Source organism: Kocuria atrinae (genome assembly GCF_039531425.1).
Taxonomy (GTDB): domain Bacteria; phylum Actinomycetota; class Actinomycetes; order Actinomycetales; family Micrococcaceae; genus Kocuria; species Kocuria atrinae.
This window is the reverse complement of record NZ_BAAAQA010000011.1, coordinates 1-48,006: the sequence shown is the minus strand read 5'-3', so window position 1 is coordinate 48,006 and position 48,006 is coordinate 1. Positions and strand designations below refer to the sequence as shown.

General features: G+C 63.8%; 45 protein-coding genes, 1 tRNA gene and 1 riboswitch. Of the genes, 17 read left to right on the top strand and 29 right to left on the bottom strand.

The window, feature by feature from the left end; translation table 11 throughout:
- Nucleotides 1-343 precede the first annotated feature (343 nt).
- From ABD283_RS05615 to ABD283_RS05605, 3 genes are all read left to right on the top strand, one after another.
- Nucleotides 344-1,120, top strand: a complete 777-nt coding sequence (locus ABD283_RS05615; protein ID WP_344224009.1) for a hypothetical protein — start codon at nucleotides 344-346, stop codon at nucleotides 1,118-1,120.
- A gap of 32 nt (nucleotides 1,121-1,152) precedes the next feature.
- Entirely contained in the window at nucleotides 1,153-2,220 is a 1,068-nt protein-coding gene (locus ABD283_RS05610; protein WP_344224008.1) for a PASTA domain-containing protein, read from the top strand.
- Nucleotides 2,221-2,555: 335 nt separating this feature from the next.
- A complete protein-coding gene (locus ABD283_RS05605; protein WP_344224011.1) occupies nucleotides 2,556-4,439 on the top strand; it encodes a BCCT family transporter in 1,884 nt (627 codons plus the stop codon).
- 79 nt (nucleotides 4,440-4,518) lie between these two features.
- Here the strand turns inward: ABD283_RS05605 and ABD283_RS05600 are convergent, their stop codons facing one another.
- From ABD283_RS05600 to dnaK, 4 genes are all read right to left on the bottom strand, one after another.
- Nucleotides 4,519-4,965, bottom strand: coding sequence for a heat shock protein transcriptional repressor HspR (locus ABD283_RS05600; protein WP_344224007.1), 447 nt, complete (start codon nucleotides 4,963-4,965; stop codon nucleotides 4,519-4,521).
- A gap of 1 nt (nucleotide 4,966) precedes the next feature.
- Entirely contained in the window at nucleotides 4,967-5,998 is a 1,032-nt protein-coding gene (locus ABD283_RS05595) for a DnaJ C-terminal domain-containing protein (RefSeq protein WP_344224006.1), read from the bottom strand.
- Between the two features lie 91 nt (nucleotides 5,999-6,089).
- The gene (locus ABD283_RS05590; protein ID WP_344224005.1) at nucleotides 6,090-6,731 is read right to left on the bottom strand and encodes a nucleotide exchange factor GrpE; all 642 of its coding nucleotides are present in this window, start codon (nucleotides 6,729-6,731) and stop codon (nucleotides 6,090-6,092) included.
- Nucleotides 6,728-8,593 (bottom strand): molecular chaperone DnaK, encoded by a 1,866-nt coding sequence (gene dnaK, locus ABD283_RS05585; protein WP_344224004.1) that lies wholly within the window; start codon nucleotides 8,591-8,593, stop codon nucleotides 6,728-6,730. The genes ABD283_RS05590 and dnaK overlap by 4 nt, the downstream gene beginning before the upstream one ends.
- A gap of 334 nt (nucleotides 8,594-8,927) precedes the next feature.
- On the opposite strand from dnaK, the gene ABD283_RS05580 reads away from it, so the two are divergent.
- The 4 genes from ABD283_RS05580 (at nucleotide 8,928) to ABD283_RS05565 (ending at nucleotide 13,062) form a co-directional block, all read left to right on the top strand.
- Nucleotides 8,928-10,925, top strand: a complete 1,998-nt coding sequence (locus tag ABD283_RS05580; RefSeq protein ID WP_344224003.1) for a BCCT family transporter — start codon at nucleotides 8,928-8,930, stop codon at nucleotides 10,923-10,925.
- A gap of 129 nt (nucleotides 10,926-11,054) precedes the next feature.
- Nucleotides 11,055-11,543 (top strand): low molecular weight protein-tyrosine-phosphatase, encoded by a 489-nt coding sequence (locus ABD283_RS05575; protein ID WP_344224002.1) that lies wholly within the window; start codon nucleotides 11,055-11,057, stop codon nucleotides 11,541-11,543.
- Complete coding sequence (locus ABD283_RS05570; RefSeq protein ID WP_344224001.1) at nucleotides 11,540-12,172, top strand: uridine kinase family protein; 633 nt, start codon at nucleotides 11,540-11,542, stop codon at nucleotides 12,170-12,172. Before ABD283_RS05575 ends, ABD283_RS05570 begins: the two co-directional genes overlap by 4 nt.
- On the top strand, nucleotides 12,169-13,062 hold the full coding sequence (locus tag ABD283_RS05565; protein WP_344224000.1) for an aminotransferase class IV: 894 nt from the start codon (nucleotides 12,169-12,171) through the stop codon (nucleotides 13,060-13,062). The genes ABD283_RS05570 and ABD283_RS05565 overlap by 4 nt, the downstream gene beginning before the upstream one ends.
- Nucleotides 13,063-13,156: 94 nt before the next feature.
- Here ABD283_RS05565 and ABD283_RS05560 read toward each other — a convergent pair whose 3' ends face one another.
- From ABD283_RS05560 to ABD283_RS05515, 10 genes are all read right to left on the bottom strand, one after another.
- The gene (locus tag ABD283_RS05560; protein ID WP_344223999.1) at nucleotides 13,157-13,954 is read right to left on the bottom strand and encodes an energy-coupling factor transporter transmembrane component T family protein; all 798 of its coding nucleotides are present in this window, start codon (nucleotides 13,952-13,954) and stop codon (nucleotides 13,157-13,159) included.
- Complete coding sequence (locus tag ABD283_RS05555) at nucleotides 13,951-15,522, bottom strand: ABC transporter ATP-binding protein (RefSeq protein WP_425552803.1); 1,572 nt, start codon at nucleotides 15,520-15,522, stop codon at nucleotides 13,951-13,953. Before ABD283_RS05555 ends, ABD283_RS05560 begins: the two co-directional genes overlap by 4 nt.
- Nucleotides 15,519-16,136: an ECF transporter S component gene (locus tag ABD283_RS05550; protein WP_344223997.1), complete on the bottom strand. Its 618-nt coding sequence runs from the start codon at nucleotides 16,134-16,136 to the stop codon at nucleotides 15,519-15,521. The genes ABD283_RS05555 and ABD283_RS05550 overlap by 4 nt, the downstream gene beginning before the upstream one ends.
- A gap of 59 nt (nucleotides 16,137-16,195) precedes the next feature.
- Nucleotides 16,196-16,302: riboswitch (TPP riboswitch) on the bottom strand.
- A 90-nt stretch (nucleotides 16,303-16,392) separates the two neighbouring features.
- A complete protein-coding gene (locus tag ABD283_RS05545; protein ID WP_344223996.1) occupies nucleotides 16,393-16,662 on the bottom strand; it encodes a DUF4235 domain-containing protein in 270 nt (89 codons plus the stop codon).
- A 94-nt stretch (nucleotides 16,663-16,756) separates the two neighbouring features.
- Entirely contained in the window at nucleotides 16,757-17,122 is a 366-nt protein-coding gene (gene mnhG / locus ABD283_RS05540; protein ID WP_344223995.1) for a monovalent cation/H(+) antiporter subunit G, read from the bottom strand.
- A complete protein-coding gene (locus ABD283_RS05535; RefSeq protein ID WP_344223994.1) occupies nucleotides 17,119-17,382 on the bottom strand; it encodes an MrpF/PhaF family protein in 264 nt (87 codons plus the stop codon). Before ABD283_RS05535 ends, mnhG begins: the two co-directional genes overlap by 4 nt.
- Nucleotides 17,383-17,385: 3 nt before the next feature.
- The gene (locus ABD283_RS05530) at nucleotides 17,386-18,033 is read right to left on the bottom strand and encodes a Na+/H+ antiporter subunit E (protein ID WP_344223993.1); all 648 of its coding nucleotides are present in this window, start codon (nucleotides 18,031-18,033) and stop codon (nucleotides 17,386-17,388) included.
- On the bottom strand, nucleotides 18,030-19,667 hold the full coding sequence (locus ABD283_RS05525) for a Na+/H+ antiporter subunit D (protein ID WP_344223992.1): 1,638 nt from the start codon (nucleotides 19,665-19,667) through the stop codon (nucleotides 18,030-18,032). Before ABD283_RS05525 ends, ABD283_RS05530 begins: the two co-directional genes overlap by 4 nt.
- Nucleotides 19,664-20,254 (bottom strand): Na(+)/H(+) antiporter subunit C, encoded by a 591-nt coding sequence (locus ABD283_RS05520; protein ID WP_344223991.1) that lies wholly within the window; start codon nucleotides 20,252-20,254, stop codon nucleotides 19,664-19,666. The genes ABD283_RS05525 and ABD283_RS05520 overlap by 4 nt, the downstream gene beginning before the upstream one ends.
- On the bottom strand, nucleotides 20,251-23,361 hold the full coding sequence (locus ABD283_RS05515) for a Na+/H+ antiporter subunit A (RefSeq protein WP_344223990.1): 3,111 nt from the start codon (nucleotides 23,359-23,361) through the stop codon (nucleotides 20,251-20,253). Before ABD283_RS05515 ends, ABD283_RS05520 begins: the two co-directional genes overlap by 4 nt.
- 223 nt (nucleotides 23,362-23,584) lie before the next feature.
- On the opposite strand from ABD283_RS05515, the gene ABD283_RS05510 reads away from it, so the two are divergent.
- A complete protein-coding gene (locus ABD283_RS05510) occupies nucleotides 23,585-24,907 on the top strand; it encodes an MFS transporter (RefSeq protein WP_344223989.1) in 1,323 nt (440 codons plus the stop codon).
- 72 nt (nucleotides 24,908-24,979) lie between these two features.
- On the opposite strand, the gene dcd is transcribed toward ABD283_RS05510, so the two are convergent.
- On the bottom strand, nucleotides 24,980-25,558 hold the full coding sequence (gene dcd, locus ABD283_RS05505; protein ID WP_344223988.1) for a dCTP deaminase: 579 nt from the start codon (nucleotides 25,556-25,558) through the stop codon (nucleotides 24,980-24,982).
- 218 nt (nucleotides 25,559-25,776) lie between these two features.
- Here dcd and ABD283_RS05500 point away from each other — a divergent pair.
- The 7 genes from ABD283_RS05500 to ABD283_RS05470 all read left to right on the top strand — a co-directional run bounded on the left by ABD283_RS05500 (nucleotide 25,777) and on the right by ABD283_RS05470 (nucleotide 32,171).
- Nucleotides 25,777-25,850 (top strand) — tRNA-Gly (locus tag ABD283_RS05500).
- Between the two features lie 77 nt (nucleotides 25,851-25,927).
- Nucleotides 25,928-26,380, top strand: coding sequence for an aspartate 1-decarboxylase (gene panD, locus ABD283_RS05495; RefSeq protein WP_016997739.1), 453 nt, complete (start codon nucleotides 25,928-25,930; stop codon nucleotides 26,378-26,380).
- A gap of 94 nt (nucleotides 26,381-26,474) precedes the next feature.
- Nucleotides 26,475-27,395: an AEC family transporter gene (locus ABD283_RS05490; protein WP_344223987.1), complete on the top strand. Its 921-nt coding sequence runs from the start codon at nucleotides 26,475-26,477 to the stop codon at nucleotides 27,393-27,395.
- A 128-nt stretch (nucleotides 27,396-27,523) separates the two neighbouring features.
- On the top strand, nucleotides 27,524-28,840 hold the full coding sequence (locus ABD283_RS05485) for an extracellular solute-binding protein (protein WP_425552802.1): 1,317 nt from the start codon (nucleotides 27,524-27,526) through the stop codon (nucleotides 28,838-28,840).
- On the top strand, nucleotides 28,837-29,805 hold the full coding sequence (locus ABD283_RS05480; RefSeq protein WP_344223986.1) for a carbohydrate ABC transporter permease: 969 nt from the start codon (nucleotides 28,837-28,839) through the stop codon (nucleotides 29,803-29,805). The genes ABD283_RS05485 and ABD283_RS05480 overlap by 4 nt, the downstream gene beginning before the upstream one ends.
- 6 nt (nucleotides 29,806-29,811) lie before the next feature.
- A complete protein-coding gene (locus ABD283_RS05475) occupies nucleotides 29,812-30,648 on the top strand; it encodes a carbohydrate ABC transporter permease (protein WP_344223985.1) in 837 nt (278 codons plus the stop codon).
- Between the two features lie 53 nt (nucleotides 30,649-30,701).
- On the top strand, nucleotides 30,702-32,171 hold the full coding sequence (locus ABD283_RS05470) for an ABC transporter ATP-binding protein (protein WP_425552801.1): 1,470 nt from the start codon (nucleotides 30,702-30,704) through the stop codon (nucleotides 32,169-32,171).
- Between the two features lie 84 nt (nucleotides 32,172-32,255).
- Here ABD283_RS05470 and ABD283_RS05465 read toward each other — a convergent pair whose 3' ends face one another.
- Complete coding sequence (locus ABD283_RS05465) at nucleotides 32,256-32,909, bottom strand: hypothetical protein (protein WP_344223984.1); 654 nt, start codon at nucleotides 32,907-32,909, stop codon at nucleotides 32,256-32,258.
- A gap of 139 nt (nucleotides 32,910-33,048) precedes the next feature.
- Between ABD283_RS05465 and ABD283_RS05460 the strand changes: the two genes are divergently transcribed.
- Nucleotides 33,049-34,032, top strand: coding sequence for a hypothetical protein (locus tag ABD283_RS05460; protein ID WP_344223983.1), 984 nt, complete (start codon nucleotides 33,049-33,051; stop codon nucleotides 34,030-34,032).
- A 132-nt stretch (nucleotides 34,033-34,164) separates the two neighbouring features.
- On the opposite strand, the gene ABD283_RS05455 is transcribed toward ABD283_RS05460, so the two are convergent.
- From ABD283_RS05455 to ABD283_RS05395, 13 genes are all read right to left on the bottom strand, one after another.
- Nucleotides 34,165-36,096 carry an NHL domain-containing thioredoxin family protein gene (locus ABD283_RS05455; protein ID WP_344223982.1) on the bottom strand — a complete coding sequence of 644 codons (1,932 nt, stop codon included), beginning with the start codon at nucleotides 36,094-36,096 and terminating at the stop codon, nucleotides 34,165-34,167.
- A 176-nt stretch (nucleotides 36,097-36,272) separates the two neighbouring features.
- Nucleotides 36,273-38,417 carry a bifunctional copper resistance protein CopD/cytochrome c oxidase assembly protein gene (locus ABD283_RS05450; RefSeq protein WP_344223981.1) on the bottom strand — a complete coding sequence of 715 codons (2,145 nt, stop codon included), beginning with the start codon at nucleotides 38,415-38,417 and terminating at the stop codon, nucleotides 36,273-36,275.
- An 81-nt stretch (nucleotides 38,418-38,498) separates the two neighbouring features.
- The gene (locus ABD283_RS05445; RefSeq protein ID WP_344223980.1) at nucleotides 38,499-39,776 is read right to left on the bottom strand and encodes a Dyp-type peroxidase; all 1,278 of its coding nucleotides are present in this window, start codon (nucleotides 39,774-39,776) and stop codon (nucleotides 38,499-38,501) included.
- On the bottom strand, nucleotides 39,766-40,428 hold the full coding sequence (locus tag ABD283_RS05440) for a copper chaperone PCu(A)C (protein ID WP_344223979.1): 663 nt from the start codon (nucleotides 40,426-40,428) through the stop codon (nucleotides 39,766-39,768). Before ABD283_RS05440 ends, ABD283_RS05445 begins: the two co-directional genes overlap by 11 nt.
- A 112-nt stretch (nucleotides 40,429-40,540) precedes the next feature.
- Nucleotides 40,541-41,206: a copper resistance CopC family protein gene (locus tag ABD283_RS05435; RefSeq protein WP_344223978.1), complete on the bottom strand. Its 666-nt coding sequence runs from the start codon at nucleotides 41,204-41,206 to the stop codon at nucleotides 40,541-40,543.
- 120 nt (nucleotides 41,207-41,326) lie between these two features.
- Nucleotides 41,327-41,944 carry a hypothetical protein gene (locus tag ABD283_RS05430; protein ID WP_344223977.1) on the bottom strand — a complete coding sequence of 206 codons (618 nt, stop codon included), beginning with the start codon at nucleotides 41,942-41,944 and terminating at the stop codon, nucleotides 41,327-41,329.
- 155 nt (nucleotides 41,945-42,099) lie between these two features.
- Nucleotides 42,100-42,384, bottom strand: a complete 285-nt coding sequence (locus ABD283_RS05425) for an HU family DNA-binding protein (RefSeq protein ID WP_095796356.1) — start codon at nucleotides 42,382-42,384, stop codon at nucleotides 42,100-42,102.
- A 78-nt stretch (nucleotides 42,385-42,462) separates the two neighbouring features.
- Nucleotides 42,463-42,768 carry a 30S ribosomal protein S14 gene (gene rpsN, locus ABD283_RS05420; RefSeq protein ID WP_016997592.1) on the bottom strand — a complete coding sequence of 102 codons (306 nt, stop codon included), beginning with the start codon at nucleotides 42,766-42,768 and terminating at the stop codon, nucleotides 42,463-42,465.
- A 4-nt stretch (nucleotides 42,769-42,772) separates the two neighbouring features.
- Nucleotides 42,773-42,940 carry a 50S ribosomal protein L33 gene (gene rpmG / locus ABD283_RS05415; RefSeq protein ID WP_016997591.1) on the bottom strand — a complete coding sequence of 56 codons (168 nt, stop codon included), beginning with the start codon at nucleotides 42,938-42,940 and terminating at the stop codon, nucleotides 42,773-42,775.
- A gap of 1 nt (nucleotide 42,941) precedes the next feature.
- Nucleotides 42,942-43,178, bottom strand: a complete 237-nt coding sequence (gene rpmB, locus ABD283_RS05410) for a 50S ribosomal protein L28 (RefSeq protein ID WP_012397434.1) — start codon at nucleotides 43,176-43,178, stop codon at nucleotides 42,942-42,944.
- 100 nt (nucleotides 43,179-43,278) lie between these two features.
- The gene (locus ABD283_RS05405; protein ID WP_016997589.1) at nucleotides 43,279-43,407 is read right to left on the bottom strand and encodes a hypothetical protein; all 129 of its coding nucleotides are present in this window, start codon (nucleotides 43,405-43,407) and stop codon (nucleotides 43,279-43,281) included.
- Nucleotides 43,408-43,671: 264 nt separating this feature from the next.
- On the bottom strand, nucleotides 43,672-45,900 hold the full coding sequence (gene malQ / locus ABD283_RS05400) for a 4-alpha-glucanotransferase (RefSeq protein ID WP_344223975.1): 2,229 nt from the start codon (nucleotides 45,898-45,900) through the stop codon (nucleotides 43,672-43,674).
- Between the two features lie 68 nt (nucleotides 45,901-45,968).
- Nucleotides 45,969-46,952, bottom strand: a complete 984-nt coding sequence (locus tag ABD283_RS05395; RefSeq protein ID WP_344223974.1) for an LLM class flavin-dependent oxidoreductase — start codon at nucleotides 46,950-46,952, stop codon at nucleotides 45,969-45,971.
- Between the two features lie 119 nt (nucleotides 46,953-47,071).
- On the opposite strand from ABD283_RS05395, the gene ABD283_RS05390 reads away from it, so the two are divergent.
- Complete coding sequence (locus ABD283_RS05390; RefSeq protein WP_344223972.1) at nucleotides 47,072-47,776, top strand: HAD family hydrolase; 705 nt, start codon at nucleotides 47,072-47,074, stop codon at nucleotides 47,774-47,776.
- Nucleotides 47,777-48,006 lie beyond the last annotated feature (230 nt).

Here is a 48,006-nt window from a genome sequence, read left to right as displayed (position 1 = left end):
CGCTTGCAGTTCGCCACCCCATACGAAACCCTCGAAGAGTACCTGTTGCAATGACCCGTTGAATCCGCCCGGTGAAATGGGTTCTAATGACCCTTGAGGTGCGTCCAAGGGTGCTTATGACACCTGAGCGGTCGGCTGGTCGCGGTTGGTGCTGAGCGAGAATCTGCCATTTCCATGTTTAGTCATGTAAATGACGTTTCTCCTAGTCGGCAGCTCGTAACAATGATGTTTATAGGTCTCTTTTCGGCTTTTACTTCCCCCAACCCTTGATCCTCGTGGGCCCTAGTGCCCACACTCACTGGAGAAGACATGAGTGGGGCGCTCATGCAGGTCAGGGGGCAGTGTGGGGGAAGACTCTAATACGAGTGCGACCTCGACCCATCCAGGTCGATGGCGAAGAAAAACCATAGATACCATCGGAGTCCTCGGCGCTCTTGTGGGGCTGATTACCGGTGTTCCCAAGATTCCCGAAGTCTTTGGATATTCCGGGTGGAACTTACTTCCTGATTCCCCACCCATTCTCAACCTGTTGTCTCTTGTGCTGCTACTTTCCGCATGCGTATGTCTGTTCCTTCATCACAGACAGAAACGACAACCCGGGAGTGCGCGCACCAGGAGATTTCTCATCGCGTTCATCTCCTTATTCGCGGTTGGCATCGTTCTAGCGGCCGTATCCCTGTTCTGGCCCCCACCATCAGGCGGCAATTCGAGTGACGAGCGGACATTCATCGAGAGCGTCCACCCGGCTCCGGAGAGATACCAAGTTCAGCGTGACGGCAGCACCGCAACCGTCAGTGGCGTGGAGATGCAGGCGAAGTCCTGCCCCCAGGAGTCCTCGTCATTTGACATCACTGCGCTTGAGCAGGGCGACAGAGTGAGCTTCTCGCTTAAAGGCTATCCCGGTGACAGTGCATCCGGATCCTATGCGGTCACCGCCCAGGGCGCAGGAATATCAGAAAACTATCGGATATCCGACGGCGCAATTCAGCGAATTCAAGCGACCGCTCGGGAAAAAGGCGACTTGAACATCACCATTTCCGCTCAGCATCGTCCAGAACTGGGTTCTTCCTGCAATGCAACCAGTGAAGTTTTAGCGATAGACGACGCGATCCTCAACTAACAGACCCATCCCCTCACCCATAGGAGCTACAGATGCGTTCACGTTCGACGGCCGGTGCCGGCCTGGCCCTAGCCTGTCTGCTCGCGCTAACCGCCTGCGGGGGCGGCGGCTCATCCGACGATTCCGGTAACGAAGAACCTGCCGCAGTCGAGTCCACCGCTGAAGCTGCAACCGCGAATGAGATTCCCGATCTCGTGGGTATGGATCAGTCCAGCGCAGAGGAGCAGCTGACGGAGCTGGGTGTGCGGTTCGATTCCAAGGTGGAGTCCTCGTCTGAAGACGCTGGACAAGTGATTGCGCAAGATCCCGAGGAAGGCACCCCGGTCGGAGGCGATGGCCCTCAGGTGACACTCACAGTCGCCGGGGACCCGCCGGCTGTTCCCAATGTCATGGGCTCTTCCGTTGATGACGCGCGCCGAGACCTTGAGAAGCTCGGATTCACCGTTGAAGAAACGGATGTCTTCGCGCCGGATGCGCCCAACGGTGAAGTAGTCGGGCAGGACCCCGAGGCGGGCGACAATAATGCTGCCACCGTGACCTTGGAAGTAGCGCGCCCGCCCCAGAGCATGCCTTTCAAGGACACTAAACCCATCACATCCGGTGGATCTTCCGGCCCCCAGACCGAAAGTGCGGAAATCGGCAACGTGGAATATGCCGAAGCTTGGGTGCTCGAGTCCCATAGTTCGTTCAATAGGTCGTCGAACGAGTTTGGCGTCAATCTCGCCGGGGATTACAGCGAGGTGGAGGGCAAGCTCGGCATCAATACGTCCTTGAGCGATACTTCCTGCAAGGCCACGGTGACGTTCTCGAATGAGCAGGGCAGACCGCTGGGGGAAAATACATACAACGTCACGTTCTCAAACCCCGTTGATGTGAAGTTCTCCGTGGCCGACGTCATTCGACTCAATATCGATGCCCGCCTGAACGCAGACCAGGGTGACTGCAGCTTGGTGTTCGGCGACTTCCAGGCGACCGGGCTGAAGGAAAGCTCCTCGGATTCGACGGGCTCCTCGTCATCGGCCAACCCCTCGGAGAGTGCTTCCGAAGAACCGAGTGAATCCGCCTCCCCGGAGAGCACGTCTTCCCCGAGCAGTCAGTAATTCAGTCACGGAGGAACATCCAAGGCGCCGGTAGCGCCTCCCCCACCATCTAAGGGGCCGCTAGAACCTTCTCGCAAGGCGGAAAGGGTTCTAGCGGCCCCTCAGGTGCGAGCCATGGTTCCAGCGCCACCTCAGATGCACCCCGTACACACAGCGCACTCCTGTCACCCAAATGTGGGGAAAAGTGGTTGGCCACCCTAACCTGGAAAGGTTGCTGACCGACTACCCCCGCAGGAGTCCCCGTGTCTTCCAGTAGTAAGCGGCCGCCCAATCCAGCTGATTCACAGGCCGATCCTTCGCCACCTCGTGTGGATGTTCGCAGGCCAGCGAGCCGCATGGACGCCACGCGTTCGTTCCTGAGCGAGATCAGCTACCCCCACAACATTCACCCGGCGTTGGTGCCCGGTGTGTCCGTGGATGACCAGAAAGTCCGCTACGGCGTGGACAAGCTGGTGGTGGGTGTGGCCGGTGCGCTCATCGTCGGGTTCATCATCTGGGGCATTCTGGCCACGGAATCACTCACGGCGGCTTCCACCGCTGCGTTGAACTGGACCATGGTGAACATGGGCTGGGTCTTCAATGTGCTGGCCATCGGCCTGTTGCTCTACCTGCTGTATGTGGCGCTCTCGAAGTACGGGCGCATCCCGCTGGGTCTGGACAATGACAAGCCCACCTACTCCACCGCCTCGTGGGCGGCCATGCTGTTCGCCGCGGGTATCGGTATCGGCATCATCTTCTTCGGCCCGTTCGAGCCGATGACCTACTTCCTGTCTCCGCGTCCCGGGTCCGCTGATCCCGCCACCGTGGACGCCATGACCAAGGCCGCCGCGCAAGCCGCCCTGCACTGGGGGCTCAATGCCTGGGCCATTTACGGTCTGGTGGGTGTGGCCGTGGCCTATGCGTCCTACCGCCGCGGCCGCGTGCCCCTCATGAGCTCCGTGTTCGCCCCGTTCTTCCGCAACGGCAATACGGACAACACCGCGGGCAAGATCATCGACATGCTCGCCATCATTGCCACGCTGTTCGGCACCGCCGCCTCGTTGGGTATCGGCGCATTGCAGATCGGTCGCGGCGTGGAAATTTTCGCGGGACTGGGCCCCACGGGCAATAACGCGGCCCTCATCATCATTGCAGTACTGACCGGCGGCTTCATCGCGTCGGCCGTGTCCGGCATTGCCAAGGGCATTCGCTGGCTGTCCAACATCAACATGGTGCTGGCCGTGAGCCTCGCATTGTTCTTCTTCATCGTGGGCCCCACGGCTTTCCTGCTGAACTTCGTGCCGTCCGTGGTGGTGACCTACTTCGGTGAGCTCCCCGACATGTTGTCCGCGTCCATGGCGGACGGTGAAGACATGCAGGCGTTCCTGTCCTCGTGGACCACGTTCTACTGGGCCTGGTGGGTTTCCTGGGCGCCCTTCGTGGGCGTGTTCGTGGCCAAAATTTCCCGCGGCCGCACCATCCGCCAGTTCATCCTGGGCGTGCTGTTGATCCCCTCGTCCATCGTGGTGCTCGCGTTCACCGTGCTCGGCGGAACCGCGATCCACCAGCAAATGGAGTCCAATGCCATTGCACCGGACGGCACCGCAGCCACCCTGCCGGCCCCGGAGGAAATCTTCTTCGTGGTCCTGGACGGGCTACCCGGCGCAGGAATCATGGCTGGCATCGTGGTCATCATGCTCGCGATCTTCTTCATCACCACGGCGGATTCCGCCTCGGTGGTGGCATCGCAGATGTCCCAGCGCGGCAACCCCGAGCCCAAGAAGACCGTCACGGTGTTCTGGGGCCTGTGCATGGCCGGCATCGCCGTGGTCATGCTGCTGGTGGGTGGCCAGAACGCGCTCACGGGCCTGCAGAACATGATCACCGTGACCGCGCTGCCGTTCACCGTGATCATGTTCGGAATGGTGGTGGCCTTCCACAAGGATCTGCGCCGCGACCCCATGATCATTCGCGAGAAGTATTCCCGCTGGGCTATCGACAAGTCCGTCCGGCACGGCATCGACGAGTACGGCGATGACTTCACCCTGTCTATCGAGCGTGCCTCCGGAGACAAGAGCAAGTGGGCCGCGGGCGCGGACTTCGATTCCACCGCCCCCGAGGTCACCGACTGGTACCAGCGCACGGACGAGGACGGCAATCCCGTCCCGTACGACTACGAGACCGGCGAGTACACGGAGGAGAACGACGTCGTCACGACCAAGGACGATTCCGAAAAGTAGCCGCAGCAGCACAACGCGCCGGCCTCCCTTCGGGGAGACCGGCGCGTTTTTCGTGTGGCGTTACGACGACGCCGCCCAACTAGCCGCCTGCGCCGTGCGCCTTGGCCGGGCGGTACAGCATGAGGGCCTGGGACACCTTGCGGGGCGTGGGGCGGGTACCTCGCGACATGCGCACCACATCGCCTGAAGCTCCCGCTGCGAAGATCTTGGAGGATTCACGGCGTGATTCCCGCTCGCGGTCCAGTTCCTCCGACAGCTCCGTGACGCGTGACTGCAGCGCACGCACCTGGTTCTCCAGCTGCATGATCCGCTTGATGCCCTCCAGGGACACGCCCTCCTGGGACAGTTCCTGGATCTGGCGCAGTTTCTCCACGTCCAGCTGGGAGTAGCGGCGCGCGCGGCCCGATGCTCGGGAGGGCGTGACCAACCCCATGCGGTCGTACTGCCGCAGGGTCTGGGGGTGCATGTCCGCGAGCTCGGCAGCCACCGAGATCACAAAGACGGGCTGTGTGAAATCAAGTGCCATGTCACTGCGCTGCCTTCTCACTCAAGCCGGCGCGGGGTTCGAAGGACTCTGTGGCCTCCGCGAACGCGGTGACCGCTTCTTGAGCCTTCTCGTCCAACGTATCCGGCAGATCGATCTGGACCGTGACAATCATGTTGCCGGTCTTCCCGCCGGAAGTGAACCCTTTTTCCTTGACGCGGAACCGTCGACCGGAGGATGTCCCGGCGGGAATCCTCACATTCACGTGGTTTCCGTCCAGGGTGGGCACCTCAATGGTGGCTCCGAGCGCGGCCTCACCCACGGTCACCGGCACGGTGACCGTGACGTTCTGGCCGTCGCGGGCGAAGAACGGGTGATCCTGGACCTTGATGGTCACGAACAGGTCGCCGTTACCGCCCGGGCCGGAATGGCCCTTGCCGGACACCTTGAGACGCTGACCGTCCTTGACGCCCTGCGGCACGCGCACCGTGGTGGACTGGCCGTTTCCGCGGCGCAATTTCACCGTGGTGCCGTTGTAGGCCGAACGCAGCGGGACGGTCGTGGTGGTGTGGATATCCTCGCCCTTGGCGGGCGGGCCCTGGAAACCACCGTAGCCACCGGCACCGCCGAAACCTCCCGGGGCCCCGGTGCCGAAACGCGTTCCGCCACCTTGTCCGCCGAACTGCGCGAACAGGTCCTCGAATCCCGCACCGCCGGACGTCGAGTAGCTCGTGCGGCGACCGCCGCCTCCACCACCGAACATTCCGCCGAACAGATCCTCGAAGCTTGCGCCTCCCGAGGCGCCCCCACCGGGGGCACCCGCGCTGAAGCGAGCGCCGGAACCCATGGCCCGGATCGCATCGTACTGTTCACGTTCTTCGGGGTCCGACAGCACCGAATTGGCCTCGGTGATGTCCTTGAACTTTTTCTCCGCGGCAGCATCACCGGCGTTCTGGTCCGGGTGATACTTACGGGCCAGCTTGCGGTAGGCCTTCTTGATGTCGGCCTGGGATGCGTCCTTGGAGACGCCCAGGATGCTGTAGAAATCCTTATCGATCCAGTCCTGACTGGCCATGACGCCTCCTTTCCTTTAAAAGCTTGTGGTCATTCAGTCGATTCAGGGCGGGTCTCGTCATGAAGACCCGCCCTGAATCACTCAACTCAATTTACGGCTGCGCCGCAACGGCTACCTGTGCGGCGCGAACCACACGGTCACCAATCTTGAAGCCGGACCGCAGCACCATGGACACGTGGTCCGGTTCCACCTCATCGGTGGGCTGCTGCAGTACCGCCTCGTGCACGTTCGGGTCGAAGACCGCCCCCACCTCGCCGAGTCGTTCCAACCCCTGACGGGTCAGCGTTTCCTCGAGCTTGGTGGCGATGGCCGCGAACGGCCCGTCCGTGAGGTCACCCGCCTTGCGAGCGGCTTCGATGTCGTCCAGAACCGGCAACAGCGCGGTGATCATGTCCGCGGACACGAAGTCCCGCAGCTGTTCCTTCTCGCGGTTGGTGCGGTTCTTGAAGTTCACGAACTCCGCTTGCAACCGACGGAGGTCATCAAGACGCTCGTTGGCGAGCCGTTCCGCGGCATTTTCACCTTCCGGTGCGGTGTCCTCGGAGGTCGACGACGCCGCATCGGCGGCTTCCACGCCCTCGGACTGCGGGGTGCCGAGGATGTCATCCACGGTCAACCCCGGTTCGCCCTGGGACTGCGCTTCGCCGGTCGGGTTCTGAGCGGGCTGCTCCGGGTCCTCCTCCGGCACGGACTGGCCGTGGCCCTTGGTGTTCTCGGAATCGCTCATGCTCACTTCTTTCCGTTGTCTTCATCGTCGACGACCTCGGCGTCAACGATGTCGTCGTCTTCCTTGGGAGCCTCGCCCGCGTCCGCAGCGCCGGCATCTGCCGAAGCGCCGTCGGCCTGAGCCTGGGCGTACAGGGCCTCACCGATCTTGGTCTGCGAGGTCTGCAGCTTGTCGAAAGCGGTCTTCACGGCGTCGTCGTCTTCGCCCTCGAGCGCAGACTTGACGGCGTCCACGTCTGCCTGGACCTCGGACTTGACGTCCTCCGGAAGCTTGCCCTCGTCTTCCTTGAGCAGCTTCTCCACGGAGTAGGCCTGCTGCTCAGCGTTGTTGCGCAGATCAGCGGCCTCGCGGCGCTTCTTGTCGGCCTCGGCGTTGGCTTCGGCGTCCTTGACCATGCGGTCGATGTCTTCCTTGGAGAGGGAAGTACCACCGGTGATGGTCATGGACTGTTCCTTGTTGGTGCCCTTGTCCTTGGCGGACACGTGCACAATGCCGTTGGCATCGATGTCGAAGGTGACCTCGATCTGCGGCAGGCCACGCGGAGCCGGTGCGATACCGGTCAGCTCGAAGGTGCCCAGGTTCTTGTTGTCACGGGTGAACTCACGCTCGCCCTGGAAGACCTGAATGGACACGGAGGGCTGGTTGTCCTCAGCGGTCGTGAAGGTCTCGGAACGCTTGGTGGGGATGGCCGTGTTGCGCTCGATGAGCTTGGTCATCACACCACCCTTGGTTTCGATACCCAGGGACAGCGGGGTCACGTCGATCAGCAGGACGTCCTTGCGGTCACCCTTGAGCACACCGGCCTGGATCGCAGCACCCACGGCCACGACCTCATCCGGGTTCACGCCCTTATTGGGGGCCTTGCCGGCCATGTCAGTCACCTTGTCAACCACGGCGGGCATGCGGGTGGAGCCACCCACGAGCACCACGTGATCGATGTCAGAAACCTGGATGCCTGCTTCTGCGATGACGTCCTTGAAGGGCTTCTCGGTCCGCGCCAGCAGATCCTCGGTCAGTTCCTGGAACTTGGCACGGCTCAAGCGCTCGTCCAAGTGCACCGGGCCCTCGGGGGTCACGGACAGGTACTGCAGAGAGATGTTGGTCGAGGTGGCCGAGGACAGTTCCTTCTTGGCCTGCTCAGCGGCTTCCTTCAGACGCTGCAGAGCGATCTTGTCCTTGGACAGGTCCGCGCCGGTCTTGGACTTGACCTGCTGAAGCAGCCAATCCACGATGCGCTGATCCCAGTCGTCACCGCCCAGGCGGTTGTCACCGGCTGTGGCGCGCACCTGAATGGTGGAGAAATCATCCTCGTCCTTGCCAACTTCCAGCAGGGAGACGTCGAAGGTACCGCCACCGAGGTCGAAGACCAGGATGAGCTCGTCTTCCTTGCCCTTTTCCAGGCCGTAGGCCAGAGCCGCAGCGGTGGGCTCATTGACGATACGCAGCACGTTCATACCGGCGACCTCGCCGGCTTCCTTGGTGGCCTGACGCTCGGCGTCGTTGAAGTACGCGGGAACAGTGATCACGGCGTCCGTCACCTTGTCACCCAGGTAGGACTCCGCATCCGCCTTGAGCTTCATGAGCGTACGGGCCGAGACTTCCTGCGGGGTGTAGGTCTTACCGTCGATCTCGGTGGACCAGTCGGTGCCCATGTGGCGCTTGACCGATGCGATGGTGCGGTCCACGTTGGTCACTGCCTGGCGCTTGGCGACGTCACCCACCAGGGTTTCACCGTCCTTGGAGAATGCCACGACGGAGGGGGTGGTGCGGTTGCCCTCGGCGTTGGCGATCACGGTGGGCTCGCCGCCTTCGAGAACAGACACCACGGAGTTGGTAGTACCGAGGTCAATACCTACTGCACGAGACATTGAATGTCCTTTCCTTGACTGTGTTGCATCGGGATTCGCCTGCTGGGCGAGAACCCGCAAGATCAAACTTGAGCTTTCGTGACTCAAGTCTGCCATATGAGCGTCAGATGTCAAGTTAAGTTGAGCCGACCCCGCTCAAGGCTCTGGATGGAGGGTCGGCACCGTAATATTCGGGCAGTCTGGCTAATCACCGAGAACTCGATACAATCGTGTGTTTGCGCGCGCGGATCTTATCGGCGCATGCCGAGCAACACAGGACCCGCCCTACTGAGGAGATTCGCCCCTACTCGATTCCACGATTCATTCACTCGACGCCATGTCCAGGAGGACCGTCTTGAGCACGCCGCCACACTCTCCAGAGAACCAACCCGGTTCCAGTTCGACCGGAACCGCAGAACCCCCCAACGGTGAAATCATCTACCGGGACAACCGCAGCAAACCCCGTCGAATTTTCGACGAGCTGACCTATCCCCACGGCATCCACCCGGCGCTGGTCCCGGGTGTCGGCGTGGAAGATCGCAAACTGTCCTTCGGCACGGACAAGGTGGTCTTCGTGGTCACCGCAGCCCTGATCCTGGGCTTCATCCTGTGGGGAACCCTCTCCACCGAGACACTGACCAATGTGTCTTCCACGGCCTTGGCCTGGGTCACTGCCAACACCGGATGGTTCTTCATCCTGCTCTCCACCGCAGCAGTGCTCTTCATGCTGGTCATCGGTTTCACCCGCACCGGCCGCATCAAGCTCGGCCGCGACAACGAGCCGCCCGAGTACTCGTTCTTCTCCTGGCTCGCCATGCTCTTCGCAGCGGGCATGGGTATCGGTCTGATGTTCTACGGCGCGTTCGAGCCCATGACCTACTTCGAAGGTGGCATCCCCGGTTTTGAGGGTGTGGCCGAGGCCGGCGGCAACTCAATGGTCGTGTACTCCCTGGTCCAGACCGCGTTCCACTGGGCACTGAACCCCTGGGCCATTTACGCAGTGGTGGGTGTCTCCGTGGCTTACGGCGCGTACCGCCGCGGCCGTCCACCATTGATCTCCCGCATCTTCACCACGCTCCTCGGCCAGCGTCAGGTGGAAGGCACTCTGGGCAAGCTCATCGACGTGTTCGCGATCTTCGCAACCCTGTTCGGCACCGCTGCGTCATTGGGCTTCGGTGCGATTCAGATTTCCCAAGGTCTGAACATCGTGGGCGGTATCGGCTCGGCCGGTAACTCAACGGCCATCGTGGTCATTTGCATTCTGTCGATCGCGTTCATCATCTCGGCGGTGTCAGGGGTGTCCCGTGGTATCCGCTACCTCTCCAACACCAACCTGGTGCTCGCCTTCATCCTGGCCCTGTTCGTGTTCGTCGTGGGACCCACGGTGTTCATGCTCAGCCTGATCCCATCCGTGTTCTCCACCTACATCTCCGAGTACCTGTTCATGACCGGCCAGTCGGCCGCGTGGGGACCCGCAGCCGCTGAGTTCTCCAGCACCTGGACCGTGTACTACTGGGCTTGGTGGATGTCCTGGGCGCCGTTCGTGGGCATGTTCATCGCCAAGATCTCCCGAGGTCGCACCATTCGTCAGTTCGTGACCGTGGTGCTCGTGGTGCCGGCGTCCGTGTGTGTCCTGTGGTTCGTCGTGTTCGGCGGTGCCGCCATGTACTACGCGCAGAACGGCGCCAACCTGACAGTGGAGGACGGCGCAGAATCCATGCTGTTCGGGTTGCTCGACCAGCTGCCCCTGTCAGCCATCACCTCCGTGCTGGCCATGATCGTGATCGGCATCTTCTTCGTGACCAGTGCAGACTCCGCGTCCGTGGTCATGGGCACCATGACTCAGCGCGGCAAGCCGGTCCCGGCCAAGTGGATTGTGATCTTCTGGGGCCTGTGCCTGGCCGGTATCGCCATCGTGATGCTGTTGGTCGGTGGTGACAATGCCCTGGCAGGTATGCAGAACCTGGTGATCGTCTCCGCACTGCCCTTCGCAGTGATTATGTGCGGCATGATGATCTCGCTGTTCAAGGATCTCCGGAAGGACCCGGCCACACTGCGTTCACAATTTGCCTCGGCCGCCATGGACAAGGCGATCTCCGCCGGCCTGGCCGAACACGGCGATGACTTCGCCCTGCAGGTCGAGCATGCTGAGGGCCACCGTGCCGCCGGTCAGGACTTCGACTCGCACGACCCGTCCGTCACCGAGTGGTACCGCCAGACGGATGAGGACGGCCAGGAGATCGACTTCGAGTACCAGACCGCTTGGTCCTCGTCCCCCGTGGACGACATCGCTGAAACCACCCCGGATGAGAAAGCCCCCTGGCAACAGGGCGCGGACTCGCCAGAGAAGTAAGCAGAAGTGGTCAGTAACTGACCGTTCCTTCAATGGGGGCTCGGTGCCAACCGGCATCGAGCCCCCATTTCTGTGGGCGGAACGAACCGAAGCCGTCACATGAGGGCAAAGTTTCGTAAAGTGGGAGTCATGTTCAAAATCGTCACGGTGTGCACCGGCAACATCTGTCGTTCCCCCATGGCTCACGCCCTACTCAATGCTGAGTTGGAGAACGCAGGCCTGCAGGATCGAGTGAGCGTGATCTCCGCCGGAATCAGCGACGAGGAGCACGGCAACCCCGTGGACCCCCGCGCCGTGACCGTGTTGTCCCGCAACGATCTCGAGTTGCCGGATCACCAGGCCCACCGCATCACCGATGACGAGCTGCAGGATGCCGATCTCCTGCTGGCCATGACGGCCGCGCACCAAGCCGAGCTGCGCCGTCGGCTGGGCGATGACCACTCCGAGAAGGTGCGGCTCATGCGTTCCTTTGGCGAGCAGGACAGCGGCGAGGATGACCTGGGCATTGCCGACCCTTGGTACGGCGGCGCCGATGACTTCGACCTGGCCTGGGAACAGATCCGTGAGGCCGTGCCCCACGTGATTTCCGAGGTCTCCCAGAGGCTCAAGACACCGTGATCGACCCCGAGGAAAATTTCGACGACGCCCTGTTCGCGGCCTATCCGGAGGGCGTGAACCTGGCGCGACTGCTTCCCGTGCCCACGCAACGGCCGTTCATCATCGGCATCGATGGCCGGTCGGGTGCCGGTAAAACCACTCTGACCGCCCAGCTCGCGGCGGTACTGGATCGCCGGCACGATGTCACGGTGTTCCATCTAGAGGACATTTATCCGGGGTGGAACGGTTTGGAAGAGGGAATCGACCAGTACGTGAATGAGGTCCTCAAACCCTTGCGCAAGGGGCAGGACGCGCACTGGACCGCGTGGGACTGGCTGACTAACGAACCCGGCACTCCCCGGCTGACCCGCGCCGCGGAAATCGTGCTGGTTGAGGGCGTGGGAGCCTGCAATCAACTAGCCCGCCCGCTGCTCGATTCATCAGTGTGGGTTGAGCTTCCCGCGGCACTGCGAAAGATGCGAGCGCTCGAACGGGACGGTCGTTCCTACGAGAAATTCTGGGACATGTGGGCGGAGCAGGAACAGGCCTATCTGTCGGAGGATCCGGTCTGGGAGAACGCGGACGTTCTGCACCCCGGCCCGGCCCCGGAATCAGCAACATCGTCCGAGGACGGGCGGGGTCAGTCGTGAGCGGCGTGCAGCGCGCCGTGGTCATGATGGCACCGGTGGACCAGGAGCCCCACCTGGTGGATCCCGCTCGTCCGCTGGTCCTCATCGATGACGAGGGACTGACCCGCGGCGACGGTGTCTTCGAAACCATGCACGCGCTGGACGGTGAGGTCTACAAGTTCGGAGCGCACTACCGTCGGTTGTGTGCCTCCGCTCGGCTGGCCCAGCTCCCGGTGCCTTCGGAACAGTCCTGCCGGGTTGCCATCGAACTGGGATTGTCCAACGCTGGTGCCGGAGGCGACGCCGGACTGGGTGCCGAACACACCATCAAGCTGAGCATCAGTCGCGGTGCCCCCGGTGGAACTCCCTGGGCGTGGCTCACCGTGACACCCGTGGGTGCGGCCACGTTCGCAGTGCGGCGCAGCGGTGTCTCAGCCGTACTGTTGCAACGCGGTCATGATCCGGCGGAAGACTCCGGCTGCGCGTGGCTGCTCCCCGGAGCCAAGACCCTCTCCTATGCGGTCAACATGGCCGCTCTGCGCCACGCACGCGATCTCGGTGCGGACGAGGCCATCTTCACCACCTCGACCGATCGTCGCGTACTAGAGGCCGCGACGTCGTCCGTGATCTGCGCGCGCACCGGCCACGGCGAACGCACCCTGGTGACCCCGGAGCCATCGCACGGCATCCTGCCGGGTACCTCGCAGGCCCGCATTTTCGCAGCGGCCCGCCAGGACGGCTGGCGCATCGATTACGGGCCGATCTACCCGGCGGACCTACTGCGCGCCGACGCCGTATGGCTCACCTCGTCCGTGCGGCTCGCCGTTCCCGTGGTGCGCCTGGATCAGCAACCGCTTCCGCACAGTGGAGAGCTCACAGATTTGCTCACGGGGTATCTGGTGGGTCACTGACCCGTAGCACCTGGGACCACACCGAGATAACACCGTGCCGATCAACCAGTGGCACAGTGCCGGAGGCCCCTGGGTCTCGGAGCCCCAGGCACGGTTACTGCCAGATGAACCGGTGCGTACCCAGCAGCAGGGAGACCGCCAAGGCTCCCACCGCGATCAGCACCGCGGCACCGCCCGTGTACAGGTCCACGCGGCTGTAACGCGGAACGCGCGCCCACGTGCGCTTACCAGCTCCGAACCCGCGTGCTTCCATGGTCATGGCCAGACGCGTGGCGCGGCGCAGCGACTGGACCAGCAGGGTGAAAGCCTGACCTCCGAATTCCTTGGCCATGCCCACCGGCCCGCGGTCATTACCCGCCCCGCGAGCGCGCCGAGCGGAAGCCAACACGGACCATTCCTTGACCATGACCTCCACCAAACGCAACGCCGCCAGTGAGGCCAGTACGAACCGCTCGGGCAGCCTCAGGGTCTGCGCCAACCCGTCAGCCAGGTCGGTGGGATCGGTGGTGAGCAGAACGGTGATGCCGGGCAGCGCAATGGCCAAGCCACGCAACGCAATGGCGGCACCGGCCGCCAGCGAGCCGGTGGTCACGGTGACCCACCCCAGGCTCAGCAGCACCGTGCCGCCCTCCGGGGACAGCATGGCCGTACCCCAACCGCTGATGATCGCGGCCACGGTAATCGGCCACAGGGTGAGGAACAGTCGGAGCGGTTTCTGTCCTGCCGCGCTGAGCAGGATCAGTTGACCGAGCAGGGCGATGCCGCTGGTCACCGGGTCCGCGCTCACCACGAGAACCACCGTGATGAGCAGGGCCCCCAGCAGTTTGATCACGGCATTGGAGCGGCCCACCGGGCTGAACCGGGCGGTGTCCGCAATGGCGGTTACGCTCATGTTCCCAACCTCATTTCCTGGGCGTCGAGTGCTGCGATCAGTTCCCGGTCGTGGGTCACGGCCACCACTGCGGTGCCGCGTTCCATCTCCTCGACCAGCATGTTGACCAGTTCACGCCAGGTCTGTGCGTCCTGGCCAAAGGTGGGTTCGTCCAGGATGAGCACGTCCGGGGCGGATGCCAGCACGGTGGCCACGGACAGCCGCCGCTTCTGGCCACCGGACAGCGTGAACGGGTTGGCATCGGCAATGTCCGCAAGGTCAAGACGGTCCAGCAGAGTGTTGATGCGTTCCTCGTCCACGCCGGGTCCCGCCCCGCGGCGTGCTGCTTGTAGCGGCCCGTATTCCAGTTCGGCCCGCACGGTGGAGCATAGGAATTGATGCTCGGGGTGTTGGAACACGCTGCCGATTCGGGTGATGAGTTCGGTCCCCTCCCACAGCGAAGGGTCTGCGGGCGCGTTCCCGGCCAAGGCCTCGGTGGCCCTCACGGTTCCCGCGCACGGCAAGAGCAAGCCAGCCAGCGTCAACGCCAGCGTGGACTTTCCCGCGCCGTTCTCGCCCGTGATGGCCAGAGCCTGGCCCGCTCGGACGGTCAGGTTGATATTCGCGGCCGTCGGAATAACATTCTCAGTTACGTATATGTCGCCCTGCGTAGAATTCCCGCGGGACCAAGCCTTCCGCTCCCGACGACGCCGCCGCGCCACCGCACGCGAGCTCGATTGCGTGCGGCTCACGGCCAGTCCTCGCGTTTCCAACAACGGAGCGGCCTGCGATTCCCTGACCGGGGCGGGCCGAGTCTGCGGGGTCCAGTCCGGAACCCACGTGCCCTGGCGTTGCAACAGCTCGCGGGCGTCCACGAGGACCTCCCGGGCGGGGCCGTCGAAGGCAATGCTTCCGTTGTCATCGAGCACGATGACTCGGTCCACCACCGACTCCCACAGGCCCACCCTGTGCTCGACCACGATCAGAGTGGTGCCGACCTGCGTTACGGCGCGGTTCACGGCGTCTCGCAGCTCTATCGCTCCCTGCTCGTCCACGCTCGCAGTCGGTTCGTCCAACAGCAGGAGTTTGGGGCGCATGGCCATGGTTCCGGCCAGCGCGAGACGCTGCTTCTGACCCCCGGACAGCGCCGTCGTGGAGTGCTCAAGAGGTAAGTCCAACCCGACCTCGGCCAGGGCCGCGCCCACGCGGCCCCAGATCTGCTCGCGAGGTACGGCGAGATTCTCCAGGCCGAAAGCGACGTCGTCACCCACGCGCGCCAGGATGACCTGCGTCTCCGGGTCCTGGTGCATGAAGCCCACCGACCCGCGGGCGTCGCGCGGGTCCAGGCCGTTGACCGTGAGGTCCCCGGAGCGGGATTCGCCGTCCGGGTCCTGTTCGACCCCGGCCATGGCCTGCAGCAGCGTCGATTTGCCGGCTCCAGACGGGCCCAACAGCATCACGCGTTCGCCGGGTCGGATCCGGGCGCTGACCGCGCTCAGGGACGGCCGATCACGCCCCGGGTAGTGCCAGCCGAACTCCGTGAGCACCACTTCCGCCCCGCGTTGCTCAACCGCCACCCGCGAACTCATCGCCGTGCTGCGCCCGATACCAGGCCGTTGAGCACACCCGTTTTCTGCAACGCCCGGGTGACCAGCCACATCAGGACACCGGCGATGACCGCGCCGGACAGCGTGGTGAGAGACGCGTAGACCACTTGCTGGTCAAGCGCCCATTCGAAGTTGTACATGATGTTCTCGCTGACGCCCATGAACAGGCCAGCCAAAGCGCCACCCGCCGTGGCAACGGCCAGTCCGAACTTCCGGTAGCGGGTCAGCAGGAACACGATCTCCACGGCCGCACCCTGGATCAAACCGGAAATGATCACGGTCCACCCGAAGTGCGTGCCCAGGAATCCCTCCAGTACGGCCGCGAGCAGTTCGCAGAAAATTGCCGCACCGGGCTTACGAATGATCAGCGCACCCAGAGTTCCGGCGATCAGCCAACCGCCACCGATCAAGCCCGTGGCCGGCGGGTAGGCGACCGCAGCCGTGGTCGCTACGGGGTACAGCAGGTTGGCCCACGCCCAGAAGACGACGGCGCACACAGCCGCCAGTACCGCCACCACCACGATGTCGACCACCCGCCAGGACTTCTGGGGCGTGGTCTTGCGCGTGCGAGATGTGTTCGTCTGAACCTGTGTCATGTTTCATCCTCCTGATGAGTACAGGAGGGGAAAGAACCGCGCACGGATCGTGCACGGGTCCTTTGAGATGCTCGACTCCCTATCGCCGGTATGACCCGGATCAGGTTCGAGGGTCTGCGCTGGTGCGCACTCTCAGCGCCACTCGGGCGCTCCCCTGTCGTTAGTAGCTCATCCTAGACCACAACCACAGACCGAAAGAAGCGGCGGGGTCGCGTTCGATGAACGCAACCCCGCCGCTTCAGGCGGTCCGAGGAACTCAGATCTCGGACTGTGACGTGTTGTCCTGATCGTCGTCGGTGTCCAGCTTGTGCATGGCACGCTGAACGCCCACCTTGACCAGGGTGGTCACCAAGCCGGTGAGCAGAGCCCACACGATGATGTCGCGCCATGCCTCGTCCGGATCCGGGTTCTTGGCGGGGGGCTCGTTGCCGGTGACCCGCTTCCATCCCGCGGTCAGGATTTTGGTGGACAGAGCGGTACCGCCCAAGGATGCCGCGGTGCTGGCCAAATCGATAACTTTGCTCATGTGACTCTCCTCATCAGGGTTCTCAGTTTTCTTACCAAGCATACGAATCGCCGGGTAGTACTTCGACAACTTCAGCCCGTATCGAGCTGAAAATTTAGTCCTCGCGCCGAGTGCTTGCGTACTCGACCACATTCTTCAGGTCGTCCTGGGTGAGGTTCTCCTCGTGCAGGTGCTTGGAGCGGTACGCGGAGCGACCCACCATGTGCGCCGAGACCGGCACGGTGAGCAGCATGAACAGCCACGCCAGGATCAGCAGCGGAATCATCTTGGGGTCACGGCCCTCGATCGCCACCGCAGTCAGCAGCAACAACAGGCCGAACACCTGGGGCTTGGTACCCGCGTGCATGCGAGACAGCAGATCCGGGAATCGCACCAGACCCACGGCGGCGGCCAGGGACATCAAACAACCGACCACCATGCACACGGCGGCCACGATATCCAGAATGAGTTCGAGCGTCATGACTTCCCCGTTCCCACGTTGCGGGCCACGGTCACGGATCCCAGGAACCCGATGAGCGAGACAATGACCAACAAGAAGATGTTGTTCATGTGGTGGTTGTAGACCATCTCAATGGCCAGTGAGGCACCCACAATGGCCAGCAGAACGTCACTGGCGATCACGCGATCCAGGAGCGACGGCCCCTTGGCCAGGCGATAAATGGCTCCGGCCGCAGCCAGTACCAGGAGAACTCCGCAGATCCACACTGCTATCTCGAACACGGTTTACTCCTTTCCCCGGTCGGATGCCTCGTTCGCACGGTGCATCTGGGTGGACGGCGAGTGGACCATGCCCGTGGCAGTGGTGTCATCGCCTCTGGACTCCTGCTTCAATTCAGCCAAGTCCGCCTTGCTGCCCATGATCCGGATCCAGGCCGCTTCGGTCCGCAGAGCGGACTTACGGAAGATCTCCGCTTGCTCCTCGTTCGAGACGTCCAACACGTGGAAGTAGAGGATGCCCGAGCCACGGTCCACCTCGACCACCAACGAACCGGGGATCAGCGCCATGGTGTGGCCCACCGCGGTCATCAGCAGGTCGTTGTTCTGCCTGAGCTTCACACCCACCACGGCGTTGTGCACCGTGGGTCCCTGGACGAGAGCGAGCTTGAACACGTGGAAACTCGCCTTGGCGACCTGCCACACGAACGTCACCACGAAGACCGCGAAGTGGATCACGTTGAAGCGACCCGACAGTTTGATCGGCGGCAGGGTTAGGGCTCGCGTCACGATCAAGGCCAGGATCAGCCCGAAGGCCAGGTTCCCCAGGCTCCAGTCGCCCCAGAGAGCACCCCACACCACGACCAACCACAACAGCAGAGGGATGTCGGCGCGGAACGTGCTCTGGGAACGCTTCAGTGTGGGAGAAGTACTCATCGTGCCTCCTCGCTCACGCCGCCCTGGCCCACCGGGGCGAAAACGGCTTCGATGTAACGGTCCGGGTTGATCAGGTTCTGCGAGGCGTTATCCGCCAGGTCGAACAGCGGACCGGCAAAGACGGTCAGGGCCACACCCACGGCCACCAGAGCGGTGGTGGCACCCACCATGAAGCTCGGCATGAGAACCACCGCTTCCCGGCCGGCGAACGTGCTCGACTCATCGCGAGAGGCCGGACCGGAGGTCCGGGGACGTTTGCCGTCCACGGTGGTCGCCCGCAGCACGGGGTCCGGGTACTCGGCGTCGTCAACGCTGCGCAGGAACACGCGGATCCACACGCGGATCAGGGCCAGCAGGGTCAGCAGGGAGACGAACACGCTGACCCCCACCAGGAGGTAGTCCAGTCCGGTTCCGCGGCTCACACCCGCTTCCAGGAGTCCCACCTTGCCCAGGAAACCGGAGAACGGTGGAATGCCGCCCAGGTTGAGCGCCGGGATCATGTACAGGATGCCCAGCAGCGGTGAAATCTTGAGCATGCCCGCCAGTCGGTCCACGTTGGTGGAACCACCGCGCCGCTCGATCAACCCGGCCACCAGGAACAAACTGGTTTGGATCACGATGTGGTGGGCGATGTAGTAGACCACCGCAGCCAAGGCTTCCTCGGTGCCCACCGCGATACCGAAGATCATGTACCCGATGTGGCTAATCAACGTGAACGAGAGCATACGTTTGATGTCGATCTGCGCGAGCGCACCCAGAATGCCCACCACCATGGTGAGCAGGGCCACCCACATCAACAGCTCGTTGATCTGCGTTCCGGGGAACAACAGAGTCTCGGTTCGAATGATGGAGTAGACGCCCACCTTGGTCAGCAGACCCGCGAACACCGCGGTCACCGGGGCGGAGGCCGTGGGGTAGGAGTCGGGCAGCCAGAAGGACAGCGGGAAGACCGCGGCCTTGACCCCGAAGGCGATGAGCAGCATCAAGTGCAACTGCATCTGAGTGCCCTGGGGCAGGTCCGCCAACTTCATGGACAGGTCCGCCATGTTCACGGTGCCCGTGGCGCCGTAGATCATGCCGATCGAAATCAGGAACAGCACGGATGAGATCACCGAGACCACCACGTAGGTGACGCCCGCCCGGATGCGCTGGGTGGTTCCACCCATGGTCAGCAACACGTAGGAGGCCGTCAACAGGATCTCGAAGCCCACGTACAGGTTGAACAGATCCCCGGCCAGGAACGCGTTGGAGACACCGGCCACCAGGATCAAGAACGTGGGGTAGAAGATCGAGATGGGGCCCTCGTCGTCGCCGTCGGCAACACCTTCACCCGCGGCGTAGATCAGCACCGCCAGCGACACGACCACGGATACCACGAGCATGAGCGAGGACAGCTGATCAACCACCATCACGATGCCGAAGGGCGCTGCCCACTCACCCAGGTGAATGACCTGCGGACCTTGGTTCCACACGGTGATCATGATCAGAACGTTCAGAGCCAGTGTCAGGCTCATGGCTCCGATGGTCACGAACCGCTGCAACCGGTTACGGTGCACGATCAGCAGGTTCATGGCCGCACTCAGGAACGGGATCACCACGGCCAGCGGCGCCAATTGCGCAAAGTCATAACTCATGACCGATCCTCCCGTCCGGTGTCTTCAGGCCCGTGATCTTCGTAGCGGTGGCCCTCAGCGTGCTCGATGTAGTCCGGCGACGCGGGGGCCGCCAGGTGCTGTGCTCGATGATGTCCCGGGGACTCAGTGGCTTCCTCTTCGTTGTGGCGTGGACGGGCGGGCAGGTCATCCGCGTCATCGAATTCGGAGGAGTCCTGGGGCAGGGCGTCGTCGTCCTCGGCGTCGTAGGCGTCCTGCTGGGCCACGCGACGGTCTTCCAGGTCGTCCTGGATCTCATCGCGGCGGGCCAGGGTCCACGAGCGATAGATCATGCTCAGGATGAAGGCCGTGGTGGCCAGCGAAATCACGATGGATGTCAGGATCAACGCCTGCGGCAGCGGATCCGAGTACTGGGAGCCATCAAGATTCTTGTCGTAGAGCGGGGCGAATCCCGGGACCCCACCGGTGTGCAGGATCAGCAGGTTGGTGCCGTTGGTCAGGAGCATGATGCCCAGCAGAACCCGGGTCATGGAACGCTCCAGGAGCAGGTAAACGCCCACGGCATACAGCACGCCCATCACGACGAGCAGTGTCAGGTTGACAGTCATCCCTGCACCTCCGGGGGGTTGGTGCCCCGCCCCGCGCCGCCGGAGCCCGGGGACGAAGCGGAATTGTCCACGCGGTGGGCGGAAACGGACGGGCCGGTTCGGGTCACGCGAATACGAGAACCACGGCCTTCCTTGGCGGCGTTGTCGAAGGCCTCGCGTTCCTTGCGCTCATCGATCCGACCGCCCAGGGACCGCAGGATGTCCAACACCAGCCCGATCACAATCAGATACACACCGACATCGAAGATCAGCGCGGTCACGAACTTCACGTGGCCAAAGATGATCATGTCCCATTCGAACGTGTAGCTCTGCATGACCGTGCCGCCGAAGAACACGGGGGCGATGGCGTAAAGCGACGCGATAGCCAGACCCGCGCCGAGCATCCAGCCGGCGTTGACCGGCGTGGCCCGTTCCAGCTCGTACCGGCCACCCGCAAGGTAGCGCAGCGTGAGGGCCAGGGCGGCCATGAGGCCACCGGCGAAGCCGCCACCGGGGTCGTTGTGACCCGCGATCAGGAAGTAGAGGGACACCATCATGAAGGTGTGGAACAGCAATCGGGCGATCACTTCGAAGATGATGGAGCGTCGCTCGGGTGCCAGCGTGCGACCGGCCAGAATGAACGGATCCGCATCCGGGCGGGACGTGAAGCGCCGCGCCAGGTCCAGCTGCTGGGTGTTGACGTTGTGGGAATGCGCGGCTGCGTTCATGCTGCGGATCACCTTGAGCTCTGAGGTGTCCAGCTGATGCCGCTCGCTGCGCAGCCTGTCCCCGCGGCTCTTAACGAAGATCAGGGACGCGATACCGGTGGCGGCCACCACCAGCACGGTGATCTCGCCAAAGGTGTCCCAGGCGCGGATGTCGACCAGCAGCACGTTGACCACGTTGGCGCCGTCGCCCTCTTCGTAGGCAAGGCGCGGTAGCTCCAGGGAGATCCGCTCCGCGGAACGGGACGAGATCGAGAACGCGGCCAGAGCCATCATGAACAGACCGAACACCACGGAGAAGATCACGCGGAACGCTTTGCGCCCGGCGGGGCGCCGGTTCCACAAGGGACCGGGAAGCGAACGCAGTGCCAGGACGAAAGCCACCAACGAGATGGTTTCCACCAGAGTCTGGGTCAGGGCCAGGTCCGGGGCTCCCTGCAGGGCAAAGATCAGCGCCAGACCATAACCGGTCACGGAGACCAGAAGTACGGCCAGGAAGCGTTTGCCGGCGGTGAGTACCAGCAACGCCGCGATGACCATGGCGATACCGGTGACCAACTGCCCCGGGGAATCCGCGTAGCGGGTATCTGCCAATGGCGGGGTCTCATACCAGAACAGCGCAACCAGGGGCACCACGATCGCGGTGACCAGGATGACCGACAGGTAGAACTTCAACGAACCACGCTGGGTGCGGCCGGTGATCCACACGGCCACCAGGTCCAGGGCGTTGACGACCCTACGGTAGACGAAGTCACCGGTGGGGACCTCCGGCAGTTTGTCCTGGAACTGCTCCACCGGGCGACGGGCGAAGTAGAGCACGGCGCCCACCGCGATGATGAGCGCGGACAGCCCCAGAGCCACGGTGAATCCGTGCCACAGGACCAGATGCACGCCGGATTCAGCCGCGTCCGAGAACTCTTCCTGATAGGGCTTGATACCCGCTTCCATGGGCTTGGGATACAGGCCGAAGACCACGGTGAGCAGGGACAGAATGGCAGGGGCAAGGATGAAACCCCACGGCACGGGCTTGAAATCGCCAATGACCGACTGGCCGTCCTCGGCGGTGTCCAGCTCGGAGAAATGCCCCGGTTTGCGGGCGAAGCCACCCCACATGAAGCGGGCGCTGTAGGCGAAGGTCAGGATGGAGCCGACAACCACGCCCACCAGCAGGATCATGCCGACCGGTTCCGAGCTGTGATCCACGAGCCCCGTGAGCACGGCCTCCTTGGTCACGAAGCCGAACAGCGGGGGGAGCCCCGCCATGGACGCGGCACCGATGAGAGCAACAATGAACAACTTGGGTGCGCTGCGGCCGACACCGGACAAACGGCGGATGTCACGCGTTCCGGCCTGGTGGTCGATGATGCCCACGCACAAGAACAACGTGGCCTTGAACAGACCGTGGGCCATGACCATGCCCATGCCCGCCATGGCGGTGTCCGCGGAACCGAAGCTGATGACCGCGGTGATGAAGCCCAACTGGCTCACGGTGCCGTAGGCCAGGATGAGTTTGAGGTCGAACTGCCGCAGAGCGACCCAGCCACCGAAAATCATGGTGGCCAAGCCGAGCGACACGGTGACGGGCAACCACCATTCGGTCGCGGTGAACCCGGGGGCGAAGCGCGCCACCAGGTAGATACCGGCCTTGACCATGGCCGCGGCGTGCAGGTAGGCGGAGACCGGGGTGGGCGCCGCCATGGCCGCGGGAAGCCAGAAGTGGGTGGGGAACAACGCGGACTTGGAGATCGCTCCGGCCAGGATCAGAACGATGGCGGCGTTGATGGTGGCGGACGAGGCGATCAGTTCCGGGGCGGCGTCGACGATTTGTGAGACGCGGTACGTACCGGCGGCCTCCCCCAGCATGATCATGCCCACGAGCATGGCCAGGCCACCCGCGGTGGTGATCACCAGCGCCTGCAGTGCGGCACGGCGGGCCGCGAGCTTGGTGCGTGAATAGCTGATCAGCAGGAACGACAGAACCGAAGTGATTTCCCAGAAGACGAACAGCACCAGGAGGTCGTCCGCGGTAACCAGACCGAACATGGCTCCAGCGAACGCCACGAGCTGAGCTGCGAAGGCACCGATCCCGTCCGCGTCCGACTTGAAGTACCGCGCACAGTAGATCAACACGAGAGCGCCCACACCCAGGATCAGCAGGCTCATCATGTAGGCGAGCGCGTCCATGCGGAAGGACAGGGTGATCCCCAGCTGCGGGATCCACTCAAAGGTGCTGTACCACTCGTGGGTCTCCCCGGAGTAGACACGGGGGGTCTGGGTGAACAGCCACATCAGAGAACCGAGGGGCACGAGTGCCACGGCGTAAAAGCCGGATCGCCCGGTTCGCTTGAGGATCGCTGGTGCGCACAGGGCTGCAAGGCCGTGGATGAGCAGCACAGCGAGCATAGAAACCTAAACCTCTCTGGAGGTCACGGACGGAATGGACATGACCCCCACGAAAGGCACGGTTCTACCCTGGTTGCACGGGTCGGAAGATTTTCATCAATGCTAACAAAGCACATAAATGACACGTCCACTTTTTCCTCTCGGTGAAACGACGGGCACACAGCACGAGCCACACCCGGCCGTTCTTTACCCGCGGGTCACGAAAGGGCCCTAGTGTGGGGCCATGGAGACTCAAGCCTGGGAGACCGTGGGAACGCGCAAACAGGTCCTCGCCTGGTGCTTGTGGGACACCGGAACCTCCGCCTTCAGCGCGATCATGCTCACGTTCGTCTTCACGGTGTACCTCACCAGCTCGTCGTTCGGATCCCCGGAGCACACATCCACCGTGCTCAGCGTCGGCATGGCCGCAGCGGGTTTCATCATTGCCCTCACCGCGCCTCTCGTGGGTCAACGCTCGGACCAACCCCGTTCCCGCGCGCGATTCCTCAACGTCAACACCGTCTTGTTGGCACTGTTCACGGGGCTGGCTTTCTTCGCCCGGCCCGAACCGTCGTTCTTGGTGTTCGGTGTGGCCATGATCGCGATCGCCAGCATCGTGACGGAATTCGGACAGGTCAGTTACAACGCCATGCTCCCCGGTCTGGCCGGACCCAAGAAAATCGGTGCGGTCTCCGGTTGGGGCTGGGGTGCCGGTTACCTGGGCGGCATCGTGGCGTTGGCCTTCGTGCTCTTCGGTTTTGTTCAGCCAGGGTTCCTGGGCATTCCGACCGATGACGCCCTCAACTACCGTGCCGTAGCCCTGTTCAGCGCCGCGTGGGTTCTCGCATTCTCGTTACCCCTGATGGTGCGCGCCCGTTCCATGCCTTACCGCCCTCTCGAGAGGGCCGACGACGTCGCAGCACCCACCAAGCCTCGCGGCATCTTGGCGTCCTACGTCGAGCTCTTCAGAACTATCGCGCGCGTCTGGCGCCGCTCCCCCGCCACCGTGTACTTCCTACTGTCCTCCGCAATCTTCCGCGACGGCCTGGCCGGCATCTTTACGTTCGGTGGTGTGCTTGCCGCCGGCACCTTTGGTTTCTCGATGTCCGAGGTCATCATTTTCGCGGTGGTCGCCAATATCGCCGCCGCGCTCGGCGCGATCGTGGGCGGCAAATTCGACGACGCCGCGGGCCCCCGCGCCGTGATCATCGTGTCGTTGCTCGGGATCATGGTCGCTGGTTCCGTCTTGTTGTTCTGGGAAGGTTCCACCGCATTCTGGGTGTGTGGTCTGGCGCTCTGCCTTTTCGTGGGTCCCGCCCAGGCAGCGTCGCGAACCTATCTCGGCCGGTTGTCCCCGCCGGGTCGAGAGGGCGAGATCTTCGGGCTGTATGCAACCACCGGCCGCGCGGTCAGCTTTCTGGCTCCCATGATGTTCGGCATTTTCGTGACCGCTCTCGGTGCCCAGATCTGGGGCATCCTGGGCATCCTGAGTGTGGTGGGCGTGGGACTGCTCCTGCTGCTCTTCACTCCCAAACCGCCCAAGGGATTCACGACCGTTCAGGCCTAGTCACGCAAGAAAGCCGCATATGCCCTTGAAGACATATGCGGCGTTGATATGCGAATCAGCGTTTTGCGGGGGCTATTCGATGGGTGACCGATGGAAGTTCAGGTGGCTCCGCGACGCCGTGGGGCCACGTTGACCCTGGTACCGGTTGCCGTAGGTACCACTGCCGTAAGGGTGCTCCGCTGCGGAGGACAGCTGGAAGAAGCACAGCTGCCCCACCTTGGAACCGGGCCACAGTTTGATGGGGAGCGTGGCCATGTTGGACAGCTCCAGCGTGACGTGACCGGAGAAACCGGGGTCGATGAACCCGGCGGTGGAGTGCGTGAGAAGGCCCAGCCGACCCAGGGAGGATTTGCCCTCGAGTCTCGCGGCTACGTCGTCCGGGAGCGTGACTTTCTCGTACGTGGCACCCAGGACGAACTCGCCGGGATGCAGCACGAATGGCTCCTCGGGGTCGACCTCGATCAGCCGAGTAAGCTCCGGCTGTTCCTGCGCGGGATCGATGTGCGCGTACTTGTGGTTGTCGAACAACCGGAACCACCGGTCCAGGCGGACGTCCACACTGGCGGGCTGGATCATGGTGGGGTCGTACGGTTCCAACTTCACACGGCCGGAATCCATGAGGCTGCGAATGTCACGATCGGAAATGAGCACGATTACACGGTAGTGCACCGGTAACGGTCAGCGCTCCTCCTCGTGAGCGCGCCTTCCCATGACCACACGCCTGGCCGGCTCGAGCCCCGCCTGCTGACTGGCCTGATCATGAAGTCCGTTCACCTCGGGTGTGCGATGTCCGGGAAGAAAGTTCCCGCGGAAGTTGTTGTAGACTCGGTGGCGTTCAATCGGGCCGACAGGTCTGATTGGTGCAACGCGCGGCTGTAGCTCAATGGTAGAGCGCACGCTTCCCAAGCCTGATACGCGGGTTCGATTCCCGTCAGCCGCTCCACAGATCGCGCCACCACCCCGGGAAACCTTCGAGGACCCGGGGTTTGTGTTACACATTGCACGCGTCGAGGAGCACCCATGTTGCGCACCATGTTCACCGGAAAGATCCACCGAGCAACTGTCACCCAGGCTGACCTGCACTACGTGGGTTCCGTGACCGTGGATCAGGATCTACTGGACGCCGCCAACATTCTTCCGGGCGAACAGGTCTCCATCGTGGACATCGACAACGGGGCCCGTCTCGAGACGTACACGATCGCCGGCGAGCGCGGCAGCGGCGTGATCGGCATCAACGGAGCGGCGGCCCACCTGGTGCACCCCGGTGACCTGGTGATCCTGATTTCCTACGGGCTCATGGACACCGCAGAAGCCCAGAACTACAACCCTCATGTGGTCCATGTGGACGAGAACAACAAGATCGTGGCGCTGGGTTCGGACCCCGCGGATGCCGTGACCGGCGATATGGTCCGCCCGCCACAGGCCCGCGATCACACGGAAGCTCAGGAAGACGCCGCTGTAGCGGCACTTTAATCGCGCTCACGGTGATTACTGCGTCCGGAGTGAATTGCCGCAGGCTTACCTCCGTTCCCCACTGGCGGTTCGACACGGCTGAAGAGTCTTGTCCATGAGCGGCGTTTTCTCCGGTTTCTTCATCATCTGGACCGTCATCGGAGTGGGTTTCCTGGTGGGCCGCTCCGGTTTCCTGGGCCCCCACGGGCAGGTGGTGCTGTCCAAGCTCTCTTTCTACGTGGCCTCCCCGCCCCTGCTCTTCCTGACCATTTCGCAAGCTGACATCGCACAGATGTTTTCCACGCCGCTCCTGATTGCCGCCGTTTCGGCATGGTTGACCATGGCCCTGTATGCGGCGGTCGCCCGGTACGCCCTCAAACGCGATGCGTCCACCGTGGTCATGGGATCGCAAGCTGCCGCTCAGGTGAACGCCGCCAATCTAGGCATACCCATCGCGATGTTCGTCCTGGGGGATGCCTCGCAAGTGGCCCCCGTGATGCTGTTCCAATTGGCCATCAACTCGCCGCTGTACCTCACGGCCATGGACACGCTCACGGACGGTCACCGGCCCACACCGTGGTCGATCATCAAGAACACCTTCACCAACCCCCTGATCGTCGGGTCCCTGCTGGGCATTCTGTTCGGGGCCACCGGATGGCAATTACCCGATTTGGTATTGCAGCCCATCGAGCTGGTGGCCGGTGCCAGCATTCCCGCCATGCTGCTGGCTTTCGGCATGTCGCTGGTGGGCTCCCGACCCCTTTCCGACAAGCGCGAACGTACGGACACCCTGATCGCGTCCTTCGCAAAACTCTTCGTCCACCCCGCGCTGGCACTGCTTCTGGGGCTCTTACTCGGCCTTGAAGGCCACCCCCTCTACGCCGCCGTAATCATGGCGTCCCTGCCCACTGCGCAAAATCTCTATGTCGCGGCGGTACGATATAACCGCGCAACCACTGTGAGCCGTGACACAGTATTGGTCACCACAGTGTTCTCGATGGTCACCATGGCAATCATTGCCGTAGTTCTTTCGTGATCGCGTCGGTCAGTCGGTGTGAAATGCCCCACCAATAGACTGAGTACAAGCTGAGCAGCCTGCTGACCCTCCTCGGGTCCACGGGCTCACTGCCCAGTGCATGACCTTGCCACAGGGGAGGAAACATAGTGAAAGCCACTCACACACCACGCACGGCGCGGAGGGGGCGCCGGATCCGAGGCGCAGTAGCGCTCGCGGGCGCGTCAGCAATGTTGCTGACCGCGTGCGGTTCGCAGGAATCGGGTCCACCCACGCTCACGTGGTATATCAACCCGGATGACGGCGGCCAGGCCGAGATCGCGGAACAGTGCTCCGCGGCGTCGGACGGGAAGTACAAGATCGAGACGTCCCTGCTGCCCCGCGATGCATCGTCGCAGCGCGAGCAGTTGGCCCGTCGTCTGGCAGCCGGTGACACGTCCATGGACATCATGAGCCTGGACCCGCCGTTCGTACCCGAACTCGCCGAGCCCGGGTTCCTGGCCAAGCCACCGGCGGATGTGGTCGAACGGGCCACCGTCGATACGTTGGAGGGCCCGCTCGAGGGCGCCAAGTGGAACGGCGAGGTCGTGGCCGTTCCGTTCTGGGCCAACACGCAATTGCTCTGGTACCGCAAGTCGGTAGCGGAAGCCGCGGGCCTGGACATGTCCAAACCCGTGACCTGGGATCAGATCATCAAGGCCGCACGAGACCAGGACAAGTACTTGGGTGTCCAGGGAACCCAGGCGGAGTCCATGACCGTGTGGGTCAACGCTCTGATCGAATCGGCGGACGGAGAGATCATCACCGCCGCTGAAGAGGGCCAGGACGCGGATATCACGCTCGATACCGAAGCCGGCCAGAAGGCCGCCGAGATCATCGGCACTATTGGTAAGGACGGCCTGGGCGGACCCGGGCTTCCCACCGAGGACGAGAACGCCTCCATGATCCAGTTCCAAGGCGACGACGGTTCCTTCATGGTGAACTGGCCGTTCGTCTGGGCGGCTTCCAACGGCGCCGTCGAGGACGGCTCCTTGGACAAGGCCATGGTCGACGACATCGGGTGGACCCAGTACCCCCGCGTGAACGCGGACACCCAGTCGGCCGCCCCGCTGGGCGGCATCAACATCGGCGTGGGTGCCGACTCCCAGAACCAGGACCTCGCGTGGGAGGCCGTGGAGTGCATCGTCACTCCCGAACACCAGTCCCAGTACTTCGCGACCAACGGCAACCCGCCGTCCTCCGCGAAGGCCTTCGACGATCCCGCGGTGCGGGAGGCCTACCCCATGGCCCCGGTCATCCGGGAATCTCTGGACAACGCGGCACCGCGCCCGCAAACTCCGTACTACAACGAGATTTCCACCGCCATTCAGCAGGAGTGGACTCCTCCTCAGGAAGTAAACGAGAACACTCCCAAGGAGACCGCCACCTTTATTGAGGAAGTCCTGAAGGGAGATGCGCTGCTGTGAGTACTACAGTCGACTCTTCGACCCAATCACCTCAGTCGGCCACGGCACCCAAGGCCAAGCGGCAGATTTCGGACCGGGCCAAGTCGGAGCGCAAGCTCGGTTGGTTGCTGGCCGGTCCCGCATTCCTGGTCATGTTGCTCGTGACCCTGTACCCCATCGTGCAGGCGATTTACGACTCCCTGTTCTCCTTCCGCCTCACGGCTCCGGGTGACAAGGAATTCGTATTCCTGGGCAACTACGTCACGGTCTTTTCCGACATCGTCTTCTGGCGAGACCTGGGTGTCACCCTGTTGATCACCGTGGTCACCGTGGGCGTGGAACTCGTGCTTGGCCTGGCGCTCGCGCTTGTCATGCACAGCGCCATCAAGGCCACCCGTGGTCTGCTGCGCACCGCGATCCTGGTGCCCTACGGCATCATCACCGTGGTCTCCGCGTTCGCGTGGTTCTACGCGTTCGACATCACCACCGGTTACGTGAACAACTGGTTCGACTGGGTGCCCGGTATTGGCCCCGACTTCAACTGGTTCTCCTCGGCAGGCCCGGCTTTGAGTATCATCATGGCCTCCGAGATCTGGAAGACCACACCGTTCATCTCGCTGCTGCTGCTCTCCGGCCTGGCTCAGGTCCCGGGTGAACTCACTGAGGCAGCTCGTGTTGACGGCGCATCCGCATGGCAGCGTCTGACCAAGGTGATCCTGCCGAACATGAAGGCCGCCATCATGGTGGCCGTGGTGTTCCGCGCGCTGGATGCGTTCCGCATCTTCGACAATATTTTCATCATGACCCAGGGCCAGTACGGTACGGAGGCGCTCTCGCTGCTCGCGTATCGCACCTCCATCGGACGCCTGGAAATTGGTCTCGGCTCGGCGATCTCCGTGATCTTGTTCCTGTGCGTGATGCTCATAGCATTCGTGGCAATCAAGGTCTTCAAGGTGGATCTGGCCGGCAATGGGAAGGGCAGGTAATCCGCCATGTTGAGCACTAAGCAAAAAGTCGGATGGGCCATCGTCACCGTATTGGTGCTGATCTACGCACTGTTCCCGGTGCTGTCCATCCTGATGACCTCGTTCAAGACCCCGGCCGATCTGAGCTCCGGCAAGTTCATACCCGCCGAGTTCGTCACGGACAACTACGAGCAGATCTTCGTGGGTGACGCGCAGGACCTGTTCCTGCCGGCACTGCGCAACTCGATTGGCATCTCATTGATCGCCACCTTCATCGCAGTGGTGTTGGCCACCCTGTGCGCCTACGCCATTGCACGACTGGATTTCCCGGGTAAGCGCATCATTCTCACCACCGCGTTGATGGTGTCCATGTTCCCGGTGATCTCCATCGTGACGCCGCTGTTCAACCTGTGGCGTCAGGTGGGTCTGTACGACACCTGGCTCGGTCTGATCATTCCTTACCTGTCCCTGACTCTCCCGATCTCCATCTGGACGCTGGCGGCTTTCTTCCAGCAGATCCCGTGGGACCTGGAGCGCGCGGCACAGGTTGACGGCGCCTCCACCTGGCAGGCGTTCCGCAAGGTGATCGTCCCGTTGACCGCGCCCGGTGTGTTCACCACCGCGATCATTGCGTTCTTCATTGCGTGGAACGACTTCGTGTACGGCATTGGTTTGACCTCCACGTCGGCCGCACGACCGGTTCCCGCAGCTTTGGCGTTCTTCACGGGTGACTCGCAGTTCGAGGATCCCGCCGGTGCCATCTCCGCTGCGGCCATCATCGTGACCATTCCCGTGGTGCTGTTGGTGCTGGCCTTCCAGCGCCAGATCGTTTCCGGTTTGACCCAGGGCGCGGTCAAGGGTTGATCCCGCCGGTCCCTCAACACTTCAAGCTCAATCACAGTTAGGACTGAGTAGACATGGCAGCAATTACCATGCAGAACCTCGTCAAGAAGTACGACGACGGTTTTCCGGCGGTCAATGACGTCTCGATCGACATTGCCGACGGTGAATTCCTGATCCTCGTGGGCCCCTCGGGCTGCGGTAAGTCCACGCTCCTGCGCATGATCGTGGGTCTCGAGGACATCACCAGCGGTGAGTTGCTCATCGACGGCGAGCGCGTCAATGACAAGGCGCCGCGTGACCGCAACCTGTCCATGGTGTTCCAGAACTACGCCCTGTACCCGCACCTGACGGTTTACGAGAACATCGCGTTCCCGCTGCGGCTGTCCAAGGGCCAATTCTCCAACGACGAGATCGACCGTAAGGTCCGCGCGGCCTCGGAGACTCTGGATCTGGACGAGCACCTGGAGCGCAAGCCGGCCAACCTGTCCGGTGGTCAGCGTCAGCGTGTGGCCATGGGCCGCGCCATCGTGCGTGACGCAGATGCGTTCCTGTTCGACGAGCCGCTGTCCAACCTGGACGCCAAGCTCCGTGGCCAGATGCGCACCGAGATCGCCCAGTTGCAGCGCCGGATGGGCATCACGTCCATCTACGTGACCCACGACCAGACCGAGGCAATGACCCTGGGCGACCGCGTGGCCGTGCTGAAGAAGGGCGTGCTGCAGCAGATCGCATCACCGCGTGAGCTGTACGAACAGCCGGTCAACCTGTTCGTGGCGGGCTTCATCGGAGCGCCGTCCATGAACTTCCTGCCGGCGCGCATCGAGGGCAACGTGTTCAAGACGCCCATTGGTGACATCGACGTTCCGGAGCGAGTGCAGCAGAAGTTGTCGGGCAAGAACGACATTGTGCTGTTGGGTCTGCGCCCCGAGCACTTCGAGGACTCCAAGTTCGTGGACGAGGCCAAGGTGCCCCACGGCACCACGTTCGAGGCCGAGTTCACCCACACCGAGTGGCTGGGTAACCAGCAGTACGGCTACATCCAGTTCGAGCAGGATCAGGCCGTCAAGCACAAGCTGGATGAGCTGGCCAAGGACCTGGACGCGGACGAGATGCCCTCGCAGGTGGTCGTGTCCCTGGACGCTTCCTCCCGCATCCGTGGTGGCACGGCGGCCAACATTTGGCTGGATGCCCGCCGCATGCACGTGTTCGACCCCGAGACCGGTGAAAACCTCACCCGTGACGAGCAGGCCGGTGCGGAACTGACCCGCGAAGCCACCGAGGAGCGCGAGGCCGAGATCGAGCGCGCGCGTCAGAAGGCCGACCGCGATGGGAACACCACCGATCGCAACAACGGTGCGGCTCCCAAGGGCGACCGCCAGGCCGATACCCGTCGCGCGAACACCGGTGATCGCGGCCCCGCCGACGATCGCAACGTCACCGGTGATCGTGACGTGACCGGTGACGGTTCGGAGGCCGGTGGCCGCCACCGCGCCGGCGACGCCCCGTGGCAAGGGCAGGGCCAGGGCGGCAGCACCCCCGCCTGACACGCACCGAACGCAATAGAACCGCCGACGCCGCGGTGAGACTCCCCAGGGACTCTCACCGCGGCGTCGGCGTTTGTGCAGTGGCTACTGGAACGTGGTCTGGACGAAGGTCAACCACACCACCAGCACGATCACGAGCACGAGGGCCAGCGATGAGGCCGCGTACCGCAAGCGCGGATAGCGCACGTGCCAGGCGACCAGCTTGGGCCAGTGCTTGCTGACCTGCTCGGGCGTGGCCTGTTTGAAGTTCACGTGCTGCGCGCCGGACAGATCGGCGAAACTCTTGAGAGAAGCTGTGTCCCACACAATGCCGTCCAGGGCCATGGCCCGTTTACCGGTCTCGGTGACGAGCCACAAATAGGGCCGACCTCGTGGTTTACCGGGCTTGGGTCGCGGTGGGAGGAGCTGGTCCACCGTCACCACCTGGTGCACTCGGTCGCGGGGTACCGCATGGAAACCGATCCAGCGCGACTTCAAGAAGTGGGTCTGTGTGATCACGGTCAGCGCGGGGCGCAAGTATCCGTAGGCGATAACCCCGCCCACCAGTGCCAAGACGATGAGCACCGCAATGACGGGTCCCCGCGGGCGTCGGTAGTAGAGCGCGAGCAGGGCCACGGCCACCAGCATCAGCGGCGGAACTGCGGCCCAGATCCTGCGGCCGTACGAGGTGATGCGCGGGTGGAAGACGTGCTGCGGAGCCGAATACTTCTCCGGTACCTGTCGGACTGTTTCTGCCATGGTGTGCTGAGATTCTCCCGCGAACGTCGGTGTGGACCCGCACCAGCTTAACCGGCCGGCGTCGCGGACCTTGACGGGCAAAATGTCGTATTACACCGACTTGGGTCTCATCCGATCCAATGGGCTAACGTGATGATTCATGGAATCAACCGACCGCGTATTGAAGGCCGTAGGGGCGTGGCTGTTTCTCATCGTGCTCTCGGTCGCTGCCGCGGCGGTCACGATCGCCCTGGTCAACAAGTACCAGTACGGCCCGGAAACCGATGTCAAGGCCTATTTCGACGCACTCCAGGCCGGCGACGGCGCTGCAGCGCTCGGCGCGCTCAACGCGGAGGTCCCCGATTCCAACGCGGCCCTGCTGGACGGTGACCCGTTGGAGGCGGCCGCGGAGAAATTGGACGACGTGGCGATCTCGACCGTGTCCTCCTCCAGCGACCAAGCCGTGGTGCGCGCCGACTACACGCTGGACGGTCAGGAGCACAGTTCCGAGTTCACCCTGCATCCCGCGGACACCCAGTGGGGTTTCTTCACGGTCTGGGATTTCGACCGCTCCACCTTGCCCACGATGCACGTGACCATGCCCGGCTCCACCGCGGTGGACATCAACGGTGAATCCGTGGCGCTGACCGATTCCGCGCGTGACTTTGCGGTCTTCTACCCCGGGATCTACACCGGCTCCTACTCCTCCCCCATGGTGGCCGCTGAACCCGAGCAGACCTTGGTGACCGACCCTGCCGACGAGACCACGCTCCAGCTCGAGGCAACTCCTTCGGACGAACTGAAAACCCAGGTCAGGGAGCAGACCAAGAGCTACCTGGACGAATGCGCCGAGCAGGACTCCCTGTACCCGGCGGGCTGCCCGTTCTATTACGAGTTCTCGGGGCGTGTCCAGGACAACGTGAAGTGGACCATCACCGAGTATCCCAAGCCCGAGGTGCGATTGGGCGGGCCCAACGCGGATCGGTGGGCCCTCATGGACAGCCCGGGCAAGGCCAAGATCGAGTTCACCTCGGTCGACCTGTTCGATGGAAAGACCAGCAAGGTCTCCGAAGAAGTACCGTTCACGTTCAAGGCACACCTGGACGTGACCGAGGACGAGGCCACGGTCACCTCCAAGCACTGACTCGCCACCGCTGAAACGTGTGGGCCACCCCGGCTCGGAGCACGGCCCCAAGAGGCACGACTGACACGAGGGAGGGCCGCTACCGTCTCACGGACGATAGCGGCCCTCCCCAGCTCACCGATCAGCAGCGGCTCAGTCGAGACCGCGCAGCTCCAGGGTCAACTCGGACTCGGCATCAGCGGAAACCGTGAACGGGATGCCCCAGTCCTGCTGGTACAGGTGGCACGCTGCGTGCTCGGGGATCTCTCCGTCCGGGGAACCGTCACACGCGGCCGCACGGGCGGTGATGTGCAGAACGCCCTCGGTCACGCCGTCGGCCAGGCGCAGCGTGCGGGTCAGGCCCTGTGCGGTGCCATCGCCGTCAACGAGCGCTTCGGCCGGGGAGGACGAGACCTTCAACTGCGTGGGATCGCCCCAACGGGTGTCCAATTTCTGGCCGGCGGGAGCGGAGAACCGGACCACCAGGTCCAAGTCTCCGGGGGCGATCGGACTGCGCTTACGCTGCATCTGAGCCGCGCCCTCGTCCACGGTCTGGGCGTCCTTGGGGACCGGAACGCGCACCAAGCGGTGGGAGTTGGCCTCCACGACCACCATGACGGGCTGCTCGTCCGAGGAATCGAGGATCACGCCGGAGGGCTCGGCCAGCCCGCGGGTCAGCGTGGAGACCTTATGGGTCGAGGGGTCGTAGCGGCGGATCGCACCGTTGTAGGTGTCCGCAATCGCCACCGAGTTGTCGGGCAGCACGGCCACGCCCAGGCAGTGCTGCAGGCGGGCCTGGTCCGCGGCGCCGTCACGGAAGCCGAAGTCGAACAGACCCTCACCGATCGGGCTGTCCACGGACGTCACCGCACCGGACTCGTCGAAGCGCACGCGACGCAACGCCGAGGACTCGGAGTCCGCGACCCACACCGTTCCGGCGGAATCCTCGGCCAGACCCGAGGGCTGGGCGAACCAGGATTCGGTCGCAGCGCCGTCGCGCAGGCCCTCATCACCGGTGCCGGCGAGCACGGCCACCTGGCCGGTGCGCGGGTCGAAGGAGAACAACTGGTGGGTGCCGGCCATAGCGATCACCAGGGTGTCCGCGGCGGTGGACCACAGCACGTCCCACGGTGAGGACAGCGCCACGTCCGTGGGAACGGCGTCGGCGGGGATCTCGTTGGGGTCCACGCCGCGAGCGCGGGCATCGTCCAGGAGGCGCTGCACGCCGTTACCGGCCAGGGTGCGCACCTTGCCCGTGGACAGTTCAACGCCGCGCAGGCGGTGGTTCACGGTGTCCGCGACGATCAGGTCGTACCCCAGGTCCGCACGCACGGATTCGGGCAGCAGCGCAACGCCCTGGGGCTCGTTGAACCGGGCGACATCCGCGGGACCGTCCGCCCAGCCCTTGGTTCCGAAGCCGATGGCGCGGCGCACCGTGGTGAGGTCGTCCTCGAGCTGCACCAGGCGGTGGTGGCCGGTGTCGGTGACCAGGAAGGATCCGTCCGGCAGCCGCACAGATTTGCCCGGGAAGCGCAGGTCTCCCTCGGGACGCGGGCGCGGTACGTAGGGCCCGTCGCCGCGGTGCAGGGTGCCCTTGGCGTCGTGTTCGGCCACGAGCTCTTCAACCAACGATTCCAGGCCCTGGACATGGCCCTCACCGGACAGGTGCGCCACGATATAACCCTCGGGGTCCAGCACCACCAGGGTGGGCCAGGCGCGCGCGGTGTAGGCGTCCCAGGTCTTGAGCTCGGGATCGTCGAGCACCGGGTGGGTGATCTCGTAGCGATCCACTGCGGCGGCCAGCGCCTGCGGATCGGCCTCGTGCTCGAACTTGGGCGAGTGCACGCCCACGGTCACGAGCACGTCCGAGTGCTTCTCCTCGAGCGGGCGCAGCTCGTCCAGCACGTGCAGGCAATTGATGCAGCAGAAGGACCAGAAGTCCAACACCACGATCTTGCCGCGCAGGGCCTCCAGATCCAGCTGCCGGTCGCCGGTGTTGAGCCAGGCGCGGCCGGTGAGCTCGGAAGCTCGTACGGGGGTAGTGCTCCGCTGTGTCTTCACAGTGTGATGAGTCCTTCCAGGCATGCAACATCGGGTCTTTCAGGTCAACGTTAGCCGCCACGCGCATCTTCCCGGGTACGCGCGTTGCGGTCTGTGACGCGCGTCCGGCACCCGCGCCACGGACGACGACGCCGCTCGTGCGCGCCCCCGGGGGCCGGCCGGCCTCGCGACGGGCCCGGTCCGAGACGGGCGCTGGTAGGTCAGCGGCGGCGTCGTTCGTCCTGTTCGGCGAGGTTGGCCATCATTTCGTTGTAGGCCTTGAGCTCCGCGTCATCGGTGCGGTCCGCTTGACGGTCCACCCGGCGGTTCTCCTTGGTGCCGTCCAGCGCCCACATGATGGCTACGATCACGGCGAGCAAGAACGTGGGGAATTCGCCGATGCCCCACATGAGCATGCCGCCGAGCTCCTGATCCTCCAGCGCACTGGGGCCCCACGGGCGACCCATGTTGCCGAACCAATCGGCCTGTAAGACCGCGGTCATACTCATGATGGAGATGCCGATGAACGCGTGCGCGGCCATGGTGGCCAGCAGCAACACCAAGCGCATGGGGTAGGTGGGCCGCTTGGGGATCGGGTCGATTCCGATGAGCACCAGGGCGAACATGTACCCGGTGAACAAGAAGTGGATCATCATGAACTCGTGGCCCACGTGATAGCGCAGCGTCACGCGGAACAGGTCGGTGAAGTAGAACAGCACGATCGAGAACGCGAAGTTGGCCGCGGCGAAGATCGGGTGGGTCACGATCTTGCCCCACGTGGAGTGCACCAGGCGCAGGATCCATTCACGGGGCCCACGGGTGCCGTCCCGGCGGGGCTCCAACGCCTTGAGGACAAGGGTGACGGGGGCACCGGAGACCAGGAACAACGGCACGATCATGGTCAGGCTCATGTGTTCGACCATGTGCGCGGAGAACAACACGCGGGCGTACACCGCCACGCCACCGGAGGTTGCGTACATGAGCAGCAGCAGACCGATGAGCCAGGATGCGGTCCGCAGCACCGACCACTGATCCCCGCGGCGCCACACCTTGATTGCGGCCCAGAGGTAGACAATGGCGAAGAAGGCGACCACCGCGGCCCAGAACCAGTCGATGCGCCACGTGGCGAACCAAGAGCTGAAAGTCGGTTCGGGCGGCAGCTCGTACCAGGTGAGCAATCGCGCGGGAGAAGCGTCCGTGGGCATCTCCTCGGGCACGGGCGGGGCTGTTCGGCTCAGGGCCGAGGCAATACCCATGAGCAATCCCATGAGCACGAGCTCCACCACGATCACGCGCCACAGGGTGGCCGCACGGGAGCGGGAGCCGTCCTCAACACCCGGAATCAGCCACTGGCGGTGGGCGAAACCGGCCAGCGCGAGCAACAGGGTGAGCACGAGCTTGGCCAGCACAATGTGGCCGTATCCGGAGTTCAACTGTTCCCACGTGCCGATGCGCACCTGGGCGTTGATGATGCCGGACAGCAGCACCAGGACATAGCACCCCAGAGCCACCAGGGAGTAACGCCGCAGCACCACCGCCAACAGCGGTACGCGGTGCTTCGCCTCACCGCGGTGAGCGATCATCGTGGATTCTTTGGAGAGCAGCGGACTGGCCCACGCCAGCACGACCAGACCGCCCACCCACAAGCACACACCCATGAGGTGCAGGCCCAGCGAGTTCACGGCGCCCATGTGGTCGGCACCGCCCGAGGAGTGACCGTTCAGGGCGAGGGCAACTAGCGCAATCATGCTCAGCGCCAGGGTGCAGAAGAGTCCGAGCAACGCGCGCACACCGAAGATCAGGGTGGTGACCACCGCGGCCACGATCACCACAGTTGCCTGCGCCTGGCCCGTGGCGATTTCGGTGATGTAGTGGGTCAGCTGCTGGGTGTAGTTCTCCCCCGCGCCCAATCCCGTCCCCGAGACGTCCGAGTACGTGAAGATCAACACCGCAATCGCGGAAACCGTCCACACGACCGCTGCGGCCTGGGCCAACCGGAGTACCGAGGAATACAGCGGGTGATCCGGTTCGACCGACTGCTCGCGGCTGTTGCGCGGCGGTCGTTTGCGCGTGAGATCCGCGAACCGCGGGACCACGCCGATCGCCAGCAGCAGGGCTCCCATGACCACGGCCATGGCAATGTTGTGCACGGTCTCCAGCACCGGCAGCCCCCACCGGACCAGGGCACCCGGGTCCGCGACCTGCCGCGGGTCCGATGCGCCCCCGTACAGCAGTGCCGCTGTCATGCCGATCATGGCGGCCACGATCACCACCGCAATGATCCAGGGGTTGAGACCAACCCCCGCGATCTCGGACCGCTGGGGCTTGGCGCGTCCCGGGGTTTTCGCCCCAGTGGCAGTGCTCATTCGTGTGCTCCTCCGGCCCCGCGTACGGCGGCCATTCCCGTGTTGTTACCCGCAGACCCTGTGTCGTTGACGTTCATCCGTTCAGAAGAGCCCGTCTCCCACGAATCCACCTTCCTCGCACCCGGGCGGAATCGCAAACACCGCCGAACCGATGGGAACCGTCCACGTGTTGAGCATGTCCATCTCGTCCAGTTTCTTCTGGATGGGAACGAACTGTTTGGTCGGATCCGATTGGTAGGACGCAAACAGCAATCCCGTGTTGGACACTCCCCCGCTGATATCTCCCGAGCGACTCATACCGGAGGCATCCGTCACCGGTAGGTCGTAGTTGTACACCCGGCGGAAGATCTTTTCGTCCGGGTTGTCGGTGCGCGAGCGGCGGATGTGACTGTACGAGGCGATCACGGGGAACCCGAGCGGTCCCTTGGCCCCGAAGTCCGGCTCGTCATGTTCCTCGCCGCCGGTCAAAGGTGCTCCGTTGGCCAGTTTGCGACCCACTGAGTCCTCACGGGCGGGCGTATCGGCCTCGTCCCAGGTGTCCAGATTCATATGGATGCGGCGCAGCACCAGCGAGGTGCCGTTCTCGATCCACGGCTCGAAACCGTCCCGCCCATAGACCACCTTCTCGTGGTCGGTCTCTCCCGGATAAGGGTTCACAGTGCCGTCCACCTGGCCGAACAAATTGCGCATGGTCTGGCCCGGGACAGTGGCCCCCACCGTGTTACGGAAACCGTCCTGCACCCACCGCACACTCGCGAAGGAACGCGAATCCTTGAGCAGCACACGTTGGGCGTGTGCCAGGGTCAGCTTGTCGTCGCAGCACAGCTGTAACAACAGATCACCCTGGTTCCATCGGTCCTGCAGCTGGTCGATCTCGAAGGCCGGGAGGGGTTTGAGCCACTCGGGTGCACGGTTCGAGTCGATGAGCGACATGGCCTTCGGCCCAAAACCGAACGTGACCGTGAGTCGCGACGGGTTCTCCGCAAGCCACGGTTCCTGATCCCACAACGGGGCGCGACCCTGGGTGAGCGCAGCGGCGTCGTCGCTGAGCACACGAAGCATGCGGCGCAGGGAATCTTTGCTCGCACCCTTATTGAGGTCCAGGGCGATGAATGCGCAGAAGGCCTGCGGCAGTGTGGCCACACCGGCCTGGCGCGCACCGTGGAACGGCTCGACCTGCAATCCGTGGCGCGCGGCGTCCGAATGATCCGCGGTGGGATCCTCCGTGACCCCGAGCGCCTCGTTCAGACCCACCGCGGAGGCCGCTCCGATACCGGTGACGCCGGCACCGGCGACCGCTCCGATCAGGAGCGATCGCCGCTGCAGGCCCTCACGGCGAGGTGTCTCGTCAGTGCTCATGACATTCCGGAAGCGCCGAAGTTTCCGGGGCGGGCATCTCCGAATGCTCACCGTGCCCGCTGTGTTCCTCGCCCGGTGCGTAGTGCTCCTGCGCTCCCGCGTAGTCGCGCACCGGCACCGTGATCTGCTGAGTACGGTCGTCGTTGAACTCGAGCTCAACCGTGAGATCCGTCCCTGACTTCACCGCGCATTGCAGCTCCATGAGCATCATGTGATCGCCACCGGGTTCAAGCGTCTTGGTTTCACCGGGCGCAATCTCGAAGCCGCCCTCGACCCGCTTCATTTCGGTGGCACCGGTCTGGTCGTTCATCACGGTTTCGTGCAGCTCGGCCACCCCCGCGACATCGGTTGCGTCAATCGCCTCGAGTGTCACGGGCTGGTCTCCGGTGTTTTTGAGCGATCCGAACACGGACGTCATGTTGGAGTCGGCGGCCTTGGCCCAGCCGTCGCTCAGCTCCACGACCTGTTCGGTCGCGGCATTTCCTTCCGCCGACGACGCCGCCGGGGCTTGCGATTCACCGCTCGCCTGGTTGCCGTCTGCGGCGCAGCCGGTGAGTGCTGTGGCAGCGAATCCCACCGCCAGCAGAGTGGTGATGCCACGACGCAGCGGTCGGGGCAGGGAACGTGCAGGGGTTTCAATGGACATGTTCATGGTGTTGTCTTTCTCGAACCCGGGTACCGTCGCGAGATGCCCACGTGCATGCCGACCATGCCTCGAGGGGAATGCGGGGCGGAACCCAGAAACCTACGGGATACGGGGCTGATCAGTGCCGTTTGTTGCGGGTAGCCAGAACGAGCACCACGATGAGCAGTGCGAGCGCACCCACGCCACCGACCACGGGGATCAGCCAACCGGGGGTGCCGGATTCACCGGCGGGCTCGGCTTCTTCGGACGCGGTGTCATCGCGCTGTTCCCCCGTGGAGGCCGCGGATTCCTCGGGTGTGGGGCTCTGACCAGCCTGGTCACCAGCACCCGCACCCACGGTGTATTCGTAGGTCCCCTCGATGGGGTGGCCGTCCTCGGAAACCACGCGCCACACGACGGTGTAGGTCTCGTCCTCGGTGGAACCGGGGTTGCTCAGGGGCTGAATCACGCGCTGGCGCTCCACGGTGGATTCCCGCTCGATCAAGGATTCACCGTTGGAGTCGGTCACCCGGATCTCTCGCCCGATCTCCATGACGTTTCCGGAGAAAGTCAAGGTCAGGGATTCGGGGGAAGCATCCAGGGAAGCCCCGGGCTCGGGGTCGGTACTGATCAGCTCGTCGTGCGCGGCTGCGGGCTGTGCCGTACTCACGAACATGAACAGAGCCGTGAGCAACGCGAGCAGTACTGCGGCGAGCGGGCGTCGATCGGTTGCGGCGCGCGCTACCGCTGTGGGCGGCGTCGTCCGTGCGGACGGTGCGGGGGCTGTGGCATCAAAAATGTGCATGGAATTCTCCTGCGTCTCGGACGCATTGCTGCCGCGGAAAGCGGCATGAAGCGGAAAGTGAAGAGTGACAATGGCGGCACTCCCGGCTCCGCTACAACACCGAATCTTGGCGCTGAAGAATTATGCGAAGGCCGGGGCCGTCCCCCGCGCGGGCGGGCCCCTGAAACTTTGCACCACGGGTAGCAACAATTGGTCGGTGAGAGCGCGGGGAGAAGTCCATGCGATCCGGCGCGGCACCGTACGAATTACGGGCAGAACGGGAACACGCACCCATGCGAGCACACGCAACGACAGGACCTCGAGCAGTCGCACCGCGGCTACCTCGCCATGTCGCAGCAGGGCGTACGTGGCGACCGCGGCAATCACGTGGGCGGCCAGCATGCCCGCAGCGTGGTGAGCCAGACCGGGAGCCACGCTCACCACGAGCTGCGGAGTCCCTTCGACGCCCGCGCCCGTGACGTGGTGGGTGTGGTCAACGGCGGTGACCCCGTGACCGGATTGGGCGAACAGCCCGTGGAAGAGCCCCTGGCTGGCCAAGACCGCGGCAGCAACACTCATGCGGGACAGTAGCCTGCCCGCAAGCAGCATGCACACGGGAGCCGCAAGTGCCGCGGACAGAAGGATCAGAATGACCGGAGGCCACGTGCCGTCAACCGCGGCGTGCGAGGCGGCACCCAGGCCCGTGGCGATCAGGGACGCAGCCCAACCCCGGGCAAGACGGCGCGCACGCGAAGCCACCGCACACCTCCGGGGATCTGGTCAGCCAATTATTTCCCCTCCATTATGCGCGTGAACCGGAGAATCCACGAACTCGGAGACAAGCAAGGGACCGCCCACGAAAACGTGGACGGTCCCTTGAACTAACACGAGCGTGACGCCCGCGCAGGCTTACCTCACTTGGAGGAAACAGCAGCCTTCAGCTTGGAGCCGGCGGTCAGCTTGACGCCGTGGCCGGCCGGAATCTGAATGGTCTCACCGGTCTGCGGGTTGCGACCCTGGCGAGCGGCACGGTCGGTGCGCTCGACGGACATCCAACCCGGGATGGTGATCTTCTCGCCGTTGGAAACGGAGCTCTCGAAGACCTGGAACATTGCATCCAGGACGCCATTAACGGCGGCCTGAGTGGTGCCGGCTTTCTCGGCAACCTCGGCAACGAGTTCGCTGCGGTTCTTAGCCATGTGCTTGTCCTCCTGGACTTAATTGGCGTTCTCTATGGAAATAGGGAGCACACGCGCCCAGTGCTTCCGAGTGAGAAATTACCAGCTCGACTTGGAGATACCCGGCAATTCGCCGCGGTGGGCCATTTCGCGGAAGCGAACACGGGAGATTCCGAATCGCTGGAAAGTACCACGGGGACGACCGTCGATCTGGTCACGGTTACGAACGCGGATGGGAGAAGCGTCACGGGGGAGCTTCTGCAGACCCAGGCGAGCCTCTTCGCGAGCCTCCGGGGTTGCATTCTCATCCACGAGAGTCTTCTTCAGCTCTGCGCGCTTGGCGGCGTAGCGCTCGACGATGACCTTGCGCTGCTCGTTCTTGGCGATCTTGGACTTCTTTGCCATGGATTTAGCGCTCCTCGCGGAAATCGACGTGCTTACGAACCACCGGGTCGTACTTCTTCATGACCATGCGGTCAGGATTGTTACGGCGGTTCTTACGGGTTACGTAGGTGAAGCCGGTACCTGCGGTGGACTTCAGCTTGATGATGGGACGTACGTCCTTATCCTTAGCCATCTCAGATCTTCTCCCCACGTGCAATGAGCTCGTTGACCACGGCGTCGATGCCGCGCGCATCGATGACCTTGATGCCCTTGGCGCTCAGGTTGAGCGTAACGTTGCGACGCAACGAGGGCACCCAGTAACGCTTCTTCTGGATGTTCGGGTTCCACCGGCGCTTGGTGCGGCGGTGCGAGTGCGAGATGCTGTGTCCAAAGCCCGGCTGAGCTCCGGTCACCTGGCAGTGCGCTGCCATAGTGTTCTCCTCCAATGTCCAATGTCGACGAAATGACGGCACGCATGGTCGCTGTCAATGTTTTGTGTTCACGCTGACAGCTGCGGCCAAGAGTGATCCGTCACCTCAAGAAAATGCCACCGTTCGTGCGCTGGGCGGTGGTGCTCAATTGCCCCGCGTCAGTACCGGTCAGGGCACTCGCCACGACGAAGACGGTGAAGATCAGGCGCCGGTAGATGGACTCCACCACACGACAACCTTAAATTCTAGGCTTCTACGATCTCTCTCGCAAACTCAACGTTAAAAACGGTGCGATTGAGCGCAGGACTATCTTAGCGGTAGGCGCCCAAGGGGCAAACTCGAGCGCTTTTAACACGAGTTCGGGGTGCGCGCCGTCCATGACCCGGCGCACACCCCAGAACACGTTGTGCGGTTCCCAGCTCCTCACCCAGGAGATTAGGTAAGACTAATCTAACCTAATTTTTCCAACGGGGGAACCCCTGATTTTCGGTTGTTATTTTCCGCGCGGTTCCGCGATATCCCGGTGTTCCAGCGGCTCGGGAACGATCACTCCGGGTTCGCGGGAACGCGTCCCCAGAGTCTCGTTGACGGCTTTCACGAGCGCCCGAACTCGATCCATGCGGTTCAACTCCTCGAGCAGGACGTACATTCCTTGCCCGTCCGCCAACGGAACCCGCCAGTTGGGATATTCGTCACTCGTGCCCGGCTGGTTCTGAATCCGTCGCTCCCCCACCGCGTCCACCAGGGACACGTTGAACAGCATGGAAGGCGCGCGACCCAGGTAGCGGTACAGCGCCTCGATCTTGGCTTCTTCGCTGCTGTCAGCGCCGTCCGGGAGCAGGCCGGCGGCCTTCACCGCGGTGAAGAAAGTGTCGAGTTGCTGTTGGGCCTCTTTGCGTTCCTCCTCGGGGGAACGGGCGAGCAAGCCCAGGTCCTCGCGCAGCTTGAGCTGCACACCCCCCAGATAACCGGCGGTGGGCGGCAGGTCGTGCGTATTGACCGACGCCATGCACAGTTCGCGGTACTTGGACGGATCCAGCGGCTCGTCCCCGTCCATTTCGAACCACAGGATGGAGGTTCCCAACACACCCTTCTGCTCGAGGTACTGCCGCGCGCTGGGTTCCACGGTGCCCAGGTCCTCGCCGACCACCACCACGTCCGCCAGTTCTGCCTCGAGTGCCAACACACCCAGCATCGCCTCGTGGTCGTAGTACACGTATGCGCCCTCGGATGCCTGGTTGCCGTCAGGGATCCACCACAGCCGGAACAGACCGATCACGTGGTCGATGCGGATACCTCCGGCGTGACGGAAGATGTTGCGCAACATGTCCCGCCACGGCTGGTAGCCGGCCTCGGCGAGTCGCTGCGGGTGCCACGGGGGCTGGCTCCAGTTCTGACCAAGCTGGTTGTACATGTCCGCGGGAGCACCCACGCTCACACGACTGGCCATGGTGTCCTGCAGGGTCCACGCGTCCGCGCCGTTCTTGCTCACACCCACGGCCAGATCGTGCACCACACCGATGTCCATGCCCGCCCGGTGGGCCGCCCGCTGGGCCGCCTCGAGCTGCTCGTCCAGCAGCCACTGCAGCCACACGTAGAAGTTGATGCGCTTCTCGAGGCGCGTGCGGGCCTCCCGCGCGTAGGGCGCCTCCGGTGACGCGGCGCCGTGCTCCCATTCCGGAGAGTCCTCGCCGAGTTCCTCGCGCAGGGCGCACCACAGACCGAAGTCCTGTAGAGCTTGGCCCCCTCGAGCCACGAAGGCCGCGAACTGCTGCTGCCGGTACGGTGAGCGCCGCACGGTGAAGAGCAGGTCGAGGCTCTTGAGTTTCGCTTCGTAAGCGGGGTCGCGCTCGATGCTGCTCGGATCCAGCACGGTCTTGCGCTGCACCGCTGCGAGGTGCTCGACCACCTCGCGGTCGTTGGGGCGCAGGTACGCGAACTCGGCCACGTCCGTGATGCGCAGGTACAGCGGATTGAAGAAACGCCTGCTCGACGGCAGGTATGGCGAGGGTTCGATGGGCGGCGTCGGCTCCGCGGCGTGCAGCGGGTTGATCAGCACGTAGTCCGCGCCCTGGGTGCCGCTGATGGCGGCCAGGGACGCCAGATCGGACAGATCCCCCACACCCCACGAACGTGAGGACATCACCGAGTACAGCTGTGCCATGTAACCCCAGCGGCGCTGCCCGCGCAGCTTGTCGGTCGTGTTCAATCGCTGCGGGGTCACGGCCAGGTAGATCGAATCGGGCTGCCCACCGTTGACCGCCGAGCACTCGGCCTCCAGGCGGTACCAGCCCAGTCCCAGGTCTCCGGGGAGCTCGTAGCGACGCCGCTCCAGTTCCGTCCCGTCCACCGTGCGAGTGTCCGACGACGCCGCCGCGGCCAGTTCCTGCGCGGCCTCCGGTCGATCTTCGGGCCACCATCGGACGCGCACCTCGGCACCCGAGGGGACGGTGACGTCCACGGTGGCATAGGTGCCGGCCTCGGTCACGACAACCGGGGGTAGCATGCGCCGCCAGGGGGCCTCGTCACGAGCCCGAAGGGATTCCTGGACCGCGGCTTCGGACGAGACATCCGCGCCCAGCGCGGTGAGCACCTTACCCAGGGTGTCTTCCGGGACGGTCTTGGGTTGACCGTCAAAACCTTGATATTCGGTGGCCACCCCGTAGCGGGAAGCCAATGATTGCAGTGAGGTTTCGCCTGATTGTGATCCGCTGTCCGCCATGGTTCCACTCTAATCAACCGGGTGATGGTTCCCCGTGCACATGACCTCCCCGCCGGCAGCTCAGCGCGTCACGGCTGAGACCACGCCTGCGCGGTGAGTTCAAAGCTGCGCGCCCGCACCTCCGGATCGAAGGCATAGCTGTTGAGCATCAACTCGTCCGCGCGGGTAGCCTCCACGATCTGTTCGAGCTGGTCGGCCACTTGGCGCGGGGTTCCCACGGCAGAAACCGCCAAGTGCTGTTCCACGAAGGCGGCTTCCGCCGGTGACAACTCCACCTGGTCCACCGGCGGCTGCAAGGGGCCCCTGTTGTTACGGGCCATCCCGCGGACCAGCAACTGGTGGGTCGTGAACTGCCGCCGGGCTTCGGCCTCGGTTTCGGCGGCCACCACATTGGCGGCGATCATCACGTAGGGCTCCTCGAGCGTGGCCGTGGGCGCGGACGCATCGAAGGACGTCCGGTACACCTGGATGGCTTCCATGATCATGGCCGGGGCGAAGTGCGAAGCGAAGACATAGGGCAGACCCAGCGACGCCGCCACCAGGGCCCCGTCCGTGGAAGACCCCAGGATCCACAGCGGCACACGGGTGTTGCGCGCCACCGCCGCACGGATGGGTTCTCCCTCCTGGCCACGGAAGTACCGCTCGAGCTGATGGATGTCCTGCCGGAAAGTATCGTGGCCGCCCTGTCCCCGGCGCAGCGCCAATGCCGTGCGCATGTCGGTCCCCGGTGCCCGCCCGAGCCCGAGATCCACCCTCCCCGGATAGAGGTTCTCGAGAGTTCCGAAGCTCTCGGCCACGGTGAGCGGCACGTGGTTGGGCAGCATGATGCCTCCGGATCCCACGCGGATGCTGGAGGTAGCCGCGAGCGCCTGGCCCATGAGCAGGGCCGTTGACGATGATGCGAAGGACTCCGAATTGTGGTGCTCCGCGTACCAGACCCGCTGATAACCGGCGGTCTCGAGGCGCTGGGCCAAGGTGGTGGCGTCCCGCACGCACTGAGCTACCGGTCGATCTTGGATAATGGGAACCAGGTCCAGGGCGGACAGGTTCACGCGAGAATTCTGGGCTGCTACCACGATGTGGTCCTTTCACCGGCCGTCCACTGGGTCATCTCTGTCGATGCTATTACTCGTGTGTCACCCGAACACGTCCGTCATGTGAGGATTGCCCTATGAAGCCTTCATTGCCCGCACCGCCAGCCGACTGGCGCCCCTCCGCCGTGGTGTTCGACTGCGACGGCGTTCTGATGGACACCGAAACCGCGTGGGCAGGGGTCCAGGAACGGGTTGCAGCGGACTACGGGGTGGACTTCAACCAGGCCGCGCTCAAGGAACTCATGGGGCTGTCCGCCGCGGACGTCGCCCGGTGGATCACGGACCGTGCCGGCGAGGCCGCGAGCAAACAAGGCCGTGAGGAACCCAGCCTGAACGAGGTCTACGATCACCTGATCGAGGTTGAGTCGGAGGTTGTCTCATCCGTGCTGGAACCCCTCCCCGGGGCCTTGGAAACCCTCCGTGCCTTTGCCGAGCGCATGCCGGTCGCGGTGGCCAGCAACTCCACCGCCCAGGTCCTGGACCGCAAGGTGCGCGCTCTGGGCCTGGACAGCATCATCACCACGTGGGTCAGTTCCGACGACGTCCCCCGCGGCAAACCCGCCCCCGACATCTACGAAGAGGCCGTTCGCCGACTGGGCACGGATCCCAAGCAGTCGCTGGCCATCGAGGACTCCCCCGCCGGCACCACGGCCGCTTCCACGGCGGGGTTGTACGTGCTGGGTGTTCCCAACGGCCACGACGAACCGCTCGAGTGCCACTTCATCGCCGATTCCCTGGCGGACCCCCGTGTTCGAGAACTCATGACCGGTTGGGGCGTCTAACCGGTTACCGACACGCCCAGGCCCCATGACAAAGCCGCTGCGCCCCGCAACCTGCCGTGAGGCAGGAAACGGGGCGCAGCGGCGTCGTTCTCGAAACCAGCGGCTCGGCAACACAAGCACCGGGACAGGACTAGCCGTCCCAGAAACCGTAGGGCTGTATTAGAGGTTCCGCCGGTAGGTCAGGGTCGTCGGGCCGGTCGAGTGTCCCAACGGTGGCGGGTCCAGGCCTC

What these genes read in the sequence shown, in the direction of transcription:
- ABD283_RS05610 (WP_344224008.1), top strand. Translation starts at nt 1,153, where the DNA reads ATGCGTTCACGTTCGACGGCCGGTGCCGGCCTGGCCCTAGCCTGTCTG.
- ABD283_RS05605 (WP_344224011.1), top strand. Translation starts at nt 2,556, where the DNA reads ATGGACGCCACGCGTTCGTTCCTGAGCGAGATCAGCTACCCCCACAAC.
- ABD283_RS05600 (WP_344224007.1), bottom strand. Translation starts at nt 4,965, where the DNA reads ATGGCACTTGATTTCACACAGCCCGTCTTTGTGATCTCGGTGGCTGCC.
- ABD283_RS05595 (WP_344224006.1), bottom strand. Translation starts at nt 5,998, where the DNA reads ATGGCCAGTCAGGACTGGATCGATAAGGATTTCTACAGCATCCTGGGC.
- dnaK (WP_344224004.1), bottom strand. Translation starts at nt 8,593, where the DNA reads ATGTCTCGTGCAGTAGGTATTGACCTCGGTACTACCAACTCCGTGGTG.
- ABD283_RS05575 (WP_344224002.1), top strand. Translation starts at nt 11,055, where the DNA reads ATGTTCAAAATCGTCACGGTGTGCACCGGCAACATCTGTCGTTCCCCC.
- ABD283_RS05560 (WP_344223999.1), bottom strand. Translation starts at nt 13,954, where the DNA reads ATGAGCGTAACCGCCATTGCGGACACCGCCCGGTTCAGCCCGGTGGGC.
- ABD283_RS05555 (WP_425552803.1), bottom strand. Translation starts at nt 15,522, where the DNA reads ATGAGTTCGCGGGTGGCGGTTGAGCAACGCGGGGCGGAAGTGGTGCTC.
- ABD283_RS05550 (WP_344223997.1), bottom strand. Translation starts at nt 16,136, where the DNA reads ATGACACAGGTTCAGACGAACACATCTCGCACGCGCAAGACCACGCCC.
- ABD283_RS05545 (WP_344223996.1), bottom strand. Translation starts at nt 16,662, where the DNA reads ATGAGCAAAGTTATCGATTTGGCCAGCACCGCGGCATCCTTGGGCGGT.
- mnhG (WP_344223995.1), bottom strand. Translation starts at nt 17,122, where the DNA reads ATGACGCTCGAACTCATTCTGGATATCGTGGCCGCCGTGTGCATGGTG.
- ABD283_RS05530 (WP_344223993.1), bottom strand. Translation starts at nt 18,033, where the DNA reads ATGAGTACTTCTCCCACACTGAAGCGTTCCCAGAGCACGTTCCGCGCC.
- ABD283_RS05525 (WP_344223992.1), bottom strand. Translation starts at nt 19,667, where the DNA reads ATGAGTTATGACTTTGCGCAATTGGCGCCGCTGGCCGTGGTGATCCCG.
- ABD283_RS05520 (WP_344223991.1), bottom strand. Translation starts at nt 20,254, where the DNA reads ATGACTGTCAACCTGACACTGCTCGTCGTGATGGGCGTGCTGTATGCC.
- ABD283_RS05515 (WP_344223990.1), bottom strand. Translation starts at nt 23,361, where the DNA reads ATGCTCGCTGTGCTGCTCATCCACGGCCTTGCAGCCCTGTGCGCACCA.
- ABD283_RS05510 (WP_344223989.1), top strand. Translation starts at nt 23,585, where the DNA reads ATGGAGACTCAAGCCTGGGAGACCGTGGGAACGCGCAAACAGGTCCTC.
- panD (WP_016997739.1), top strand. Translation starts at nt 25,928, where the DNA reads ATGTTGCGCACCATGTTCACCGGAAAGATCCACCGAGCAACTGTCACC.
- ABD283_RS05490 (WP_344223987.1), top strand. Translation starts at nt 26,475, where the DNA reads ATGAGCGGCGTTTTCTCCGGTTTCTTCATCATCTGGACCGTCATCGGA.
- ABD283_RS05475 (WP_344223985.1), top strand. Translation starts at nt 29,812, where the DNA reads ATGTTGAGCACTAAGCAAAAAGTCGGATGGGCCATCGTCACCGTATTG.
- ABD283_RS05470 (WP_425552801.1), top strand. Translation starts at nt 30,702, where the DNA reads ATGGCAGCAATTACCATGCAGAACCTCGTCAAGAAGTACGACGACGGT.
- ABD283_RS05465 (WP_344223984.1), bottom strand. Translation starts at nt 32,909, where the DNA reads ATGGCAGAAACAGTCCGACAGGTACCGGAGAAGTATTCGGCTCCGCAG.
- ABD283_RS05460 (WP_344223983.1), top strand. Translation starts at nt 33,049, where the DNA reads ATGGAATCAACCGACCGCGTATTGAAGGCCGTAGGGGCGTGGCTGTTT.
- ABD283_RS05455 (WP_344223982.1), bottom strand. Translation starts at nt 36,096, where the DNA reads ATGCCTGGAAGGACTCATCACACTGTGAAGACACAGCGGAGCACTACC.
- ABD283_RS05450 (WP_344223981.1), bottom strand. Translation starts at nt 38,417, where the DNA reads ATGAGCACTGCCACTGGGGCGAAAACCCCGGGACGCGCCAAGCCCCAG.
- ABD283_RS05445 (WP_344223980.1), bottom strand. Translation starts at nt 39,776, where the DNA reads ATGAGCACTGACGAGACACCTCGCCGTGAGGGCCTGCAGCGGCGATCG.
- ABD283_RS05440 (WP_344223979.1), bottom strand. Translation starts at nt 40,428, where the DNA reads ATGAACATGTCCATTGAAACCCCTGCACGTTCCCTGCCCCGACCGCTG.
- ABD283_RS05435 (WP_344223978.1), bottom strand. Translation starts at nt 41,206, where the DNA reads ATGCACATTTTTGATGCCACAGCCCCCGCACCGTCCGCACGGACGACG.
- ABD283_RS05425 (WP_095796356.1), bottom strand. Translation starts at nt 42,384, where the DNA reads ATGGCTAAGAACCGCAGCGAACTCGTTGCCGAGGTTGCCGAGAAAGCC.
- rpsN (WP_016997592.1), bottom strand. Translation starts at nt 42,768, where the DNA reads ATGGCAAAGAAGTCCAAGATCGCCAAGAACGAGCAGCGCAAGGTCATC.
- rpmG (WP_016997591.1), bottom strand. Translation starts at nt 42,940, where the DNA reads ATGGCTAAGGATAAGGACGTACGTCCCATCATCAAGCTGAAGTCCACC.
- rpmB (WP_012397434.1), bottom strand. Translation starts at nt 43,178, where the DNA reads ATGGCAGCGCACTGCCAGGTGACCGGAGCTCAGCCGGGCTTTGGACAC.
- malQ (WP_344223975.1), bottom strand. Translation starts at nt 45,900, where the DNA reads ATGGCGGACAGCGGATCACAATCAGGCGAAACCTCACTGCAATCATTG.
- ABD283_RS05390 (WP_344223972.1), top strand. Translation starts at nt 47,072, where the DNA reads ATGAAGCCTTCATTGCCCGCACCGCCAGCCGACTGGCGCCCCTCCGCC.